The sequence below is a fragment of the Myxococcus sp. CA005 genome, assembly GCF_006518205.1.
Lineage (GTDB): Bacteria > Myxococcota > Myxococcia > Myxococcales > Myxococcaceae > Myxococcus > Myxococcus xanthus.
The window spans coordinates 1-55,153 of the sequence record NZ_SRLV01000006.1 but is presented as its reverse complement, the minus strand read 5'-3'; the positions used below and the strand labels follow the sequence as shown (position 1 = coordinate 55,153).

The window sequence follows — 55,153 nt, the reverse complement described above, 5'->3', positions numbered from 1 at the left end:
ATGAACTGGCTCGGCTGTCGGAGAACACGGAGCAGGACGCCGCCAGCGCCCGTCGCGAGCTGCTGGTGGGAACGGTGCGCGCGCTCGGCACGCCTGCGTTCCTGGAGGCGCTCGGCGCCGCGCTGATGTCCAAGATGTCCACGCCTGGACTGTCCGCCGAGGACCGGCGGGCCATCGGCGTGGGCACACTGCTGGCCTCCGCGTCCAAGCGGATGGGCAAGGCCCGGCCGGAGGACATCCCCGTCCTGGACGTCGTCTTCGACGTGCAGTTCCGCGAGTGGAGCGCCAGGCACAAGGAGCTGTCCCAGAAGTACGAGGCGCTGGTGAAGGGGCTCGAGGAGGAGTCCCTCTCCGACGAGGCGAAGGCCGCGCTCCAACAGGCTCGTGGCGGCGACGTGGGCGCGCTGCTCAAGTACGTGCAAGAGGACCCGGAGCTGGCCGAGCGCATCGCTCGCGAGGCCAAGGAGCGCGCCGCCCGCGTGGAGGCGTGGCTACGGGCCTCGACGACGCCGGCCGTCTTCTCGCCCGAAGAGGAGCTGTGGCTCACGTGCGCGCTCTGGGACCCGATGCAGGCGCTGAAGGCCTTGCCCACGGGCACGGAGCCCTCGGTGCGCCGGGACGCGGTGACGGCGCTGATGCGGGCGGTGAAGGGCGCGCTCGACGAGGACTTCCTCGTGGGGCTGCTCGACCGGCTGCGGGAGAAGGCGAAGGATGCGGCCGCGGATGACGCCACCCACACGGCGTACATGGACGCCGCCATCGCCTTCGAGGCGGAGCCCGCGCGGATGACGCTCGCCGCGCTGCTCACGGCACGGAAGGAAGCAGAGGGGCGCTCGCCCGAGGAGATGGTGGCGCTGGCCGACCTCAAGGCGCTCACCGCGTGGACGCCGGAGGCCTTCGAGCCCTACCGCGAGCTGCTGCTGAGCATGGGCCTGCCTGCCGCCGCCGCGCGCATCGAGCGCTGCCAGTCATGGCTCAAGGAGCATCCGGTGACGCTGCGCACCGAGCAGGCCTGAGCCGGGACTGCGTCAGGACGCCTCGGGCCGACGACGGCGCGGGGCGTCCACGGGGCGCACGTTGTTCAGGTCGAGCATGTTGTATGCGCCCCAGCGCATGGCCGCCGCACGGGTGGGCGACGACGAAGGGCGGCCAATGCCTCGGTAGTCGAAGGTCAAGGTCTCGAAGCCGCGCCGGGCCGGTCGCGCCCGGGACGAGGAGGCATCCACGAGGGGCGCTGTGGCGGCAAAGCGGCTCGCGCCGAGCGAGAATCCGTCGGACGCGCGGAGCGAGGTGGGCTCCCCGTGATGGGGCTCTGGATGCGCTGGCATGCCCCGGCCTCCTGAGCCTGTCATCGGCCGCGGAAGGTCGCGGGCCGGCGTTCGAAGTGGGCGGAGAGCGCCTCCTGCACATCCTCGGTCGTCGCGAGCTGCTGGATGGCCGGCAGGAGCTTCGCCGCCGCGGCGCGCTCCCCTTCGAGGACGGCCGTCCGCGCACTCTCGATGGTCGCCTTGATGGCGAGGGGCGGCTTCGACGCGATGCGGGCCGCGAGGCCCATCGCCGTCTCCATCAGGGCCTCGCGCGAGACGACACGCTGCACGAGCCCCAACCGATGCGCCTCACGCACGTCGAGCGCATCACCCGTCAGCAGGTACTGCATCGCGTTGCCCCAACCCATGGTCCGCACCCAGCGGGCCGTGCCCCCGCCGAAGGGGAAGATGCCGCGGTCGATTTCAATCTGCTCGAAGGTGGCGTCCTCGGAAGCCACCGTGATGTCGGCAGCGAGCATCAGTTCGATACCGAGCGTGAGGCACTTGCCATGCACCGCGATGATGAGCGGCTTCGTCCTCGCGGGGCCATGCGTGGCCCACGGGTCGATGCCCGCCGCGCTGAACAGCGTCTGGGCGTCACCCAGCCTGGGAAACACATCCATGAGGTCCAGCCCCGCCGTGAACACGGTGCCGTGAGCGAAGAGCACGCACACGCGAATGTTCTCGTCGGCCTCGGCCCGCCCCAGCGCACCCGAGAGTTGCTCGATGAGCGCGATGTTCATCGCGTTCCGCTTCTCAGGGCGGTTCAGTCCAATCTTCCGCACGAACCCTTCGGTCTCTTCCGTGATGAAGTTGCTCATGAGTCCCTCGTTGGGTGGTGAAGTCACTTCGTCTGTTCGAGCCAATCCGCCGCCTCCACCCAGACGACCTCGGGCATGCTGGAGCGGAACCAGCCGAAGTGGCCGATGCGCTTCATGCCGAGCTCTGCGGGCGTGCGGTGCAGGTGCTCGCGTGTCGCGTTCGGGTAGTAGTCCAGCAACGCACGCGCGGCGGCCTCCGGCGCGATGGCGTCGTCGGAGAAGCTGTAGAGCCGTATTCGTGCCCGGACGCGGTCGTTGTACGGCCTCAACGGCGCGCCGTTGTCATCGGAGACGTAGTGTCGGTTGCGGCACCAGCGCGCCCACTGCTTCGCGATGCCTCCTGGCAGGTCTTCCGAGCCCACGGCGCGGCCCGGGAAGTAGCCCAGCAGCGCGACGGAGGCGGGCAGCGCGACGTACCAGATGGCGGCCAAAGCCAGCCCCTGGCGGAGTGGCCAGTGCCGCCACCAGCCGTGCTGTGAGCCAATCAGCAGCACGGACTGGATGCGCGAGGCGTTCTCCGCCAGCCCCAGCATCTGACCGCCCGCCGAGTGGCCCACGACGGCCAGCCGGTGCGAGGGGAACCGAGCCGTCACCCAGTCCAGCACAGCGGGCGTGTCCAGCTCGCCCCAGTCCTGGAAGCGGGCCTGGTTGCGCAGGGACGCGTCGACGACCGAGTCCCCCATGGTCCGGTAGTCATACGTGACGACCGTGAAGCCCCGGCCCGCGAGGAACCGGGCGAACGCGTCGTAGTACCTGCGCGGCACGGCCGTCGCGGGATTGATCTGGACGACCACGCCATTGTCCTGGAGCCCCTGGTACACCGTCGCGGCCAGTGGGAGCCCATCCCGGGCGGGAATCCGGACGACCTCCGGTGAGGCCGTCGCGACGGGAGCGGGCAAAGCGTCATCCTGCATCATGGCACCTTCCTGGAGGGGGCTGTCTCTGGACGCAGGCATCGCCAGGCGGCATCTGCGAGGACCTTCTCGATGCCGGCCTTGAGCTCCACTTGGCCGTTGGCCCAGGCGCGCAGCAATTCCTGGGCGGGGCCAAGCATCAGCGGCATGTAGACGGCCGGAGGCAGTGGCAGCAGCTCGCCCGCCTGGGCATGGGCCTTCATCCGGCTGAAGCCTTCCCGGATGAAGTCGCCCGTCGCGGATTGGATTTCCTGTTCGGCCGCGGCCACGGCTTCCTCACGGCGCATGCGCAGGAGATAGCGGGCGGCCTCCGGGTGCTCCCGGGACCAGGCGATGTGGTGGGTGACGATGGTGCGCACGAAGGCTTCCGCGTCGTGCTTCCGCTCCAGCCGACCCCGCAACGACTCCTGATGGAGGCGCAGGCAGTCGATGTAGAGCGCCACCGCGATGCCTTCCTTCGCCCCGAAGTGGTGGTAGACGCTGCCCACGCTGGCGCCGCTGACCTTGCGGATGTCCTCGATGGTCGTCGCCGCCCAGCCCAGCCGGGAGAAGCAATCCAGCGCGGCATCCAGGATGGCACGACGGCTCTGCTCGCCGGTCGCGCTGCGACGTTTACGCTCCATGACTAGAATCTGATTCTAGAGCCAGATTCTAGTCAAGCGGCCGGCCGGGCCGGCCGATGTTGTCTGGAGGTCAGAACGCTGGCACTGGCATTCCTGTGTTTACAGGGTCGCGGCGCGGACGAGCCGCAGGACGACCGTGAAGTGGAGCCCCGCACCGACCAGCGTCAGGGCGTGGAACAACTCGTGGTAGCCGAAGACGCCGGGCCGGAGGTTCGGCCGCTTCAGGGCATAGGCGAGGGCGCCCGCCGTGTAGGCGACGCCCCCCGCGAGGATGAGCGCCAGGTTGCTGCCCGTGAGGGCTTGCCGTGCTTCATCGAAGTACGGCACCAGCGTCCAGCCGACCGCGACGGCCAACGCCGCCGTCACCACCTTGGGCGCCTGTATCCAGAACAGCGACTGAAGGACTCCAGCGAGCGCGCCTGCCCAGATGAGGAGCAGCAGGCGGTTGCCCGCGGCCCCGGAGATGCCCAGCAGCGCGACGGGCGTATAGGTGCCCGCGATGAGGATGAAGATGGAGGCGTGGTCCATGCGCCGCATCCACGTCCTGCCTCGCGTGGACCAGTTCACCCGGTGGTAGGTCGCGCTGACCGAGAACAACACCACCAGGCTGACGGCGAACACGGCGGCGGCCGTCGCGGCCCGGTCGGTCGGGGCCATCAAGACGAGGACCAGGCCCGCTCCCAGCGCACCCGTGGCGGCGAACTGATGCAGGACCCCCCGCAGTTTCGGCTTCTCCGCGGCCTGGGCGCTCAGGACCGGCCCCGCGATTCGAGGACGGCGAGGACGTTGAGCTCGGCTGTGTCGGACAAGACGGCTCGGCGAGAGACGGGATACATGAGGGGCTCCAACTCCACCGGAGAGTTACCAGTTGGTAGGTTCCGGTTGGGTAAGTTACTGTTGAGTAGGTTAGAGGTCAACGTGGCGACGAAGAAGCGACTGTCGGGTGCCGACCGCCGGGTCCAGTTGATGGCGGTGGGGCGAGGCGTGTTCGCCTCGAAGGGTTACGAGGCGACCTCCATCGAGGAGGTGGCCCATCAGGCGGGCGTGTCGAAGCCCATCGTCTACGAACACTTCGGCGCGAAAGAGGGGCTCTACGCGGCCATCGTGGACCGGGAGATGGATGACCTGGTGACGCGCGTGTCGGAGAGCATCGCCTCGGGCACGCCCCGCGAACGGTTCGAGCGGGCGGTGCTGGCCTTCATGACGTACGCCAAGGAGGAGCCCGCGGGCTTCGCGGTGATGACGCGCGATTCACCGCTGGCGGCTGGACGGCGAGGCCTGACGCGCGTCATCGACGACCTCGCGCTGCGGGTCTCGGACATCTTCAAGAGCGAGTTCGAGCACGCTGGCTACAACCCCAAGGTCGCGCCCATCTATGCGAACGCGTTGGTGGGCATGGTGACGCAGGTGGGGCAGTGGTGGGCGGAGGATGGGCGCTCCTTCTCGATTGACCACGTCGCGCGCCACGTCGCGGCGCTCGGGTGGATGGGATTGAGGCACCTGCCGAAGGAACCGGCTGCTTCGAATGGGCGGCGTGGCGCGAAGCGACGCGGCGGTTGAGTCCCGCGGCGCGCCTTCGCGGCCCGGTTCGAGCATAGGAAACTGGTGGAGCGCCCCGACTTGCCGGAACGCCCGCGCCCGTCTCAATGACAGCTGGCTCCACCGGCGTTCACGCTCACCGCGCGGTAGACGAGCACCGCCGCCGCCACCAGCGGCACCGCCCGTTGGAGCAGCAGGGACATCCACTTCGGGCGGTGCTTCCACAGCGCCGCCTGAAGCTGTGCCCCCAGCAGGGCGGGTAGGCCGCCAAGCGCGAACGCGGCGAGCACCAGCGCTCCGCCTCCGAACGAACCGCTCGCCAGCGCCACCGCGAAGACGCCATAGAGGAGGCCACAGGGCAGCAGCGGTGTGACCGCACCCATTGCGCTCGCACGGCCCGTCCACGAAAACTTTGCGCCCCAGCGCGTGACATGTCTCGCGAGGTTCGCCATGCCCGGCAGCGGGCGCAGGCGCTTGCCCAGCTCCAGTGCGGACGCGACCAGCGCCACCGCCATCAGCCAGGGAAGGTAGGGGCGGGTGGAGACCGCCAGCGCCTGGGTGACGCCTCCACCCAGCATTCCCAGGGCGCCGCCCACGAGGGCATAGGCGCCCAGGCGCGCTCCCTGGTAGGCGACGACGGCCCGGCGGCGCTCGGGGCCTGGAACGCCGGGTAGGCCCGCGCAGGCCAGCGGTCCGCACATGAGGAGGCAATGCACGCTCCCCGTGAGCCCCACCACGAAGGCGCCCAGTGCGCCGGCGATGACGGTGGGTTCGGAGGTGTGCAGCAGCGAGGCGAGTGCGGCCGGTTCAGGCGACATGAACGCGGTGCATCGCAACAGGCATGCCGTTCGCAAGGTGACATCGTGAATGCCTGCCTCCACGACATCGGAGCCTGCTCCGACCGCCTGTCTCCACTGCGGCAGCCCCGTTCCTTCGGGGGGCGCGGCGCGCGACTTCTGCTGTGTGGGGTGCGAGGCCGTGCACGGCCTGCTCGTGGAGCAGGGGCTCACGCGCTACTACCAGCTCGCGCAAGGAAAGACGGCGCCCGCGCCTGAGCCGCGCAAGGAACGCGCGTTCGCGTGGCTGGAGCCGCTCATGAGTCGCGCGGAGTCGACTCCAGGCCCCTTGTGCGCGCTCGAACTGGACGTGCAGGGCATCCACTGCGCCGCATGCGTGTGGCTGATGAACGAGCTGTTCCGCCGGCAGCCGGGCGGGGCGGGTCTGACGGTGGACCCGGCCCTAGGCAAGGTGCGGATGCTGTGGCGGCGCGGCGCCTTCGACGTGGCGGAGTTCCTTCGCGGCGTGGAGGGCTTTGGCTACCTCTTCGGACCCAGCCGCAAGCGCCCGGAGCGCACGAGCCTGGACCTGCCCATCCGCCTGGGCATCTGCGCCGCGCTGTCGATGAACGTGATGCTGTTCTCGGTGAGCTTCTACGTGGGGCTCACGCCGGAGGATGGCGATGTCTTCCGTCTCTTCACACGGCTGAGTCTGTGGCTGTCGTCCGCGGTCGTGGTGGTGGGCGGCTGGCCCTTCTTCCGCTCCGCGCTTCAGGGCTTGCGGCGCGGCGTGCTGCACCTGGACCTGCCCATTGCCCTGGGCATCCTGCTGGTGTTCGGCATGTCGCTGGCGCAGGCGCGCGGAGGGCGCGGCGACCTGGCGTACTTCGACACGCTCAACACCTTCGTCACGCTGATGCTGGTGGGACGGTGGCTCCAGCAGCGTGTGTTGGAGCGCAACCGGCGCTTCCTGCTGGATGACGACGGGGCGGAAGGGCTCTTCGTCCGCAGGGAAGAGGGCGCGCGGCTCGCCACCGTGCGCGCCGCCGAGGTGGCCGACGGCGACGTGCTGGTGATTGCGCCGGGGGACCTGGTGCCGGTGGACGCGGTGCTGCTCGATTCGGGGGCCCGCGTGTCCACGGATTGGATTACGGGCGAGCCCGGCGAGCGCGCGGTGGGGCAGGGGGGGGCGTTGCCCGCGGGCGCGTTCAACGCCGGGCGCGAGGCCGTGCGCATCCAGGCGAAGCAGGCGTTCACCGACTCTCCGCTGGTGGCGTTGCTCCGCCGGGCGCCCACGGCCGCAGGGGGGCCCGCGCTGCACACCCGCTTCTGGGACCGCGTGTCGCGCCGCTGGGTCGTCACGGTGCTCTTCGTCTCCGCGTTGGGGCTCGCGCTGTGGTGGCCCGCCGGGCCGGACAAGGCGCTGGAGGTGGCGGTGGCGCTGCTGGTGGTGACGTGCCCGTGCGCCATTGGCATCGCCACGCCGCTGGCCTACGAGTTGGTCCAGGCGCGCCTGCGCCGCGGCGGCTTCTTCATCCGGAGCACGGACCTGCTGGACCGGCTGCCGCGCGTGCGAAAGGTGCTCTTCGACAAGACGGGGACGCTGACGCTGGGGCGGCTGGAGTTGGTGGACCGCGCCGCCGTGGCGGGGTTGACGGCCGCGTCGCGCGACATCGCCTTCGACCTGGTGTCGCGCAGCAACCACCCCGCCAGTCGCTGCCTCGCGGCCGCGCTGGCTCGGGAAGGCGCGCGCTTCAACTCGGAGGCGCGTGTGTCGGAGCTCGCGGGCCAGGGGCTCGAGCTGAATCGAGAAGGCGTGCGCTGGCGGCTGGGCCGCGCGGACTGGGCCACCGAGGCGGTGGACACAGGGCATCCGGAGCGCGAGCCCACGGATGGCGCGTCGTGTGCGGGGGGCAGCCCCGCGAGCCGCCACTCCAGGCCGAGTGGGCGTGTGGAGGTCCTCCTCTCCGGTTCGGGCCTCGCCGCGGGCCCGGTGCTGACCCGTGACGGCGTGCCAGTGGCCTTCTTCCAGCTCCGGGAGTCGGTACGTCCCGACGCGCGCCGTGAGGTCCAGGCGCTCCAGGGAGAGGGCCGCGAGGTGTGGCTCATCTCCGGGGACAGCCACGGCCGCGTGAGTGACATGGCCGCCGCGCTGGGCATCCCCACCCAGCACACCCTGAGCGGCCAGCGTCCCGAGGACAAGGCGGAGGCTGTCGCGAAGCTGGACGCGGCGGACACGCTGTACCTGGGTGACGGCGTCAACGACAGCCTCGCCTTCGAGCGAGCCCTCTGCGCGGGTACGCCCGCCATCGACCGGCCGGTGATGCCCGGCAAGAGCGACTTCTTCCTCCTGGGCGAAGGCCTGGGTGCCATCCGCGAGGCACTGCGGTTGTCGGCCCGGTTGCGCCAGGTGGTGCGCCGGCTGCTGCTCTTGGCGGTGAGCTACAACGTGGTGGCCGTCGCCGTGTGCCTCGCGGGTTGGATGACGCCCCTGCGCGCCGCCGTGGCCATGCCCGCCACCAGTCTGGCCACCGTGCTCTTCACGGTGTGGTGGCTGTCCGCCTCACGTGAGCGCGCCGCCGCCTCGCCCACGCCGCCGCTGCGGGAGGTGCCGGCATGAACGTCCTCGTCCTCCAGGTCTTTGTGAGCCTGATGCTCGTCGCCAGTTCGGTGCTGTTGTTCGTCTACAGCGTGCGCCACCGCGACCACGAGCACGCCGACCGGCTCTCGCTCTTCCCGCTCGAAGACGACAGCGCCGCTCCGGCGCCGCGCGCTCCCGAGCCTCCGCCCTCCGCTTCCCAGGAGTGAAGCCGTGCATCAGCAACGAATCATCTATGACGACACCACGGTCCGGCGCTTCATCATCGCGTCGGTGCTGTTCGGCATCGTGGGAATGGCGGTAGGGGCGCTGGCCGCCAGTCAGCTCGCCTGGTGGCAGGCGAACCTGGGCATCCCCTACACGACCTACTCCCGCCTGCGCCCGCTGCACACGAACGCGGTCATCTTCGCCTTCGTGGGCAACATGATGTTCGCGGGCATCTACTACTCCACGCAGCGTCTGTTGAAGACGCGCATGGCGTCGGACCTGCTCTCGAAAATCCACTTCTGGGGCTGGCAGCTCATCATCGTCGCGGCAGCGATTTCGCTGCCCCTGGGCTTCACCACCTCCAAGGAGTACGCGGAGCTGGAGTGGCCCATCGACGTGGCCATCGCCGTCATCTGGGTCGTCTTCGCCATCAACTTCTTCTGGACGCTGGCGAAGCGCCACGAGAAGAACCTCTACGTCGCCATCTGGTTCTACATCGCGACCATCGTCACGGTGGCGGTGCTGCACATCGTCAACAGCCTGGCGCTGCCGCTGTCGGGGATGAAGAGCTACTCCGTCTTCGCGGGCGTCCAGGACGCGCTGGTGCAGTGGTGGTACGGCCACAACGCCGTCGCCTTCTTCCTCACCACGCCCATCCTGGGCATCATGTATTACTTCCTGCCCAAGGCGGCGGAGCGGCCGGTGTACTCGTACCGGCTGTCCATCATCCACTTCTGGGCCCTGGTCTTCATCTACATCTGGGCCGGTCCGCACCACCTGCTCTACACGGCGCTGCCGGACTGGGCGCAGTCGCTGGGCATGATTTTCAGCGTCATGCTGTGGGCTCCGTCGTGGGGCGGCATGCTCAACGGCCTGCTCACGCTGAAGGGCGCCTGGTACAAGCTGCGCGAGGACCCCGTCCTCAAGTTCCTCATCGCGGGCGTCACCTTCTACGGCATGGCCACCTTCGAAGGGCCGCTGCTGTCCATCAAGTCGGTGAGCGCGCTGGCCCACTACACGGACTGGATTGTTGGCCACGTCCACAGCGGCGCGCTGGGCTGGAACGGCTTCATGGCGGCCGGCATGTTCTACTGGCTGGTGCCCAGGCTGTACGGCACGAAGCTGCACTCGCCCAAGGCGGCGGACGCGCACTTCTGGCTCGGGACGGTGGGCATCCTCCTCTACATGGTGTCGATGTGGATCAGCGGCGTCACGCAGGGCCTCATGTGGCAAGCGGCGAACCCTGACGGCACGCTGCTCTACCCGAACTTCGTGGAGACGCTGCTGGCCATCCGGCCCATGTACATCGTCCGCTTCGTCGGCGGGTCCATGTACCTGGTGGGCTTCATCATGATGGCGTGGAACTTGTGGAAGACGGCCCGCGCCGGCAAGGCCGTGGACGGGGAGACCACCGTCGTCGTGGAGCCGCCCACGCCCGTCGCCGAGCCCGTCCCCGCCAAGGCCCCGACGCCCGGCTGGGTGCAGGTCGTCACGGGCCGGCCGTTGGTGTTCGCCATCGCCATCCTCACCGTGACGATGTTCCTCGGCTGGGCGAAGCCGGTCCGCGCGGTGGTGCTGATGGGCGCCATCATCGCGCTGGGCGAGTTCGCCTGGATTGTCACCCGCAGGGACCGTGAAGCAGGCCGTCCGTCGTGGTTCGGTCTCATCGAGGGCAAGCCGCTGGCCTTCACCGTGCTCACGCTCATCGCCATCCTGATTGGCGGTGTGGCGGAGCTGCTGCCCACCATCATGCTCAAGCAGGCGGTGCCAGCGCACGGCCAGGCGCAGGAGCCGTACTCGCCGCTGGAGCTCCAGGGACGCGACCTCTACGTCCGCGAGGGTTGCTACACCTGCCACTCGCAGATGATTCGCCCCTTCGTGGCGGAGACGCAGCGCTACGGCGACGTGTCCCGCGCGGAGGAGTTCATCTACGACTACCCCTTCCAGTGGGGCAGCAAGCGCACGGGCCCGGACCTGCACCGGCTGGGCGGCAAATACCCGAACCTCTGGCACTACACGCACATGATGGACCCTCGGGCGACGAGCCCCGGCTCCAACATGCCGCCGTACCCGTGGCTGGCCGAGCAGCGCATCGTCGTGAAGGACGCGCCGAAGAAGCTCGCGCTGATGCAGCGGCTGGGTGTGCCGTACAGCAATGCGGACGTGGACAGCGCCGAGGCGCGACAGAAGACCCAGGCGGAGGGCATCACCGCGGACCTGGCGGCGCAGGGTGTCCAGGTGGCGTGGGATTCGGAGATGGTGGCCATCATCTCCTACCTCCAGCGCCTGGGCCGTGGACCGCAGGACCTGCCCGCGCCGCCGGAGAAGGCGCCCGCGCCGCCGGACCGTCTGCCTGCCGCCACCATCGCCAGTGAGGAGGGCCGCTGATGTACAAGCAATTCTATCAAGGGATGTCGCTCACCGAGCTGCCCCTCTTCGCCTTGGTCCTGTTCATCGCGGTGTTTCTCGGCGTCGTCGCCTGGGTGTTCGTGGCGCGGCGCAGCGGGGACTTCGACGCGCTCGCGCGGATGCCGCTGAGCGAGCAGGGGGAGGGCCGCCATGAGCAGTGACAAGCCGCTGGTGCACTCCGTCTATGACGGCATCGAGGAGCACGACAACCACCTGCCCAACTGGTGGCTGTTCATCCTCTGGACGTCCATCATCTTCAGCGCGGGGTACTGGTTCTGGTACCACATCGCCGAGGTGGGGCCCGGACAGCTCGGTGAGTACGCCGCAGAGTCCGCGGAGGTGGCGAAGCGCGCGTCTGGAAACGCGCCGGCGTCTGACGGCATGCTGCTCGCGCTGGCCAAGGACCCGGCCTCCCTGGAGAGCGGCAAGCAGGTGTTCCAGGCGAACTGTGCGGCCTGTCACGGCGTGCAGGGGCAGGGCTCCATCGGCCCCAACCTGACGGACGCGTATTGGATGCACGGTGGCGGGCCCATGGCCATCCACAAGGTCGTGGCGGACGGCGTGGTGGCCAAGGGCATGCCCGCGTGGGAGCGCACCCTGGGCGCCGAGCGCGTCAAGGCCGTCACCGCCTATCTGCTCACACTCAAGGGCACCAACGCGCCCGGCGGCAAGGAGCCGCAGGGCGAGCCCGAGCAGCCGTAGCTCACGGAGAGGATGCAGTCATGTCTGCGGCACCGCAGCGGGATGGCCCGCGCATCGACCAGCTCACGTCCATCCACGCGGATGGTTCGCGGCTGGCGCTCCACCCGGCGGACGTGCACGGCCGGTTCATCACTCGGCGGCGGGTGGGCTTCGCGGTCCTCATCGCCATCTACCTGGCCCTGCCACTGGTGGAGGTGGGGGGCCACCCGGCGGTGCACCTGGACGTGGCGGCGCGCCGCTTCTACCTCTTCGGCGGCACGTACAACGCGCAGGACTTCTGGCGCGTCCTGTTCCTGTTGACGTCGGTGGGCTTCGGCCTGCTGTTCTTCACCGCGTGGCTGGGACGCGTGTGGTGCGGCTGGGCGTGTCCCCAGACGGTGTTCCTGGAGGCGCTCTATCGTCCCATCGAGCGGTTCTTCGATGGGCCCCGGGAGCGGCGGCTGAAGGCCGCGAAGGAGCCGTGGACGCCCGTGCGCGTAGCGCGGGCGGTGCTCAAACATGGCGCGTACGCCGCGGTGTCGCTGCTCATCTCCCACGCGGCGTTGAGCCTCTTCGTCTCGGCGGGAGGGCTCATCGCGATGGTGGCCGATGGCCCGGTGGCGTCGCCGGTGGCCTTCACGTGGGCCATGGCCGTAACGGGCGCGCTGTACTTCAACTTCGCGTGGTTCCGTGAGCAGCTCTGCGTGGTGGTGTGCCCGTATGGCCGCCTCCAGTCGGCGATGCAGGACCGGGACTCGCTCATCGTCGGCTATGACACGCGGCGCGGAGAACCCCGGGGCCGTCTCATCAAGGCCGCTCCGGGTGTCCCGGCCCCACCTCCGCGCGGCGACTGCGTGGACTGCTTCAAGTGCGTGGCCGTGTGCCCCACGGGCATCGACATCCGCAATGGCTTGCAGATGGACTGCCTCGCGTGCGCGCAGTGCGTGGATGCGTGCGACGGCGTCATGGACAAGCTGGGCCGGCCGCGTGGGCTCATCCGCTATGACTCACTCAACGGATTGGATGGGCAGCCACGGCGGGTGCTCCGGCCCCGCTTGTTCATCTACGGCGCGTTGATGCTGGTGGCGGTGGTGGGCTTCACGCTGAGCCTGGTGCGGCGCGTGCCCTTCGAGGCGAACCTGCTGCGCTTCCAGGGCATGCCCTACGTCGTCGAGCAGGGCACGGTGCGCAACCAGTTCGAGTTGCACCTGGTGAACAAGAACCCCTCCGAGACGGTGCTCACCATCCGCGTGGACAGTCCCGTGCCCGCGAAGGTGGTGGTGCCACAGGCGCAGGTGACACTCGCCTCGCTGGAGAGCTTCCGGGTGCCGCTGTTCATCACCGTGGACCAAAGCGGAACGGAGCTGCCATTCCACTTCACCGTCGAGGTGGCCGACGCGGCCTCCGGTGAAGTGAAGCGCATGGAGGCCCGCTTCCTGGGACCTGTTTATAGCCTCCAACCTGAGGCGCAGTTGCCGTGATTGGATAGACCTGAACCTCATAGGGAATGAGCGTTGGACTTCCCATTCCGGAAAGGCTGGGGCAAGCCAGTTCGGGGCTTCGATGAGGATGGATTGAGGTATCAGCAGATTACCGGCTTACCGGGTATTGGGGAAACCAAGGACAGTATGAGCGTCACCTGCTTCCGTGGCTCTCCCGCACTTCGTGCGGACTGTAGGCTCAAACAGCGAGCAGCACGCGACGACGCAGCAGGTCGAAGTTGGCGCGGCCATACAACTGGCGCTTGTACCGCACCGGGTTGTTGAGACACCAGGTTGGTCGTAATCAGGCCGCTTGCTTCAGCCTCAGCTCCCGCTGGGCCTGACTCGGCGAAAGGAAGTCGTGGCGCTCAAGTAGCGAGTGCTCGTTATACCGGTGGGCCCATTCCAGCAGGTCCAGCCGGAGTTCCTCCATGGTGGCGAAGGTGCGCACCCAGAGCAGTTGCTCCTTGGGGGGCGGATGAAACGCTCGGCGCAGCCGTTGCCCTCGGGACTGCGAATGAAGGACGGACTGGAGTTGGCGCCCAGGAAGCGCAACTCGTTCTGAAAGACGTCAGAGGTGTACTGGCTGCCGTTGTCGTGGCGAATAGCTAGCCCCGAAGCCACGCCCTGGCCGTACGCACCGAAGCGCGCCTTGATGCCCCGCCGAATGGGCTCGAGAGCCTCGAAGCGGCTTCCCACTTTGGCGGCGTGGATGCCTACGCACTCGGCAGTGCCATCGTCGACGGCGATGAAGACGGTGGCCTGCCCTTCCAACGTCGTCACCGTGCAGGTGGCGTCGGTGCCCCACATGACATCGGGCCTGTCGGTGGTAAGCGAGCCGTCGTGGTTGCGCGCCCCCCGCACCCGCGAGCTTTGTCCAGGCACGCTTCGAAGGGCTTACATGTCCTCGCTCGTCTTGCTCTCTGTGAAACGTACCTCGAGCGAACGAGTTCACAGAGTTGCCGAGTCAATGTAACGACACGCGACGCGTCCTTGTCCCGCTGGATGCGCGCCAACGTCGCGGCCTCCGCGGAGTTCAACCCGGAGGGCACGGCCAGGGGTTTGAGTAGCCTGGCTTTAGCCTCTGCTCCCACTGTGACTGCAACGGCGCACTGCTCGGTGGTCGGCCTCCGTGTCCGCCGAGCCCGAGCAGCCAGAAGGCGCGACGGCCGCTCAGCGAACGTACGGCGAGAGCATTCCGTGTTTCGGCTGCAAAAGCGGCGCACGCGAAGTTCGAATTGCACGACGCGCTCTACGGCGGGCAGGTCCGCTGGGCGCCGGACGTAGCTGCCATGCACTGCGGTACTGGCGTCTGGCAGGAGGGACATCGTGCTCCCGTACCCTCCATGCCTACACCAAGGCCGACACCCGCTGAGCTACCGTGGGGCACCCGGTCCACTCGACATCCAAGAAGTGGGTACAGCGTTTCCATTCCCAGGGTGGATTCGCCCAGGTGGCGGCTTGCCGCGTTTGACTACTCCCTCGAGGGACACCACACGAAGTGCGGAAGAGCCGCCGAAGCGGGTGATTCTCACTGACGTAACTCCAGGGGGTGGGAAGTCCCTCGCTCATCCCCAATGAAGATCAGCCCCAGTGTTCACATCAACTGCGCCTTGCGTTAGGGGCCACCACAAGATCTATCTCTGCAATGGCTCGTGACACGTCGCTCGTCGGAACGCAACCGCCCTTATCTTCTTTCCGTCAAGGGGGACATGGCTCCCTATTTTACTGCGTTCAGTTGCTCTCCGCTCCCAAGTTCAGAAAGAATCCAGTCTATCCCGCCAATGCCATTGAGTATTTCAGTGATGTCCCGGAGTAGTAAATAGAGGAGCTTGCCTAGATGCTAACGAAGGTGATTGTCGAGAATTTTCGCGGGTTTCATTCATTTACAGCAAACTTCCAAGAAACCAATGTGCTGGTTGGTCCAAACAATGCTGGAAAAACAACGCTCATGTCAGCCATTCGCTTTGCGTGCGCGGCATATTCCTGGGTTCTGCAGGAAGGCCGCGTTCGTGAGTTTAGGGAATTTCAATCTCAATGCAAAGATGATTATATACGCATCGACCCACTGGTTTTCTTGGGGCTCAAGACTCTTCTTTGGATTTCTGTGGAGGAGCTAAGTGAGCTCTATTTTGATCCAGACGACTCATTTAGAATTGAGCTGCATTTCTCTGAGGAGAGCCTGATTGGGCATTTCATTCTCAATGTAGATGACTCGGGGAATGTTGACGTCAAAGTCTGTAGTCCAAAGGTTTTAGCCGAGGTTCAGGGACTCGAATATGGTACGCACAAACGTGCGCGTCGCATTCTAGAGTTGCTCCGGGAGAATGAGCCCGTTGCCGTATTCATACCTATCTTTCCAGGTGCGGGCCCCAATGAAGAGTATCGAAGCACTCATGCAGTTGAGCGAATGATGATGCGAGGGCAGCAGAGTCAGATAATCCGAAACTTGGTTGTTCGTCTCGACAGAGCGGGCCTCGCGCGCTTGAATCGACTCCTTAGGGAATCCGTAGGAGCAACGATTAGTTCATTCACTTCGAAATCGGATTTCGATCGGGTCGAAAACCTGAAGGTGTATTTTCGAGATCAGGAAGGGGAGCTTGAGCTCGCTTCAGCAGGAGCGGGTTTCAGTAGTCTGATTGCAATATTTTCTGCCCTCTGGCGATACCGAAAATCAATCGTCGAGCGGCGTCCAGTCTTCTTGCTCCTCGATGAGCCAGAAGCACATCTTCATCCGCGCCTTCAGGGGGTTGTTGCCATGTACTTGGCTGAGCTTTCCCGCGAACTGGGGGCGCAACTCTTTATTGCGACCCATTCAGTCGAGGCAATAAATCGGCTCGCACGCCGATCCGATACGTCGCTTCTAGTTGTGGATAAGAAAGCGACATCTGCAAATATTCTTGCTTCTGAAGGTGTGCTTCTTGACGAACTGGGGCGTTGGTGTGATCTTAGTCTGTTTTCAAGTATTCAGTTTCTGCGCTCGAGAAAAATATTGTTTTACGAAGGTCCAAGCGACGCAGAACTCCTTAGGCAGTGTGCAGAAGTCTATTTTCGGGGACAGCCTAAGTTGCTGGCTCGATTTGGAGCCTGGACGTTTGTTCCACTTGGTGGTGCGGGGAACTCTGCCGCAACGAGTGTGCTTATGCAGGCACTTCGCCCCTTGCTTTCGGTAGAGGGCCGCTCGGGTAATCCAGTGCACATTGTTCGTGTGTTGGATCGAGACTATAGCCGTTCTCCTGCGTTGGGTCCCTTTAGGGAGGAGTCTGGCTTTAGATTGCTTGATGTAGTTTGGTCGCGACATAGTATCGAATCTTTATTTCTCGACGCTTCGTGTCTGCTTGGCTGGATTTCGCCAGTGATTTTCGGACACCGAAAGGGCGAACAGTGGGTCTCTAGTCGGGAATTGACTGACATCGTTGTCGCTTCGCTCGGTTGTGCCGATCGGGATGAGCAACTTTTGATGGAGGCTACTGGGCAGTTGATGATAGCCTTGGCTCGAACGAAGAGGGATGACAGTACGCTAGTGAATGCTCTCGAACAGGCAAAGAGCGAGGTTGGTGCTCGTCCCGATGTTTGGCAAAGAGGTCGGAGTCGCGCAAAGGTTGTTCTAAGCGAAATTCGGAGTCGCCTTCCGTTGATGCTGCAAAATTGTATCCGTCGAGATGTGGTTCAGATGGTGGCTCATGGGTGGGGAGACGTTGCGCAGAGTGATGTAGAGCGGTTGGTTCCTTTGGAGATACGGAAGTTGCTTGATTATTTGACTACGTGTGACGATTGCTAAAGACACCCAAAGAAGACCAGGGGTGAACTAACACTGCTCGGTCAGATAAATCAGGCGTGGCGGCCCCGTGTTGATGGGACATGACGCCCGCGCAACTCCACAAGCTCGACCGAGAACTCTCCGGGTACCTGGACACGATGGCAGTAGGAACTAGGCGCACCGAACGACGGCGCGCCCTGGGCGGCTACGTCACGGGCCTCCTCCTGGACGGAGAGAGCAAGATCATCGAGCCCATGGCGGAACGACTGACCCATGCACCAGACCAGACGGAAGCTCTGCTCCTGCGATTGCAGCAGTATGTTTCCGGCGCGGCCTGGGATGATGCCGAGGTGCACTGCCACCTCACTCAGAAGTTGGAGCGAGAGCTGCCGGGCCTGGAAGCCCTCCTCATCGGCGACACGGGATTCCCGAAGAAAGGCATGCATTCCGTGCGGAGCGCACGCCAGTACTCGGGGACCTTGGGCCGCACGGACAATTGCCAAGTAGCAGTGAGTCTACACGTGACGGGTGAGAAGGGCAGCGGCTGCATTGGAATGCGCTTGTACCTCCCCAGGAATGGATGGCGGACAGGCGCTGCGTGCGTGCAGCGGGCGTCCCACGGGAGGTTTGCTTCGAGCGAAAATGGGAGGAAGCACTCAAGGTTTTCAATGAGACCTTCGGCTGGGGCGTGAAAGAAGAGCTGGTCCTGTCCGACTCGGGCTACGGCAGTTGCCGAGATTTTCGTGAGGCGCTTCGAGCCAGGGGATTGCGCTTCCTGGTGGGCGTGCAAGGCAATGCCAACGTATGGCCCACTGGTGCCAAGCCACAGCTGCCGTACCAGATGAGGCGTCCTCGCACACGCTACGTCGATGAGTTAGGCCGCTGTTCAGCACCGTGGACCGAAGCAGAACGGAGCTTCCGTTCCACTTCACCGTCGAGATAGCGGACTCGGCCTCCGGTGTCGTGAAGCGCATGGAGGCTCGCTTCCTGGGGCCTGCTGCCACGGGAGGGTAGGGCAAGGTTCCCCCGGTCAGGGGCGCCACGGCGCAGGGGTTGCGCCGTGGGGGGAGGGGGCCGCAAGACCTGCACGACTTGCGCCACATCCCCGTCGTGGATGCTCCTGGCACGAGGCTTGGAATGGTGAATCGGTGAGATGGAGCCCCCCCGCCAGGAAGTCCCCACGCCACCCGAAGCCCTGCTGAGCCGGTACGACGTCTCCGGCCCTCGCTACACCAGCTACCCCACGGCGCCCGAGTGGCGGAAGGACTTCGGTCCGGAGCATCTGGTGGAGCGGCTCGAGCATGCAGGCTCCCGGGAGCACGCCGAGCCGCTGTCGCTCTACGTGCACTTGCCCTTCTGCCGCAGTCTCTGCTGGTACTGCGGCTGCAACGTCGTCATCAGCCGGGACCGGGCCGCGGCGGACCAGTACATCGACCATCTGGAGATGGAGCTGGACCTGGTGGTGCAGCGGCTCGGCTGCCGGCGCTCCTTGTCCCAGATTCACTGGGGTGGGGGGACGCCCACCTTCCTGGATGAGCGGCAGCTGGAACGGCTGTGGACGGCGCTCACCCGTCGCTTCCGCATCGCGTCGGACGCGGAGGTGGCCATCGAAATCCACCCGGCCGTGACGACGCCCGGCCAGCTCACGCTGCTTCGGAGCCTGGGCTTCAACCGCGTGTCCATGGGCCTGCAGGACTTCGACGCGCGCGTGCAGGAGGTCACCAACCGCATCCAGTCCCCGGAGGAGACGCGGGCGCTGCTGGAGCACGCGCGGCTGCTGGGCTTCAAGGGCGTGAACTTCGACCTCATCTACGGTCTGCCACACCAGGACGCCGAGGGGTGGGCCCGCACGCTGGACACGGTGTTGTCGATGCGGCCGGACCGGCTGGCCGTCTACTCCTTCGCGTTCATGCCCGAAGTGCTGAAGCACCAACGGCGCATGCCCGCGGAGGCCATTCCCAGCGGGCGCGCCAAGCTGGAGTTGTTCCGCTCCGCCTACGCGGCCTTTGTGTCCGCGGGCTACCGGCCCATCGGCATGGACCACTTCGCGGTGCCCGAGGACGAACTGGCGCGCGCGCAGGCCGAGCGCCGGCTGGGCCGCAACTTCCAGGGCTACACCGTCAAGGCCGCGTCGGACGTGGTGGCCATTGGCAGCACCGGCATCAGCGACGTGGACGGCGCGTATGCGCAGAACGTCCGCGCGCTGCCACGCTACTACGAGCGCGTCTCCCAGGGCTGTCTGGCCACGGAGCGGGGCTTGTCACTGACGGCGGACGACCAGCGCCGCCGCGCGGTCATCACCCGGCTCATGTGCAACTTCTGGGTGGACCTGGGGGCGGACGGCGCCGACTACTTCGCGCCGGAGTTGGAGCGGCTGCGCGCGTTCGAGGCCGACGGCCTGGTGATGCGCACCGGCTCGCAGTTGGAGCTGACGCCCATGGGGCGGCTCTTCGTCCGCAACGTGGCCATGGTGTTCGACGCGTATCTCGCGGGGACGGAGCGCCCCCGCTTTTCCCGCACGGTGTGAAGGGGTCGGTCATGGATGCATTGGACGTGTTGAACCAGGAGCACCGCCACATCCAGCGCGTGCTGGTGGTCCTGGATCGGGCGGTGGCGAAGGGCCGCGATGGGGAGTTCGTCTCGGCCTCGCTCTTCCTGCGCGCCGCGAACTTCTTCCTCACCTTCGTGGACGGCAGCCACCACGCGAAGGAGATGGTGCTCTTCCAGACGATGGTGGCGCACCGGCTGCCGCTGGCGCCCGGGCTGCTGGCCCAGGTGTCCGGCGAGCACGGCACCGGCAGCGAGCACGCGGTGGCCATGCTCTGCGCGGCGGAGGCGATGCTGCGTGGCGGGGAGACGGACCCCGCGCGCATGCTCGACGCGGCGGATGACTGGTTGCGCCTGTACCGGGGGCACACCGCGGTGGAGGAGGCGCAGGTGTTCCCCATGGCGCGGCGGCTGCTGCCCGCGGGAATCCTGGACCGGATGCGGACGCGCTTCGCCCGAATCGAGGCGTCGCATGGCTCGCTGGCGGATGCCGCGGATGCCATGGAGCGCGCCTTCACGCCCCCCCCGGCGGGACGTCTCTTCCCGCGCGGACCGGTGTGCTCGTTCTAGAATGCGACGGGCGCCGCGGAAGCACTTCCCGCGACGCCCGGAGTCCTGCTGTCTGCCTGTCAGCCCGCGCGGGTCAGCGCTGCGAGAGAATGTCGTCCAGCCGCTTCTTGTCGCTGGAGAAGGAGAAGTGGCTGTAGAGCGTGTGGCTGTTCTGCGGGTCAAGGATGTACGGCTTCAGCTCGCGCACCACGGCCAGCTTGTCCTGGGTGAACTGGAAGTTGCCCAGGAGCTGGCCCACCTGGGAGACCAGGAAGTAGTGGTGCTGGGCCGCCGAGACGAGCACGCGCATCTTGTCCTCGGCGAAGGTCTGCAGGGAGATGGAAGAGTGGATGCGGCGCAGCTCGCTGTCCGAGATGGGCCGCACCACCGGCTGCGGGGGCGGCATCGGCGCCGGAGGCGGGAGGACGGTGGCCAGCAGCGGCGCCCTGTTCACCAGGTCCTGCACGGAGTTCAGCGTCTCCTTGGCGTTGCGGAACTTGTTGCGCTCCTGCCGGTTCATCCGCTGCTCGGCTTCCTTCAGCAGCTTCTCCAGCCGGTCCAGGCGCTCGTTCAACTCCCGCCGGTCCACCACCACCTGGCTGCCGGAGTGCTGCGGCGGGTAGTTGGGCTGGTGCGGATGGTGCGGCTGCGGCATCTGCTGCCCCGGCGGCGGGCTGGGCGGACGGCGCATCTCCGCCTGGGCGTGGGCATCCAGGGAGGGAAGGGCGAAGAGGAGAGCGAGGGAGGTGATCAGGGCCTTCATGGGGAGCGTCCTTTCATGTGCTCGAAGCATCTGACGCGCCGGGGCCGGTTCCATTCAACCGGACGCGGTAGGGCGTACAGCCTGCCTCCGGACCACGGAAGTTCCCCCTGGAGCGGCCTGAGCCGTCCTCGCGCCGCCGTGCGTATCCCATGACTCCAGGGGGATGGGTAGCCCCCTGTGCCTTCACCTGAGTCAGGGGGACGCGGTGCGCTTGGACAGCACCTCTCCGTCCGGCGACATCTCGTAGATGAGCGGCACCCCGGTGGCCAGCTCCAGCCCCACCACCTGCTCCCCCGTGAGGTTGTCCAGCTTCATCACCAGGGAACGGTTGGAGTTGCCGTGGGCCACCACCAGCACGTTCTTCCCCAGGCGCAGGTCTCCGGCGATGGCGCGCTCATAGAACGGCAACACGCGCTCCGCTGTCATCTCCAGGGACTCGCCGTTGGGGGGCGGCACGTCGAAGGAGCGGCGCCACTCCTTGATTTGCGCGGCCCCCCAACGCTTCGCGGCGTCCGCCTTGTTGAGCCCCTGCAGGTCGCCGTAGTTGCGCTCGTTGAGGGCGGCGTCCCGGATGGTGGGGACCTGCTGTCCCAACGCGTCCAAGAGGATGGACAGCGTCTCCTGCGCCCGGATGAGCGCTGACGTATAGGCGACGTCGAACGTCATCCCGCTCAGCGCCTCCGCCGCGCGCCGGGCCTCCTGGCGCCCCTGGTCGGTGAGGGGGACGTCGACGAGGCCGGTGAAGCGGTTCTCTTGATTCCACAGCGACTGACCGTGTCGGACCAGGACGAGGGTAGGCATGGCCTTCAGGTAATTCAGAAGCCCTGGGGCGGCCAGGGGTGTACGCGTCCACCCGGGGCCGGGCGTTCCAGGCTCCACAGTCTCGCGCTTCGTTCAGGCTGCTTTCTCACGCGGTGCCCCTGGTGGAGCCGGGGCCCACCGCACTAGAGGGAATGGAGGAGGAGACACCATGGCTCGCAAGGTCGCCGCATCCGCTGATTCCGCGCTGAGCATCACCCTGGCCCGCGCCCGTGCGCACTGGCTGCGGACGCAGGGGCTCGCGGAGCCGCTGAAGGGGAGCCTGGAAGAGGTGGTCGCCACGACGGGCTGGGTGCGGACGCTGGGTGGCGTGGACGTGTACCTGGCGGTGCGGGCCCGAGTGCCGGGGCTGCGGCGGGCGGACCTGGACGCGGCGGCGGAGGCGTCCCAGCTCCAGGTGATTCCCGCGGTGCGTGGCTGCATCTACCTGGTGCCTCGCGCCCACGTGCCCCTGGTGATGCGCGTTGCCGAGGAGGCGTACCGCAAGCGGGCCGACCGCGAGCACGAGAAGGTGGGCCTGGGCGCGAAGGAACTGGCGGACGTGGCCGAGGCCGCGCTGGTGGCGCTGCGCAAGGGGCCGCTGTCCACGGACGCGCTGCGCAAGGCGATGCCCGCGGGCGTGGTGCGCAGCCTGGGCGAGGTGGGCAAGAAGGTGGGCCTGTCCTCGACGCTGCCGCCCGCGCTGCGCCACCTGGAGTTCGAGGGCAAGGTGGAACGCCGCACCGAGGGCGGGCGGCTGGATACGGAGCGCTACCTGTGGCGGCTGACGGCTCGCAACCCCTTCACCGGGGCCAAGGTGCCCGCCGCGGCGGAGGAGCGCAACGCGCGGCTGGCGGCCCTCTTCTTCCGGCAGTTCGGTCCGGCGACGGTGGAGGACTTCGCGGCGTGGTCGGCCTTCTCACAGCGGGACGCGAAGGCGGCCGTGGCGCGGGCGGGGCTGGTGCCGGTGGCCGTGGAAGGGTACTCGGAGGCGGCCTATGTGCCCGAGGACGTCCTGGCTGATTTGCGAGAGAAGGTCCCTGCGGCCACGTCCGTGTCCCTGCTGCCCGCGCATGACCTGTATGTCTCGTCGCATGGCGGGCCCGCCTGGGTGACGGACCCCAAGCACCATGGCATCGAGGTTCCGACGTGGGGCTCCGCCAAGGGCGGCACCCTGGGCGAGGCCGCCCACATCTTCGTCCGCCCCGTGCTGGATGCGGAGCGGCTGGTGGGGCTGTGGGAGTTCGACCCGAAGGCGGACGACGTGGTGTTCCACACCTTCGAGCCGCTGGCGCCCAAGCGGCGCAAGGCCGTGCAGGCCCTGGCCGAGGACACGGCCACGTTCCTTCGAGAGGACTTCAGCCTCGCGCGCAGCTTCAGCCTGGACAACGAGGACTCCGTGCAGAAGCGCGCGGACTTCGTGAAGTCGCTGGGGGAGTAGGCCGGAGCCTCAGCCCTGGAGCATCCGCGTGAAGCGGCGCTGCATCTCCTCGGGGGACACGTTCTCGATGCGGGCGTTGAGGGCCCAGCGATGGCCGAACGGATCTCTCAGGTGCGCCGAGCGTTCGCCGTAGAACTCGTCCTGGATGGGGCGCTCCAGGGTGGCGCCCGCGTCGATGGCACGCTGGGCGGCGGCGTCCACGTCATCCACCCGGAGGTTCAGCGAGCACGTCGTGCCCCCGCGGCTCTGGGGGCTCAGGATGTCGTACTCCGGGTATTCGTCCGCGAGCATCAGCGTCACACCGCCCAGGTCCATCTCCGCGTGGCCCACGCGCCCGCTCGGCTCGGTGAGCCGGTACTTCTCCCGGGCGCCGAAGGCGCGTGTGTAGAAGTCGAGCGCGGCGGGCGCGTCCTTCGTCACCAGGGCCAGGGAGAGGCGGGGGCCCTCGGGGAGCGTCGCGGCGGAGGAGGACGGGTTCTTGTTGTTCATGGAGCACCTTCCTGGGTGGGGGTGGATGCCAGGAGGATGCCTCCGGCGCGCTCGGGAGGATTGGACGAATTTTACTTGGGCTCCGTTTTCACCAGCCGGGTCAGCTCCCGGTCCAGGGCGCCTGCGAACTGCTGCCGGTCCTGAGCCGAGTATCCGTCCGGGCCTCCGGTCGTCACGCCGCTCTCCCGAAGCTCCTGCATGAAGTTCCGGACGGAGAGCCGCTCGGCGACGTTCTCCTCGGTGAAGACCTCTCCGCGCGGGTCCAGCACCACGACGCCCTTGGGCACCAGCAGCGCGGCGAGCGGAATGTCCTGGGTGACGGCCAGGTCTCCCGGCTGTGCCTGCTGGGCGATGTGCCGGTCGGCGACGTCGAGGCCCGCGCCCACCTGCACGCTGGAGACATAGGCCAACCGGGGCAGGGAGAGCGCGTGGTTGGCCACGAAGACAGTGTGGACCTTCACGCGCTGGCCAGCACGCAGGATGATGTCCCGGACGGGGCCCGGGCAGGCATCGGCATCGACCCAGATTTTCATACGGGGACGACTATCTCAGGATCCGCGCGCGGACTCATCCACGGCGCGCCGAGCGGCCGTGTCTTTTGGCCCAAGGCTCAGCGCGGACTCCATGCGGGCGCGGTGGTTGCGCCCGGTGCGCACGGCCGTTCCGTCGGTGCCCAGGACCAGCAGGTACTCTCCCTGTGACAGTGTCTCCAACTCGCGCACGTGGTCCAGACTGCGACGCGAGCGCCTGGAACCGGGCTTCGGCGAGCTGGGTCTGGACTGGAAGGGGCGCGACCTCGGTGGGCCTTCCGGGTTCCTGCTCGTGCATTGCGTGAAAGGCTGTCGGGCGACAGGGATGCCTTGCACAGCGGTGGGGACGAACGGCCCGTGGGCGGAGACAAACCGTGAGAGGCAATCCCTTGTGGTCGTCATGGCGCAATGCATCATCCAGGATGGAAGACGTCGGCTGGGGAGGTGTGGAAGGACTGGCGGTCGCATCTATGATGACGCCCATGCCTCTATTTTCAATGCGTGTCGTCATTCCAATCATTGCCATCGCCCTGCTCACCTCGGCTTGCGGTACCGAAGCCACCGGGGAATGCCAAGGCACCCTCCTGGGCACCCGTGTGAAATGGCCCATTGATGGTGAAATGTCCCGGTGGATCCGCAATGGCTCCGGCGGGAATGGGCAGCACGGCACCTGGATTGACCTGAGCTACGACCCCAAGGGCACTGCGGGTATGACGAGGTTCGGCGTGGACATCCGGCTCGTGAATGGGGCCGTCGTCAGCGGCGGGCCGGTGACGGTGGCGTTGGCCAACGAGGACGGGCAGCGGCTGGTGCCGGCTGCCGACTCGCTGGTGGTGGACTGGCTCGCCAGCGTGGCGACACGCTCGACGACGGGCTTTCCCGACACGACGGGCATGCCGGTGGCGGGCTCGGTGACCCTGGACGCGGTGAATGATGACTTGGCCGCGGGCCGCTTCGTCTATCGCTACAGGGATGGCAGTGAGCTGACCTGCACCTTCAACGTGCCGTCGCCGGAGCGGGCCGCTGGCTTTTTGGACGGGGACTACGACGACGATGATGATGACGATTGAACCCGACTCATGCACTGCACTCGCTCACTCGTGGCGAGTGTCATAGAACGAGCGCATGACCAAGAACACGGGTGGCTGCTTTTGCGGAGCGGTGCGGTATGAGGTGAGCGCGCCGCTGACGGCGGTGACGTACTGCCATTGTTCGAAGTGCCGCAAATGGCATGGGCACGTCGGGGCCTACGCGGCTGTGGACCGGGATGGCTTCCGGCTCACGGCGGAGCACGGCCTCAAATGGCACACCGTTTCGCCCACGGTGCGGCGCGGCTTCTGCGTCGAGTGCGGTTCCAGTGTGCTGTTCGATGAAGCGCCTTCCGCGAAGATGTCGATTTGCGCCGGGACGTTGGAGTCGCCCACCGGCATCCGCGAGAAGGCGCACATCTACCTGGGCAGCAAGGGGGACTACTACGACATCACTCCGGGCCTCGTGGAGTACGACACCTTCCCTGGGAAGTGAGCACCTGCTTGCTCACGCCCCGGCGCTGTGAGGCTCAGGGGGCTCCGGCCGCCGCGTCGATGGCGTCCAGGGCCTCCACCCGCAAGCGCTCCTCCGGGGTGAAGGAGTCGAACAGCAGCCGCTGCACGGCGGCCTGACGCGCGGCGGGGTTCGGCTCGGACTGGCCCAGCGCCTCCCGGCGGGAACGGAACTCCGCCAGCCGCCGCTTCCACTCGGCCTCCTCGCGGTCCATGGCCTCCAGCCGCTCAGTGGCCTCCGCGCCCACGGTGGCCAGCCGGTGCTGGCGCAGGTCCTCGGCCGACGCACCGGATTCCACCAGCTCGCGCTCCACCGCCTGCTGCCGCAGGGGGCGCAGCGCCTCGTCGCGGCTGGCGCGGTATTCCGCGGGGAGTTGTTCATCCAGCGCGGCGATGCGGCGCTCGCGCGCCTCGGGAGACAGCGTGGTGTCCTGCTGGAGCTTCATCCGCTCCACTGACACCGCGTCCACCCGTTCCTCGTCACCAAAGAGTCCCTCCGCCCAGGGGCCCAGGTGCTCGCGGCGCAGCTCGCGCAGGGACTGGAGCCGCGCGCCCACGTCCAGCTCCGCGCCCCGTTGGTTCGCCGCGAAGGTGCGCGCCGCGTCGCGATACGCCAGGTAGTCATCCAGCACGCGCACGGCTTCCTCCATCGCCGCGGCTGGCAGATTCTTGGCCCGCAGCGAGGCGAGGATGCGCTCGCGGATGACGGGCAGCCCTTCCTCGCCCATCGCGGAAAGGTAGTAGTCGAACAGGCGCCGCAGGTCCGCCGACACCACCAGGTGACCCGATGCATCCACCTGCGCCAAGCCATCCTCCTCCGTGTCCTGGAGCGAGCCCGGCATGGGGGGCAGGGTGGGCGCGGCGGACGTTGTGTCAGTGGGCGACGCGGTGGGCACGGCACGTTGCGGCGCCGGTGTACCCACGCGCGGCGCGGAGGGCATCGGCGGTGACACAGCGGCGACAGCGGGCCCGGGCGGCGTGGGCGTCGCCCGGGCCTTCCACCATGAGAACACGCCCGCACCCAGCAGGGCGCACAGCGCGGCTACGGGAATGACGGCGCGGTTCTTCATGGCGGTCCTTCGCGCGCGGCCGTCTAGAGGCCGAGCCCCTTCAGGCGGTTGGCATGGTTGCGGAACACCGTCTTCGGGTTGGTGAAGAAGGCGGTGAGGCCCAGCACCTGGTTCACCTCGTCCAGGTGGTTCATGTCGTAGTTGTCACGCAACACCGTGCCGAAGTGCGAGCTGCACTTGCCGACCAGGCCGTCGTTCGCCTCGCTGTAGAAGAACGAGCTCAGCTTCATCGGGTAGTCGGACACGTCGAGCATGTTGGTGAAGGGGTCCGTGCCGGACCAGGAGTAGTAGCGCTGGCCCTGCGTGCCCGTCGCGGCGCCCTGGCCACAACTGCTGGAGGGGATGCCCGCCGGGTACTTCTGGTTGAACGCCGCCGTGCCAGACTTGCTGAGCGCCGCCAGCGCGCCAATGGCGTCCTGCGGGTTCGTCTTCCCCGACAGCAGCCCCAGGACGGTGCCCAGGTTGTTGGCGAAGTAGGCCAGCACGCTCTCCGTGAAGGAGCCGCCCCGGAGGTTGGCGCGCAGGTAGTCCGCCAGGTCCGCGCCCTTGTGCGGAGAGCCCACCGTCGTCACGGACGCCACCAGGTCCGGGCGCACCGCCGCCACATAGCGCACGTCCAGGCCGCCGTGGCTGTGGCCAATGAGGTTCACCTTGCCCTTGCCCGAGCGCGCGACGATGTCCTTCACCTGCGCCAGCAGCGCCTCGCCACGCTGCTCCGTGGTGTTGAACTGCGGAACGCTCGTCACGTACACCGTCGCCCCGCCCGAGCGCAGGTCGGAGCCGATGCCGTAGAAGTAGTCGTAGACGCCAAACAGCGAGTCGAAGCCCGCCATGCCGTGCGCCAGCACGATGGGATAGCGGGTCTGCGTTTGGGTATTCGCGAGCGCGGGTTGCGACCACAAGCCAAGTGCCGCGACAGCCAGAACCAGTGTCCGGACAGCGTTTCGCATGAGGAGGGGCTCCTGTTCGGGGGACGGGTCCACTGCGGATTGACCCGCGAGTCAACGCGTAGGCCAATCACAGACCAGAATCAAGGCGCCTCCCGCATTATCAGTAAACCGGGCGAGGTCAGTTGTCGCATCCCCTTGCTGTGTTGCGTCAAGGATTCACAGTGCAGTGCGTTGAGCGGAGCCGGGGCTGCGCGAGCGCATCACGGCGGCGGCGCGGACCGCGCGCAAGAAGACGACCTGGCGCTGACGTTCAAAGGGCTCTTACGCCCCGGGCTGCGTGGGGGGACTGCTCGCGGGCGAGAGGAAGCCCGCTTCGTAGTCCGCGAGCAGCTCCGGGAAGACAATGCACTTCTGCGTTTCGGGATACACGCCGGTGGAGTAACGGATGGCGGCATAGCCGAAGATTTCCGTGAACAGCGCCAGCTTCGCCTCTGCGGGGGCCCGGCGGACGTGGTCATGGAAGGCGAGCACTTCTCCCTCCAGCGAGAAGGGCCGCGCGTACATGGCATGGGGAATCACGTCATGGACGATGCGGAAGACGCAGTTCTCCTCCGGCGTCCACAAGGGATGCTCGCAGTGCTCGGTGTTGATTTCGAGCTGTCCCCGCTCCAGGTCCGCGGCGATGTCCTCCGGGCCTGAGTAGACGGTGCGCGTCGAATAGCGGATGGACAGGCAGGGCCGGACGGCTTCGTAGACGTCGAAGGCGTGGGCCAGCAGGGCTCGCCAGGAGCCGCTGCATCCCTCATCAAGGTGCCGGGCGTCGGCCGCATAGGCATCCGTCACCCGGGTGGCGAACGCCAGCAGGGCGGCGGGTTGGAATGCGCGTGGCGCTGGGTCCGCATAGGCGGTGAGCGGAAAGCGTGAGTCAATGCGCTGGCGCAATTCGTTCAGCAACGTCATGGAACGACCCCCCATGATGGCCATTGGAGCGCGCGGCCAACCTCTCCGTCAACAGCGCATCCTTCCCCGAATGGGCTTGTTCGCTGCGCCTCGTCCCTTGTGGAGAAGTGTGTGGGATCGTTAGATCGGCGAGGCTTCCAGGTCCCACTTCCACCTAGGGCGTCTCTCTCATGTCGAGCACTTCCTCCGCCGTCTCCCCGGCCTCCACGCAGTCCGCCCCTGCCGCCAAGGGATGGATGCTCTGGCTGGGACGCATCTTCACCGGGCTCGTCGTCGCCACACTGGCCTTCAGCGCGTCGATGAAGCTGGGTCAGTCACCCGAAGCCATTCAGGGAATCGAGAAGTCTGGCTACCCTGGCTCGGTGTTGCTGGCCATTGGAATCACCGAGCTCATCTGCATGGTGCTCTACGCGGTGCCGCGGACAGCCGTCTTGGGCGCCATCCTCGTTACGGGCTACCTCGGCGGCGCCACCTCGACGCACGTGCGTCTGTCCGAGCCGTTCATCGCCCCCATCCTCGTGGGCGTTTTCGCCTGGGCGGGTCTTTTTCTGCGGGACGCACGTCTCCGGGCCTTGCTGCCCCTGCGCCGCGCGCCCTGAGCACGCGCAACTGCTCCTCTCCTGGAGTCAGGCTTTCGTTGTCTGAGGGCGGGCGCTCGTTCTCCGGGCGCCCACGAAGTCCAGCACCGCGTTCAGTTTCGCCGCGTCCGGCGAGGGAAAGACAATCGCGTGTGGCGGACTCACCCCGGCATCGGGCGCCGAACCTATGCCTCCGTCGGGAGGAGGCGGGAAAGCAGCTCGAGCCCTGGGGCTTGCAGGGGGATGCGCCCACGGAGCGCGGAGAAGAAGGACCAGCCATGGTTCGCCAGCAGCACCACGCCCGCGTCCGCTCCGGCGGCGAAGCCCATGAAGCTGGTGTAGCCCCGGATGACGGAGGAGCGCCACACCACTGGCTGACCGCGCACCTGCGTCACGCTCCACCCGAGCCCCATCTTCCCGGGGTTCGCCTCCGCGCGCGGCACATGGGTCAGTTGCAGGGCACGCACGATGCCCGCGTCGCCCCGTCCGAGGTTCGCATCGAGGAAGCGGAGCAGGTCGGGAGCGGTGGAGTAGGCGGCGCCAGCTCCCGGCAGGGCGGGGAACGTCCATTGGGGGATGGGTTTGCCTCGCGCCGTGTGGCCGGGCGTCAGGCGCGGCTCCTGTTCCTCGGACACGCGCAGCGTGGTGTCGGCCATGCCCAGGGGCTTGAAGAGCAGGTCCCTCAACGCGTGTCCGTAGTTGAGCCCCGCGCGCCGGGAGAGGGCGTGGCCCAGCACGCCCATGCCCAGGATGGAGGGCGCATAGCGGCGCGGCGGCGGCCATTCCGGCTGATAGGTCTGGAGGAATTCTCCGAAGTGTCTCGCGTCGTAATGGCCGAAAGGGTCCTCCATCGTCTGGGTGTCCTGCTCCAGGTTGGGAGGCAGGTGGGGCATTCCCGAGGTGTGTGTCGCCAGTTGCTCCAGGGTGATGCGGCCCGCCGTGGCATCCGCGAGCAGCGACCGGGGAATCACCTCGGACAGGGGCATGTCGAGCCGTGCCTTGCCCTGGTCCACGAGCAACGCGAGGAGGGCCCCCGTGAAGACCGGGGTCAGCTCGCCCAGCGCGAAGAGGGCGCTTTCAGCGGGCGGCGCGCCTTTGCTCCGCAGCGCTTCGACGTGATGCACGCCTCCCTGGGTGATGCCGGCGCAGAGGGACGCCGTGCGATATCCGCGCACGTAGGCGCGGGTGGCATCCTGGAGCAATTCACCGGGGGGCGGCTTCGGCACGGAACGCATGGCGGGCCTTCTACACCATGTGTCCGGAGCGGCCAGGGAGGGCCGGCGTCGGGGCGTCCGCGCCTTGCTGTCACACGCCTGCACGGGAATTGACGGAATGTCATTTGTCCGCCGTGCCGGAGCCGACCAAGTGCGCGGAATCTTGGGAATGAGGCGTTGGAACGGCATGTGTAATGACCTCCTGGCAACAGGAGGTCCACGCCATGCCCGTTTGCCGTCCGCCCGTTTCCCCTGGGTTTTCCGCCACGCGTCACTTCGTCGAGCGCAGCTCGCTTCGGCAGCTTCGTGACGATGTGCTCGACTTCATCCTGGAGTTTGGCATCCGGACCCGGGCGGCGGGCATGACGCACGTCACGGTGCTGGAGCGGGAGCTGCCTTGGGCCTGGCGGAGCCTGGATGTGGCGCGGCAGGCGCGTGGGTGGATTGTCCTTCTCAATGACGAGGAGCGCCTCATCACCTGCTACCGGCGCGGCGATGCGAACCGCTTCATCCGCCGCAAGCCCAAGCACCGCATGTCCGGTGTCCAGCTCCAGGGCCTCTGAGCGGGAGGCGCTCACGCCGCACGCAGCAGCAGGAACATCAGCATCGCCAGCAGCGCTGCGATGCCCACGGCCAAAGGGCCCAGCGGCGCACGCTGGGTCAGCAGTCGCCGCGCGGAGATGGCGCTGTCGGGGCGGTCCTGGATGGCTTCCGAGAGCAGGCTTTTCAGCAACCGGCGCAGGTGCCGGGGCACGCCCTGGGGGAGTGGCTGCGTCTCCGGCATGCCTCCCGTGAGCGCCTCGTGCAGGACGCGCCCCAGCGCATGCAGGTCCGACTGCGGGACGGCGCGGCCCCATTGTCGTTGCTCGGGGGCCTGGTAGCCATGGGCACCGGGAGGCACGAGCGACAGGCCGAAGTTCGTCAGCATCGCGCCGTCCTTCGCGAGCAGGATGTTCTGGGGCCGCACGTCCCCGTGGACAAGCCCTGTGTCGTGCGCGGCGCCGAGCGCATCGAGCAGCCGCAGCGCCAGTTGCTCCACCTCTTGGAAGGGCAGTGCGTTCGCCCGGTCCAGTCTCGCCTCCAGGGCGGGCGCAATCACGGGCTCCAGGGCGTACCAGCAGTGGCCGCGCTCCTCGCCCACCGCGAGGACGCGGACAATACCTGGGTGGCGGAGGCTTCGCAGTGTCTCCGCTTCCCGGTGGAAGCGTGCTCGCGCCTCCGCATCCGCTGTCACCGAGGAAGACATCACCTTCACCACGCATGGACCCACATGGCCTTCCGCTGCGTACAGTGAGCCCGTGGCGTCGGTGCCCAGGCGGGAGTTCAGCTGGAAGCCCGCCAGGGATTCACCCGTGAGGTCCGGCTCCGGCGGTGTGCTTCGCGCCTGCGCGCCGGGCGTGAGGTCCGCACCGCAGGCGGCGCAGGTGCGTCGCGGACCTGCCTCGGCACCAGGGTGGGGCGTATGACATGTGGGGCAGGTCGGATTCACGGGGCCGGGCCGGGTCGATTCTTCGCCATCTTCCGGGCCGTCCTCGTCGTCCGCAAGCCATGCTCCCGTGTGGCGTGGCGGGGACGGCGCCCAAGGCCGTTGACTCGCCCCCCGCGTTGAGGGACGGGAAGCGCATGGCACAGCAGAAGGTCCAGGTTCCTCGTGAGGCCGCCGGTGAGCGGCTCGACCGCTTCCTGTCGAAGCAGGTCCCAGGCATCAACCTGGAGCGGGCCCGTGCCCTGATTGATTCGGGAGCGGTTCGCATCCGGGGCAAGAGGTGCCAGCCCACGCGGAAGCTGTGGGGCGGCGAGGAGATTGAGCTCGAAAGGCCCGAGCCTCGCGCTGCGTCGGTGGCCGCTTCTGAAGGGCCGGTGCTGCCTGTGCTTCATGACGATTCGGCCCTGGTCATCGTGAACAAGCCTCCGGGCATCGTGGTGGAGCCGGAAGGGCGCGCGGCCTCCGTGGTGGGGTTGCTCGCCGCGCAGCGGCCGCCCTTCGATGTGGAGGGCCTGGCCCAGCCAGGGGTGGTGCACCGCCTGGACCGGGAGACGAGTGGCTGCCTGGCCTTCGCACGCACGGATACGGCCGCCGCCGCGCTTCTGCGCTCCTTCCAGGAGAAGCGTGTGGACAAGCGCTACTGGACGCTGGTGTTGGGACAGCCGCCCGCCCAGGGCCGTTTGGAGGGGCCCTATGCTCGAGACCCGGCGGACCCTCGGCGCTTCACCACCCGCGTGCCCTCCGCGCGTCGCGCGGCGCTCTCCTTCGAGGTTCGCGAGCGCTTCGCGGATGCCGCGTTGCTGGAGGTCGACCTGGACACGGGCCGCACGCACCAGGTTCGCGTGCAGCTCTCCGAGGCGGGGTTCCCCGTGCTGGCGGATTCACTCTACGGTCCGCCGGAGGCACGCGCGCATGCCGCGGCGCGGGCGTTGGGCCGGCAGGCGCTGCATGCCTTCACCTTGGAGCTTCCGAGCCCTGCTACGGGGCAGCCCGTCCGCGTCGAGGCGCCATTGCCCGAGGACTTCCAGCGCGCGCTCACGGTGCTGCGTGGTGGGTGAGCGCGGTCGTCCTTGGAAGCGCACCTGGAGCAACAGGTTGCCGCCCGCGATGTCCGGCGAATCCCAGACGTGTTGGTCATGTCACGCCACGCGCCCCGGACGCTACTTCTTGGGGCGCTTGAGGAGCGCCGCGCACGGGTCCTCCATGGGCATCGCCGGCGTGAACCAGACGTAGTCGAAGGGAAGGGATTGCGTGCCGAAAGAGGCCGCGTAGTCCGCAGGCGCGCGCAGCGCCGGGGCGACTTCCAGCAGCCCCACGGAGCGCACGTCCTTGCCGGGCACACGCGCCGCGAGCTGCGCGGGAACGCCCCGGTCCGTCCGTGCATGGCCGTTGCCGGTGATGAGCACGCCACCCTGGCCGGTGTCCGCGTTCGACAGCCGGTCCGCCAGGTGCGCGTCCCGTGCACGCTGGGCCTGCACCATGGGGCCGAGCATCTCCTTGGGTAGATGACCGCAGTGCACCTCGTCCTGCTCCAGGCGCATCGCCTGCTCCACCGGCTCAGGCAGCGGCGTGTCCAAGGACAGTCGCTGGCGCAGCTCGGGAGCAAGGGCCTCCGGACCTCGCATCACCAGGTCGCGCACCTGCGAGCGCGGCAGGTTGGCGGCGACGATGGGAAGCCCCGCCTCGAGCCCGGCCGCGAACACTGGCCGATACAGGGCCCAGTCTGGCCAGCCACTGCCCGCCCAGTTGACCGCGAGCGCGAGCGCCTCCGCGTCCCGCGGGGCCTGGGCCAGTGACGCGTCCACCGCCGCCTGTTGCCCCACGTCGAGCATCTCGAAGGCGAGCGCGGGCTTCCGGCCTCCCTCGGTCAGGGCCTGGACGAGCCACGCCTGGAGCTGGTGGTGGTCGGGCTGGTCATGCCGCTCTCCCAGCACCACGAAGCGGGCCTGGGCGAGCGAGCGGCGCATGGTGTCCGCGTCCACGAAGCGGGCCGCCTTCACGTCCCAGATGCGGCCCGTGAGCGGATGCTCTCGGTGCAGAGGAGAGGACCACTCGTTGGGAAGCGGCGCCTGGACGCCAGGCTGCTCCACGGCGGAATCAGGACGCGTGGTGCTGGCGCGCGAGCAGGCGGTGGCGACCAGCAGGACGGAGGCGATGAGGAGCGTGCGCATCACGCGCGCCATTCATCCACAAGGCAGGCCTCGTGGACCACTCCCGGGTTGGTGAGGTGGTGGGCCGGTGACAACCGCAGGAGCGAGGGACGTCCCGGGAGGGACCCGATGGGATGGATAGGGCGCCGTGACGGATGCGTTTCCCTCCCCACCGGGCGGATTGTTGCGTCACCTCGCGCGCCTGACGTTGCCGCCTGTCGAACCAGAGGGGAGCAACGTATGCGTCAGGGGAAGTGGAAGCCCGTGCGGATGGCGCGGTGGGGTGGCGTGTTGCTGGGAGTGCTGTTGGGCGCCTGCGGTGTGCCCTTGGACGACGCGCCCGAAGGCGTGCCGGAGGAGGTCTGGCAGGCGTTGGACGGCCGCGCCGGCCTGTCCGAGATGGGAGGGAGCATCGGGAAGCGTCCGCCCACGGGACGTCCGGGAGAAGGCGTGGCCTTTGATGGAAAACAGTTCCTGGTCGTCTGGCAGGACGAACGCGAGGGGGGCGTCTTCGGCGCGCGGGTGACACCCAAGGGGAAGGTGCTGGACCCGGGGGGCTTTCCCATCAACGCGGGCAGCGGGTTTGATGGCGGGCAGCCTCGAGTGGCCTGGGACGGAAAGTTCTTCCTGGTCACCTGGGTCAGCGCTTCCGGTCTGGTTGCCGCCCATGTGGAGCGCGACGGGGATGTGCGCCGCCGGTTCGTCGTCTTCGGCTCCGATGAGGTGGGAGGGCCTCCAGGCATCGCCTGCGCACACAAGCTGTGTCTGCTCGCCTTCCCCTTCATCGGCGATGTGGAGAGCATCATCAACGCCATCCGTGTGACGTCTGACGGAGACGTGTCCGAGCGCACGCAGCTCTCCGTCTCCGCCTCCAACATGGCCATCAAGCCGGCCGTGGCCTTTGATGGAAAACAGTTCCTGGTCGTCTGGAGCGACCAGCGCGGTGGAGTCCTCACGCCGGACATCTTCGGGAACCGGGTGACGAAAGACGGCATCCGGCTGGATGGGGCTGGCGGTGTCCCGCTCGTCGTCCGTGAGGGTGCTCAAACCGTCCCCGACGTGACGTGGACGGGCAACCACTTCTTCGTCGTGTGGCAGGACGACAAGAACGACACCGCTGATATCTACGGCGCCCGTTTCCGAAAGAACCTCGCGTTGGACGGGCCCGCGGCCTTCGGAATCGCCACGGGCGCGGACGAGCAGACGGCGCCTCGGGTGGCGCCCAGTGGCAACAAGTCGCTCGTCGTCTGGGATGCCACCCGGCAGGGTATCCACCGCGTGCGCGGTGTCCGGGTGGGGGACAACGGAAGCATCCTGGGCTCGAAGTCGGGCTTCACCATCTCCACGGGGGACTTCCAGCAGGAGATCGCGCCCGCCGTGGCGGCCGGAGACCACAAGTTCCTCGTCACCTACGCGGGCACGACGACAGGCACGGATGAATTCGGCCCGCACGAAATCCTGGCGACCCGTGTGACGCACGATGATGTGGTGAAGGACAGGCCGGCGCTGCGCCTCACGCGCCCGTGGGGCCACAAGCCTCCGGTCGCCGCCGCGCGGGGCACCGATGGCTATCTGGCGGTCTGGAGTGAGAATCTCTCCGGCACGCCGGGCATGCTGGCCGCTCGGGTGAGCTTGGATGGACAGTTGCTCGATGTGCCCGTCGTGTTGCCCGCCGGGGCGACGTCACGCGCGCCCGTGGTGGTGTGGGACGGGACGGCCTGGTTCGTGGCGTGGGAAGAGGGCGCCGCTGACGCCACGGGATTCCAGGGGGCGCGCGTGAGTGGAGCGGGCCCGGCGCTGGAGGTGAGCCGCCTGTCCCGTTCCGCGCTGCTTCCTCTGGAGATGCTGGCGCCGTCCGCCGAGCGCTGACGGCGCGTCTCCCAGCCAGGCGGGCACTCCGCCTGGCCCGGGACGGTCCTGCTACTTCGAGTCCACCACGACGACCATCCACCGGTCCGTGGCGTGGTCGATGCGGATGTTGGCGGCGCCGGCCTCCTGGAACTGCTGGATGATGCCCTCCAGGAAGGTGAGGTGCTCCTTGGGCGCGTCCACGAAGATGTTCTTCGGGCCGTTGCCCTTCGCCTTGGCCTTCTTGGCGGGGGCGCCGGCCGCGCCGTTGATGGCCTCGGGGGCCGCGGCGGCCTTCAGGCGGGAGGCGGCGTCGTCCACCGTCGCCTCGGTCTCCTCGGGCTCGGGCTCGGGCTCGGGCTCGGGCTCCACTTCCGGGGCGGGGGCGGGCGCGGCGGCTGCGGCCGACGCGGCTTCGTCCTCGGCCTGCTCGCGGAGCTGGTTGAACGTCTTCATGTTGATGGTGCCGCCAAACTTATCCTTGAAGGACTCCAGCGCCTCCTTGCTGCTGATGTCCGGCTGCTGGCGGAAGAGCTCGAGCAGAAACGCGTGGCGCTCCTGGGTCTGCTCCTGGGTCGTCCTGGCCATCGTCTTCGTGCTCCTGGGTGTGTCGCGATGTCGCGAAAGGCGGCGCACCCTATCCGGAGCCGTGTAGCACCGCAAAGGGGGGCTTGGGCCTCCCCTTCGCGGGCATGACGCGCGTGCCGAGTCACACGCGCTGGACGTGTGGTCTCAGTGCCGGGGCGGCGGGGGCGCGCTGTGGTCGCAGTGCAGCAACGACGGCGGGTCGAAGCAGGTGAAGCGCTGGTTGTCGAGCCGGCACACGCCGTCCGGCGTGTTGGCGCACTGCACCTCGGTGCGCGTGGCCTTGCAGTCATAGCCGCAGGCCATGTCCTCGGAGGCGTTGAGGCAGCGGGGCGCGGGCGTCTCCGCGCCGTACTGGTGGATGACGGCGTCCGGCGGGTCCCAACAGGTCAGCTTGTTGAAGTTCGTGGAGCAGACGCCGTAGGGCGTCCGGTTGCAGGCCACCTCGCCGTTGAACTGACGGCAGTTGTAGCCGCAGGCCACCTGGCCCCGGCTCTCCTTGCACTCTGGCTTCGCGCTCGTGGTGGGCGGGTGCTGGATGGCGACCAGGGGCGGGTCCCAACAGTGCACGCCTCCCACCAGGACCTCACAGATGCCGTAGGGCGTCCGGGCACAGGCTGTTTGTGTTCCGGTCGTCTTGCACTGGTAGCCGCACACCGAGCGTCCCTGGGAGAACACACACTGCGGAGGCGGGGGGCGGACCACGGGCTGTTCCGAGGTCGTCACGGGAGCCGTGGCGAGCCACAACGCGGAAAGGAGGCTGAGCATGGTGGGAGGCCCGACGAAAATCGCGGCGGTTTATTCAAACCGCGCGTTCGGGCCCCCATGTCCCAGGGGGCTCAGCGGGCGCGAGGCCCACCGGGACGGCGCGCCCGGGGACGTGCGGTTCCATGCGGTCCGAGCCGGGGCGCGGCCTCGTGACGCGGCGCGGAAGCACCAGCGCCGGTGTCGCGCTCGGTACGCTGCCGGCGCGCGGCCTCCCCGGGGGACTCCGGCGGGACGAGCGCGTGGGGCCCGCGACCGATGAGGTCCTCGCGGCCGGCCAGCTTCAGCGCCTCGCGCGCCAGTGGCCACTGCTCCGGGTTCCAGTAGAGCAGCAGCGCCTTCTGGAGCCGCTTCTCGCGCAGGCCCTGGGCCGTGTAGACGGGCTCCATCTTCAGCGGGTCCAGGCCCGTGAAGTACATGGCGGTGGCCATGGCCATGGGGGTGGGGATGAAGTCCTGCACCTGCCGGGGCCGCTTGCCGTTCTGCTTCAGCCACAGCGCCAGCTCCACCATGTCCTCCAGCGTGGAGCCCGGGTGGCCGCTGATGAAGTAGGGGATGTCGTACTGCTCCTTGCCGGCCTCTTCGCTGGCGCACGCGAACATCTGCTGGAAGCGCTCGAAGCTCTCGATGCCGGGCTTCTTCATCTTCTCCAGCACGCGCGGGGAGACGTGCTCCGGCGCCACGGACAACTGCCCACCCACGTGGTGCGCGGCCAGCTCCTTCACGTACTCCGGCGAGCGCTCCGCCAGGTCGTACCGCACGCCGCTGGCGATGAAGACGTGCTTGACGCCGTCCTCCTTGCGCACGTCCTGCATGAGGCTGATGAGGGGGCCGTGGTCCGTCTGGAGGTTCTCACACACGCCCGGGTGGACGCAGGACAGCTTGCGGCACCGCTTCTCGATGTCCTCGCTCTTGCACTTGAGCTTGTACATGTTGGCGGTGGGGCCACCCAGGTCGGTGATGGTGCCCCGGAAGTCGCCCATGCGGCGCAGGGCGCGGACCTCGCGCAGCACGCTCTCCGCGGAGCGGCTCTGGATGACGCGGCCCTCGTGCTCGGTGATGGAGCAGAAGGTGCAGCCGCCGAAGCACCCGCGCATGAGGACGATGGAGTGCTTCACCGTCTCGTAGGCGGGGATGCGCTCCCGGTACATCGGGTGCGGCACGCGGTTGAAGGGCAGGTCATAAAGCTCGTCCATGGCCACGGACTTGCCTTCGGCGCCCGCGGTGCCCACGCCGTCCTCCAGCGGGAGCGCGGGCGAGTTCATGTAGATGGCGCGGTTGCCGTGGCGCTGCGCCAGCGGACGCGCGTTGCCCGGGTTGGTCTCCATCTGGAAGTCGCGGCTCATCACCGCGAAGGCGTGCTTGTCCTCGATGACCTGCTCGTAGGACGGCAGCACCACCGTCTTGCGGTCCGCGGCGCGTCTGGCCGGGTCCGCCTCCAGGGCGCGCATCTCCTCGTCGTTGATGGTGTACGCGGTGCCGCGCACGTCGCGGATGTCCTGGATGCGCTCACCCTGGCGCATGCGGTCCGCCACTTCCATGATGGGGCGCTCGCCCATGCCGAAGACGAGCAGGTCCGCCTTGGCGTCGAAGAGGATGGAGCGGCGCACCTTCTCGCTCCAGTAGTCGAAGTGGGCGATGCGGCGGAGGCTGGCCTCGATGCCACCCAGGATGATGGGGACGTCGGGGTAGGCCTCACGGCAGCGCTGCGCGTAGACGATGGTGGCCCGGTCCGGCCGGCAGTTCGTCTGCCCGCCGGGGCTGTACTGGTCTTCCGAGCGGTTCTTCTTCTGGGCCGTCAGCCGGTTGAGCATCGAGTCCAGGTTGCCCGCGGCCACGCCGAAGAACAGGCGCGGCGGCCCCAGCGCCTTGAAGGGCTCGGCCGAGTGCCAGTCCGGCTGGGGGAGGAGGCCCACCTTGAAGCCGCGCCCCTCCAGGAAGCGCGCGATGAGCACCGGCCCGAAGGCCGGGTGGTCCACGTACGCGTCCCCCGTCACGATGATGATGTCGCACTGCTCCCAGCCGCGCGCCTGCATGTCGGCGCGGGTGGTGGGCAGGAAGGGATGGGCGTAGCGCGTCGAATGGGCCATGTCGGTGAGGGGCAGGGGGCTTCCACCCAGAACATCGGGAGGACGTGGAAGCAAGCCCGGCTGGAGAGGGTGTACACCGGGGCGGCCTGCCTTCCTACCCACCGCGCATGCACCCTGGGTGTGGCGCATTGACGGCGATCCAAGCCTCCCCTACCTTGGCCGGCCTCTTACATGTGGCGACCTGTTCGGGTGGGCAGGTCATGAAGTGTAGGTTTTGCGAGTGTTCGCCATGGCAGCCGCAGCGTCTTCTCCAGCCCTGCCGGATGTAACGGCCCCGCGTGGCACCGGTGGCCCAGGGCCGGTGCGCGGCGGGGTGTGGAGGCCGCGCGTCCGATGATGCGGGGGCCGGAGGCGGGACGTGCGGGCGAGGCGGCGGAGCCCGGAGACGGGGGCTCGCAGGCGCCTGCGTCCACGCGTGAGCTGCATGTCGAATACGACGATGCGCCGCCGCCCGAAGCCGCTCCGCCCCAGCGGGTGGGGGCAGTGCCGCGCTGGCGCAACACGTTCCAGGCACCCGAGCCTCCACGTGAGGAGGACGTGGCGCTGCGGCGCACCGAGAACGCGGTGCGTGTGGAGCCGCCCCACGCCCCCGAGCCCACCGACGCGAAGGCGGACGTGGCCCGGGCGCCGAATCCGTTGCTGCTCGTCTCGCGGATGGCGCGAGGACGGGAAGGCGGAGAGGACGTTCCGTCGCGCGATGTCTCCGCGCCAGAGGACGTCAGCCCCGCGGAGCGCGAGGCGATGCGCGCCGCGGTGGCCACCGGGAAGCGCCGTGAGCTCTGGGCTCCGCCCGCGTATCTGCCCGAGGACCTGCGGGAGGCGCTCCTGTCCGAGCGCAGCCAGTACCGCGCGCAGTTGCTACAGGACGTGCGCGAGGTCAGCCTCCAGGGGCCAGGGGTGCTGTCGCTCATCCCGCGTCCGGCGGCGGACCCGGACTGGTCGGGAGGTTCGGTGCTCGGCTTCCTGGGGGAGGAGTGCGTCTTCGGCGGAGACGTCGTCCACCTGGACTTCGAATCGGGGCGTGTGTTCGCCGCGCCCAGCCACGGGGATGACGTGGACCGCCGCGCGCTGTCCGCGGACCGCTGGTGCTACCGGCCCTATGACTTCGCCGAGGCCCTGTGCGCGGCGGCCTCTGCTTACGAAGAGCGGCAGGATGCCCTCTCCGAGTCCCTGCGCCGCGCCTGTGGGGAGGCGCCTGCCGTCACGCTGACACCTCAGGATGAGGCCCTGATTCCGGCCGATAGGCTGTGGCGCCAGCCCTGGGGCTGCATCTGGGGACCTCCCGGTACGGGCAAGACGACGGCCGTGGCGGACCTCATCGCGCGGGCGCTGCGAGCCTTCCCGGGGGAGCGCATCCTCGCGGTGGCGCCCACCAACCGCGCCGCGGACGAACTGGTCCTCCGCGTCAGCGCGCTGCTGGAGCGCGAGCCCATTCCGCTGCGGCCCCTGGCGCGCAGCATCTTCCGTGGCGGCACCGGCGCGAGCGAGGCGTTGGTGAAGCTGCCCACCGTCATGCTGGAGGACACCAAGGGCGGCAAGCTGCGCGCCAGCATCGAGGAGCGGGAGCGGGAGCTCATCCTCCAGCGGGTGCGAGGCGGCCCCGCCCATGAGCTGGCCAAGCTCCAGGCGGAGCTGCGCGGATTGCGCGGCAAGGTGAAGGACCCCACGCTCAAGGAAGTGGAGAAGGGGGACTGCCCGCTGGTGGTGGTCACCGTGCACCGCGCGTTGCGGCTGGTGTCGGAGCTGGAGGGAAAGCGGCACTTCGCGCGGCTGGTGGTGGACGAGGCCGGCATGGTGACCCGCGCGGCCACCGCGTTGATGGGGCCGCTGGCGGAGCGGGTGACGCTGGCCGGTGACCCGAAGCAGATTGGCCCGGTGAGCCGCGCCGCGGAGGGCGCGGGCAAGGGCACGCAGAAGTGGCTTCGCGGCAGCGGGCTGTCGCACCTGGAAGACGCGGTGAAGGACGCGGCGCGCGCGGATGTGTTGTTGCTGCGCACCCAGCACCGCATGCACCCGGACATCGCGAAGGTGGTGAGCCACTTCTGCTACGGCGGCGCGCTGGAGGACGGCGACGTCGTCAAGCAGCGCGCGGAGCGGCCCGCTCCGGTGGCCGCGTTCCCTTCGGTGCGCGCGGGCTGGGTGGTGCTGGACGGCCTCACGCGAGATTCAAAGCGCCTCACGCACGGCCGCGGGGAGACGGGCTCCGGCTACCAGCGCGAGCTGTCCGCCAACCTCGCCGTGTCCCTGGCGCGCGAGGCGGTGCGCTCTGGCCTCAGCGTCTTGTGTGTCACGCCCTACCGCGCGCAGGCCGCGCTGCTTCGCCGGCTGGGCAATGCCGCGGGCCTGCGCGGGGACGTCTTCAGCGCGTCCACCATCCATCGCCAGCAGGGCACCCAGTACGACGTGGTGCTGGTGGACACCGTCGCTGGAGGCAGGCCCTTTCCGCCTCACACGCTGGTGCCCATGCTCAACGTGGCCGCCAGCCGCGCGAAGGACTACCTGCTGGTGCTGGCCTCCCGCGACGAGGCGCGCGCCGCCACCATTCCCCAGCGCTTCTTGTCGCTGCTGCCGCGCCTTCGCGTGCACCCCGGTGAGCCGTTGCGCCTGGAGCCATTGCCCATGCCGCAGCGCGCGCCGCCGCCGCCACCCCCGCCGGTGCCGGTGGACCTGGGCGCGGAAATCTCGGGCGCGCGGCCCGGCAAGCCCCTCTTCACACACGAGCAGGTGTCCCTCTTCGAGCGCCGCTTCGACGACGGGCACCACCTGGTGCGCGGCGTGGCGGGCAGCGGCAAGACGTACGTGTTGGCGCACTGGGTGGCGCGCTACCTGCTGGAGCACTCCGAGGCGCAGGTGCTGGTGTCCTTCTTCAACCGGGCGCTGGCCCCGCTGGTGGACAAGTTGTTGGTGGAGGCGTTGGCCCAGCGCGCGGGCCGCCTGCGAGTGCGTGAGCTGCGCGCACGGGTGACGGTGCGGCACGTGGGGGCGCTGCGCCGCCATGCCCCCGAATCGTTCGACGGCGTCTTCGTGGACGAGGCCCAGGACATGGACGCCAAGGCGCTGGCCATGCTCCATGCGCTGGTGCGTCCGGACACGTTGCCGGACGGACGAGAGGTGCGCTGCTTCCAGCTCTTCATGGACGACTCGCAGAACGTCTACGGCCAGGTGCCCATCGACGCGCTCAAGGAGCAGCTGCCCGAGGGGCTGTCGTTCCGCGGCCGCACCCGCGTCCTCAAGGAGACGTTCCGCGCCACCCGGGACATCCTCGACGTCGCCTTCAACGTGGTGCTGGACCCGATGCGCCAGCACGCCGCGGCCGAGCCCGGCATGCGCGAATACATGAAGGTGGGCGAGCTGGCGCGCGAGGGGCTCGTCTGGCTTCCGGAGGAGACGCTGGAGGGCCTCTTCCGCGTGCAGTCCACCGAGCGCGGCGGCGTGCTGCCCCAGGTGCGCGGCTTCGCATCCAGCGCCAGTGAGGCGCGGCAGGTGGCTCGCGAGGTGGCCCGCCTCATCCGCGAGGAGGGCGTCCACCCCAGTGACATCCTCGTGGTGGCCCCCGTCATGCCCTCCCAGTACACGGAGGCGCTCCAGCGCGCGGGCGTGCCCGCGGAGGCCTACGGAGGCAAGGGTGGGCGCAACGTGACGGACTTCCGCGTCAGCGGCGTGGACCACGTGCGCGCCACCACGGTGTTCTCCTGCAAGGGGCACGAATGCCCCATCGTCTTCTTCGCGGGCCTGGATGCGCTGGACACCGCGGAGCAGTGGATGGCCGGTGCCCGCGAGCGCTCGACCCGGGAGAACGAGCGCATCCGCCGCGCCATGTTCTATGTGGGCGCGACGCGCGCGATGAAGCGGCAGTACCTCACCGGTGTGAAGGGCGCGCGCTTCCTCCGCGTGGCCGCCACCTACGTGGAGACGCTGAGCGGGCTCGTGCCGGCGGCTCCATCCCCCGAGGGAGCCTCGGGGGCGGACGCGCGGTAGGCCCACGCGGGCCGTTACTTCGCCGGGCGCTTGAGCGCGGGCACATGCACCTGGACACCAGTGCGGCGCGCCGTCTGCAGGACGTTCACGGCCAGTTGCTTCACGTAGCGCTCCGTGATGGCGATGCGCTGCTTCTCATCCTTGATGGGGTTCGGGTCCCCGGACGTCTCATGCTTGGGGTCGATGGCCAGGTCCACGCAGCCATCCGGCAACGTCAGGGTGTCACGGCAATTGACGGACATGGCGACGGTGACGCGGCTGGTGGGCGCGAGGGCGGCCTGCGCGGCCTCGCCCGTGGACTCGGTGTCGAGCGACTGGGGGTCCGCGACCGCGTATGCACGCTTGCCATCCCGTCGCTCCACCACGGTGCCCGTGCGCGGGTCCACCACGTAGGTGGAACGCCGTTGGGGACTGTGGGCGTCTTGCAGGGTGATGAGGACATAGGTGCCCGGGGGAATGTCCTCCGAGGGGGGCCAGTCCGGCGTGTTGCCCAAGTGCCGGCAGGCCGAGGCCAGGAACAGACACGCGAGGGGGAGGAGGTACTTCTTCATGGGGATGAACTCACTCGATGGAAGGGGAGGGGATTACTCGAAGAGGAGTACCTGCTGGACCCAGGCGCTGGCGTTGCGTCGCAACCATGCCTGACGTTCGTCACGCAGGGCCACGGCCGCGGGGACGCCATCGCGAATCCGGGCGAGGACGGGCTCGAAGAAGGCGTGCGCTTCGTCGTCGGGAATCTCCTGCGTGGCGGCGAGGACGGCCCGCGCTCCGGATTCGATGAAGGCCAGCGGCAGTCCGAAGTTCTCATGCAGGTACGCGCTGGTATGGCCCGCGTAGCAGGCCGCGAGCAGCACCACCGGCCGGCCTCGCAGCCGCTGTCCCTTCAGGTCGCCCGTGGTGAGCGCGAAGCGGCCACCCGTGGCCTCCGGTGAAAGCACGAGGACGGAGGCATCCGCCACGGACGGGTCGATGATGCCGTGCGCGTGGACCTGCACCTCGGTGGCATCCCGCATGGCGGCGAGGACGCGCGGCGGCGTGGCCTCGGCGCCGCGGAGCAGGGTGAGTCCTTCGCCCGCGTCGCTGGCCGGGTTCCACGCGCGCAGCGTGGGCAGGTGCAGCGACGCGGGCGCCAGCACGTCTGTCACGATGAGCCGCTGGGCCTTCGCTTGGGACGGCGGCGTATCGGGCAGGCCGCCCACCCGGTAGGACCAGGCGATGTCGGACGGCAGCAGCCCCGCGCGCCCCTGCACTGGCGGCCGCGCGAGGATGTCCACGCTGGGGCAGGCGCGAAGGGCCTTCATCACCGCGCCGGGCACCAGGCCTTCGACGCCCTCCAACGGCGCCGTCCTTCCCGTGTCGTGGTGGCCCAGGAGGCGTCCCTCCGCGTCCCGGGCCACGACGAAGGTCCGCTCGTCGTCCACCGTGACGCCCAGCACGCAGCGCTCCGGCGCGGGCATGGCGTGCTCCTCGGCGAAGAGGGCCAGCCCCTGCGCCAGCTCGCCCGTTCGGCCCGCGTCGAGGATGAGTGACGTGTAGCTGTAGACGCGGGCCTTGCGCGCGCTCACGTTCGCCGCTGGCAACCTGGAGGCGTCGGCCAGCGCCTGCCGCAACAGCGCCTGCCCCTTGTGCGCGTCCTGCTCCAGGTAGAAGCGGCCCTCGATGTGGCGCAGCAGCGCGAGGTCCCCCGCGTCCTGCGCGCCCGAATCGCGCAGCGCCCCCAGGCCCTGCTCCAGCAACCGCGCGTCCTCCGGCTTGCGGAAGGGCGTGCGGGCCAGGTCGGCCAGCAGGGCCAGCCGCGCCATGGAGGGCTTCTGACTGCACTGGATGGCCCGGTCGAGCAGCTCCCGGGCGCCCGCGACATCCAGCGCGCGGTGGTGCGCGAGCGCCAGGCTGGTGAGCGCCACCTCGGAGTCCGCGCAGCCCTCGGGCGTCTGGAGCAGCAGCTCCTCCACATAGGCCCGGGCCAGCACCAGGTCTCCCTGCGTCCGGGCCACCTGTCCCAGGTCCTGGAGCAGGTTCCGCTGAGAACCCCACTCCCGGCTGTCGCGCGCGGCGCGCAGTGCGCCCACGAAGCGGGCGCGTGCATCGACGGGGCGATGCAGCCGCGCCATCACCAGTCCCAGCTCCCGCTGCATCAACATGCACCGGTACAGTTGCTTCCCGGAGGCCGTGCACGTCTTCACCGCGGCCTGGAGCCGCTCCCGCGCGCGCTGCGGGGCATCCGCCAGTGCGTCCGCCCGGGCCTGCCGCTCCTCGGCCAGCAGCGCGAACCACGGGTCCTTCGTCTCCAACGCGAGCGCCCGGTACTCGTCTGGGAACTGGCGCGGGTCCGCATAGGCGAGCGCGCCCAGCAGCAGGTCCTCCTGCCGGGCCTCGCGCAGCCGCGACAGGAAGGACTCCAGCGCGGGGCCCTTCAGCTCGCCCCGGGTGAGGCGCGCGTACTCACTGGCCAGGGGCACGCGCGCGGAGAAATCCCGCCGCGCGGTGCGGCGCAGGGCATCTTCCAGGTGCGTGCCGTCCTCCTTGCGGTCCAGCACCACCGCCAGGGGATGCAGGGACTCCACGCGCTCGGGCGAGGCCGCCGCACGCAGGGCGTTGTAGAGGCACACGCGCGCCATGCCCGGCAGGGCCTCCGCCTGCGCGGTGGAGAGCGGCGCCCCCCCGTCCACCATGCGTTGGCAGTCCTGACGCATGCCCTTCCAGTCCTGCCGCTCCTGCTCCGCCGCGTTTCGCAGCGCCTGGGCGCGCTGGGCGGCTTCGTCGCTCCAACCGCGCTCTCCGAGCCGCGCCACCTGTTCGAAGGACTCCGCGGCGCGCAGTGACAGGCCGAGCCGCTGGAGCGCCAGCGCCTGGTTCCAGAGCGCCTGGGCATGGCGAGGCTTCCGCTTCAGCGCGCGCTCCAGCAGGACGAGCGCCTTCTCCGGTTCATCCTGTTGGAGCGCCAGGGCCGCGCGGTCCGTGTCCAGGTCGGCGGAGGCGGGCAGCTTGTCGAGGAACGCGGAGGCCTGGGCCATGTCACCGCGCAGCAGGAAGGCCGAGGCGATGCCCCGGTGGTCCGCCGCTTCCTCCAGCCGGGCCAGCTCGCGCAGCGCCAGTGCCTGGGGCCGGGCGCCCGCGCCGCTGCGCATCACCTGGTAGGGCCGGTGTCCGTCCGCGCCGGGATGGGTGAGGCGGACTTCCAGGGGCCGGGTGGCCGCTTCCGCCAGCCAGAGCTCGGGGGCGGAGTCGGTGGGCTGCGTCCGGGGGACCAGCACGAGCGCGGCCAGGCCCGCGGCGAGCGCGAGCGGCACCACCATGAGCCAGGACTTGTTCCGCCAGGGCGAAGTCGCGCCGAGGCGCTCCGTCCCCGGGCTGTTCAGCGCGTCGTCCGCGAGCAGCTCCAGGGCGACCAGCTCCTTCATCCGCGACTCGCACGCCGCGCAGCGGGCCAGGTGGTGGCGGAAGTTCTCCGCGTCCGCGGGGAGCATCTCCCCGTCGACGAAACGTTCCAGGTTGTCGCAGACGCTGCTCATGATTCAGCCATGCCTTCGTGCGAGGCGTCCTTGCCGCCCAGCAGCTCGCGCAGCGCCTGCCGCGCTTCCGTGAGCCACCGGCCCACCGTCCCTTCCGTCGAGCGGAGTTGCTGGGCAATGGCCCGATACCGCAACCCCGCGACGTGCAGCCGGTAGGCGTCCCGCAGGTGCGGCGGGCGCAACTGGTCGATGGCCCGCTGGAACTCGTCGCGAGACACGCGCTCCCACCGCTCCTGGGGCGCCGCTTCGCCTTCGGCGTCCAGGTCCTGCACCAGGCGCAGCATGGGCGCACCCATGACCTCGGTGCGCCGCCGCCGGCAGTGGTCCAGGAAGCGGTTGCTCATCGTGGTGCTCAACCAGACGCTCACCGCCCCCGCGTTCTCCGCCATCAGCTTGTCGAAGTGGCGGTAGGCGCGCTCCAGCGTCTCCTGCACCAGGTCCTCCGGGTCGATGGCTCCACCCGAGCACAATCGCCGGGCGATTCGAACCAACGCCGGACGCCGTGCTCGCGCGAACGCGTCGAATTGACGGCGGTACCCATCGCCCGGCGCGGCGGGGCTCTCAGTTGTCCTGCTCTCGTGTCGTTCCACCGGTGGGCTGCTCCCTGCGCACGGTGAGAACGGGCCGGGGAAATTCCCTTCGGTGAAATCGGACGGCGCAGTGCGTTATCGGCCGAGGGTGTGCCTGGGTGTGGGGTGGAGTGTGTTTCCGTCAGGCGTCGCTCGCGCCAGGGCGGAGGGCGTTGACGGTTTCCAGGGTGGGCATCGGCACCTCCAGCCGGAGCCGCTGGGGGCCACCGACGTCCGCCATGAAGGACAGGCGCCCGCCGTAGCGCTCGAGCAATCCGCCCACCACCTTGAGGCGGTCGTCGGCCAGCAGGCCCGCGAAGCGCTCGATGAGCGCAACGGCCTGGTCCGCCGGGAAGGACGGGTCAGCCACCTGGACCTTGAGCACCATGGACGCGGCCGACATGCCCACCTCCGCGTTCACGCCGTCCGGCGCTTGCCGGAAGGGGGCGTAGAGGCACGCCATCGTCTCGCGGTGCCGCAGCAGGCCCTTGAGGTACGTCACCAGCTCCGCGTCGTCCCAGGGCTTGCTGATGAACCGGCAGATTTCGCCCTCGTTCACGGATGCCACCACGGACTTGAAGTCCGCATAGCCGGAAATGATGAGGCGCAGGGCCAGCGGATGGCTGCGTTTGAGGCGCTGGAGCAGCTCGCTGCCCGTCATTCCTGGCATCCGGAAATCCGTCAGGACGATGTCCGGGCTGAACCCTTCCAGCCGCTCCAGCGCCTCGTTGCCATTGAAGGCAATCTGGACCTCGAATCCCTCTCGCTTCAACAGACGCTGCAGCGCGCGTGCGATGGGCTGCTCATCGTCGACCACCAGAACCTTGAACGCATCCATGACAACGTCGCTCCTCGGGCGCGCACTCTAGACCGGGCACCTACGGAAAATCCCAGAGTCTGGAAAATGAATGCCGGGTCATGCTCGCACCTGCGACAGGGTGGGTGGGATTGCTTCATCCCATTGCGCCCGGGGTTCATTTCAACGTCAGCAATGCACCCACGGCCATGAGCGTCACGCCCACACCCATCCGCCAGGTGAGGGGTTCGTGGAGGATGAGGAACGCCAGCAGGAGGGTGAGCGGCAGGCTGAGCTTGTCCAGGGGCGCCACGCGGGAGGCGGGCCCGAGCTGGAGCGCGCGGAAGTAGGCCAGCCACGAAAGGCCCGTCGCCACGCCGGAGAGCACCAGGAAGAGGAGCGTCTTGCGGCTGATGGCAGGCAGGGCGTGATGCTCCCCGCGCGCCAGGGAGATGCTCCAGGCGAACACCAGAATCACGACAGTGCGGATGGCGGTGGCGAGCGTGGAAGGAATGCCTTCCACGCCCATCTTCGCCAGCACCGCCGTCAGCGCCGCGAAGCCCGCGGAGAGCAGTGCATAGACCCACCACGGCATCGAAATCTCCAGGTCCTGGAGCCGGCGGAATGCCGCTCAGGGTCACCGGCCTACCAGTGTGGGGCGGCGCTGTCAGGAGCGACTGGCGGTGGGGCGGCTCCTGGCATATGGCGGGGGCCTCACACGCGCCAGAAGGAGCCCGTCACTGTCCCAGGCAATCAGGCCTTCATTCCTCCTGCCCTGCGTGCTGGTGCTGCTGGCGCTGCTGAGCTCGTGTGGCGCGGAACAGGACTCGGGACTGGCGCGGGTGCGCCGCACGGGGGAGCTGCGTTGGGGCGCGGATGCCCAGGGTGGAGAGCCCTACGCCATGGAGGACCCGGACGCACCCGGGGGCATGCGAGGCTTCGAGGTGGAACTGGCGGAGGCCCTGGCGCGTGAGCTGGGGGTTCGGGCCCGGTTCGTCCAGAACGACTGGTCCAGCCTGGTCCCCTCGTTGGAGCGCGGCTCGTTCGACGTGGCGCTCAACGGCCTCGAAGTCACGCCGTCGCGCTCCGGGCGCATCCTCTTCACGCGGCCCTACTACGTCTTCCACCTGCGCTTGCTGGCGCGGCGGGACGATGCGGCCATCACCGGGCTGGATGCGCTGAAGGGCCAGCGGGTGGGGACGCTGGCCAATTCCCTGGCGTGGGACCTGCTCCAGCGCAGCGGCGTGGAGGCGGTTCCTTACGAAGGCGTGGAGGAGCCCTACATCGACCTGGAGCAGGGGCGGGTGCGCGCCGTGTTGATGGACGACATCATCGCGCAACGCTACGGGCAGCCACGTCCAGGGCTCCGGGTGGTGGGCGACGTGGGGGAAGGCTACTACGCCATCGCCGTGCGGCCCGGTGAGGAGGACCTGCGGGAGGCGCTGGACACGGCGCTGGGGAACATCGCTCGCTCGGGCGAGCTGCGCGCCATCTTCCAGCGCTGGGGCATCGACAACGCCGAGCAGCAGCGCATGGTCGACTGGACGGACGCGCAGTCCCGCGAGGTGCTGGCGCCCACGCAGACGGCGCGCATGGGCTGGGGACAGCTGGTGCTGTTCCTCCAGGCCGCGGGCGTGACGCTGCTGGTGTCCGTGGGCGCCATGGTGCTGGCCATCCCCCTGGGCGTGGGGCTGGCGCTGACGCGGCTGTACGGGCCTGGCTGGGCGGCCCGGCTGTCCACCGCCTACGTGGAGTTGTTTCGCGGCACGCCGGTGCTGCTTCAGCTCTACGTCCTCTACTACGGGCTGGCCGGAGTGCTCCGGTTGGACCCCATCAGCGCGGCCATCCTCGGGCTGGGCCTGAACTACGCGGCCTACGAGTCGGAGGTCTACAGGGCGGGCGTGCTGGCCGTTCCGCGAGGGCAGTTGGAGGCGGCGATGGCACTGGGCATGCCCCTGCGGCTGGCGCTGCGGCGGGTCATCCTCCCCCAGGCCTTCCGCGTGGCGCTGCCGGGGGTGGCGAACGACTTCATCGCGCTGCTCAAGGACAGCTCCTTGGTATCCGTCATCTCCGTGGTGGAGCTCACGAAGCGGATGACGATTACCGCGGTGGATGTTCGAAGCTGGCTGATACCTGGCGCGTTGTGCGCATTGATGTACCTGGCAATGAGCTATCCCTTGTCCCGGCTGGCGAGGCACCTGGAAGCGAGGCTGGAGCGCGGATGATTGAGGTCGAGAAGCTGAGCAAGCGCTACGAGGGGCGGCCGGTGCTGGAGGGCATCAACGCCGTCTTCTCCCCAGGCGAGGTGACGGCGTTGGTGGGCCCCTCCGGTGGAGGGAAGAGCACGCTGCTGCGGTGCCTCAACGGGCTGGAGTCCTTCGACGGGGGCTTGGTGCGCGTAGGGCCGGACACGCTGGCCCCGGGCGATGTCCGCGCGCAGGGCGAGAAGGTGCGCCGCATCCGCCGCCGCGTCGGCTTCGTCTTCCAGCAGTGGCACCTGTTCGCGCATCGCACGGCGTTGGGCAATGTGACGGAGGCCCCCATGCACGTGAAGGGCGTGGGCCGGCAAGAGGCCAACGAGCGGGGCCGGGCGTTGTTGGCGAAGGTCGGTCTGTCCCACCGCGAGGACGCGTACCCCTCCGAACTCTCCGGCGGCGAGCAGCAGCGGGTGGCCATTGCCCGGGCCCTGGCCATGGAGCCGGAGGTGCTGCTGATGGACGAGCCCACCAGCGCGTTGGACCCGGAGCGGGTGGGGGCGCTGATTGACCTGCTGGAGCAACTGCTCGCGGACGGCCTCACCCTGGTGGCGGTGACCCACGAGATGCGCTTCGCGTACGAGCTGGCCTCGCGCGTGTTGGTGCTGCACGGCGGGCACATCATCGAAGAGGGGCCGCCCGCCCGGGTGCTCGCCAATCCACACCATGAGCGCACGCGTGCCTTCCTGGGCCTGGGCCGCGTCCCCGCGCTGCGCACCCTGGGGGCCTGAGCGCATCACTGGCATCGCGGCCGGCCCGCCGGGCATGCTGGCGGACGGGCCGGCAGAACCGGCGCACCGGCGGTGTTCCTCGCCGCGTCCCGCGAAGGAGAGGCATGCGTCGAGAGGTCCAGTGGATGGAGTGGGGGCAGGGGCGGGGGCCTCGGGTGCTGCTGCTGCCCGGACTGGGCGCGCGTGGCTCCGGCTTCCAGGCGCTGGCCCACCAGTTGTTGCCCTGGGCCCGTCCCATCCTGGTGGAGTACCCCGAAGGTGAGGCGGCCGCGTGCGGCGCGGGCGCCTTGGCGCGGCAGGTGCTGCGGGCCGTGGGCGAGGTGGACGCGGTAGTGGCCAGCTCCTTCGGCGGCATGGTGGCCGCGCACCTGGCGGCGGCTGGCGCGGCGCGAGGCGTGGCCTTCCTGGGCGCCTTTGCCCGCACCGAGCACCTGGGCGTGCGCGGGCTCGCCATTGGCATGATGGGCCCCATCGCCCGGTGGGCCCGGCCGGGCGCGGTGGCGGCGGGGCTCGCGGCCTGGACGCCGGTGTCTTTCTCCCGTGTGCCCGAAGTCGTGCCCACCACGGCGCTGGAGCGCAGCTCCACCTGGCATCGCGCCCTGGCCATCCGGGGCGAGGCGCCCCCGCCGGAGCTGCGCAGGCTGCCCGTGTCCTGCGTCTGTATCCAGGGGACGCGGGACGTGCTGGTGCCGCCGTCCACGGTGGAGCGCCTGGCCGCGTCGCTGCCGCCGGGAACGCCCCGGCACCTGCTGCGGGGCGCGGGGCATGTGCCCTACTTCACGCATCCGGAGGCGTGCGCGGGGCTCCTGCGGCCCTGGTTGGCGGCTCTGGACGCGGCGGCGGCGCCCGAAGTGGAGAGCAGCGCTGCCTGACGCAGTCCGGCAGGGGCGGTGCGGGGTTCCGTCGGGCCGATAAGGGGATGTACGGATGGCGCGGGGATCGCTACCTTTCGGGCGCCAATGCAGAACCGTCTCACGCGATTGCTCGTCACCCTCTTCGTTGTCTCCGCGACGCCCGTGCCTGCCGCTTCCGTGCAGGAGCCGTCGCCCTCCGCCGTGGCGCCCACGGCCGTACCGCCGCCCGCCGCGGCACCGGAGGCCCCCGCTCCGTCGCCCGAAGTGGCGCGCAAGCACAAGGTGCTGCTGCTGGGGGACAGCCTCATCGCCACTGGCTTCGGGGAGTACCTCCAGGCCCAGTTGGACGCGCACCCGCGCATCCAGTCGGCCCGCCGCGCCAAGTCTTCCACGGGCCTGGCCCGTCCGGACTTCTTCGACTGGATGGACGTGGGCCGCGAGGAGGTGGAGCGTCACCAGCCGGACGTCGTCGTCGTCATCCTCGGGGGCAACGACGGGCAGTCGCTCCAGGACACCCAGGGTGGCAAGGCCATCCACTGGGGACATGCGGAGTGGGAGGCCGCCTACCGTCAGCGCATCAATGACTTCCTGGCCGTGCTCTCCTCGCCCGGCCGGAAGATTGTCTGGTTGGAGCTGCCGGCCACGGGGCTCAAGCGCTTCGAGCAGAAGCTGCGCATCATCCGCGCCCTCCAGCGCGAGGTCATCTCCTCCCGGGAGGATGCGGTGCACCTGGACACGCGCCCCTTCTTCACCGACGCGAAGGGGCGAGCGCTGAGTCAGGCCCGGGTGGATGGCTTCCGCAAGCCCATGCGCCTGCGCATGGCGGACGGCGTGCACTTCACCGTCGCGGGCGGCCGTTACTTCGCCAACAAGGTGTACCCCGAGGTGCTGAGCGTGCTGGGCCTGCTCCAGCAGGGCTAGCGGCGCGGCGAAGGCCGCGTCAGCGCGGGCTCAGGGCGGTGACGAGCCGCTCGGCCTGCTCGCGGATGTCGCGGTGGGTGCTCGCCTGGGCGCGCCTGGCGTGCGTGAGCGCCTGGGCCTTGTCGCTGTCCGCCAGGGCCAGCGCCAGGTTGAGGTGGACGCCCGCGTCATCCGGGTGATGCTTCAAGGCCTCGGTGAGGATGGCGCGCGCGGCGGCGGCACCACCGGGACGCGACAGGTGCAGCACCGCCAAATCGTTGGCGGCGCCGGCCTCGGACGGGTCCGTCGCCACGGCGGCCTCGAGCAGTGTCTGGGCCTCCGCGTCGTCACCCAGCTTGCGGCGCACCTTGGCCAGCGCCACGCGCACGGGCGCGGACTCCGGGGCCTTGGCCAGCGCCTCGCGGAGGATGCGGTCCGCGTCCTCGTCCTTGCCGGCCACGAAGGCGGAGATGCCGTGCAGGTAGATGGCGTCCGCGCTGTCGGGGAGCTGGAGGCGCAGCTCGATGGCGGCGCGCATCGCCGCTTCGGGGGCGCCGGCCATCAGGCACAGTGAAGCGAACTCCCGGAAGAGGGCCGTCTCCCGAGGGCTGCGCAGGATCGCCTGCCGAAGCGTGACGATGGCCGCGCCCACGTGCCCTTGCAGCAACTGCACACGCGCGGCGAGCTGGAGCGGCAGGTGCTCCGTCTTGTTGGCCTCCGCGGCCTCTAGATAGCGCCGCAGTGCCCGGTCCAACTGCTTGTCACCCTGGAGGGCCATGCCCAGGTACGTCAGCGTCTGGGCATTGCCGGGCTGCAGCGCCAGCGCGCGCTCCAGCTCCGGGATGGCGGCGGCGTACCGGTCATGCCCCAGCAGGGCGCGGCCATGGTTGATGACCTCGAAGAAGCCCGCCTTGGGCTGCGCGGCGAGCGCGGCCAGCAGGTCCAACTGGCGCGCATCACCCTTCTCCGCGTCCAGCCGGGCCAGGTGGCTCAGCGCCTCCGGGTGGGTGGGATGCAGCGCCACCAGCCGCTGGAGCACCGCGCGGGCCGCCGTTTCGTCGTGCTGGGCCAGCCGCAACCGGGCCAGTCCCAGCAACGCGCTGGCATCCTTCGGGTCCTGTTCGATGGCGCGCTCGAAGTCGCGGGCCGCCTCCTTCAGCAGGCCCTGCTTCATGAGACGCGCGGCGGAGGATGCCAGCTTGGAGACGGCCATGGGCACCGATTCTAGCGGTGGGGGGCGCGAGGTGGGTACCTCTAGAAGACGGCCTCCCAGGCGTTCTTGATGCCGTTGCCCACGTCGCCCGCGAAGTCCGTCACGGCGTCCGCCGCGTTGGTGAAGACCTGGCCCGCCGCGTCGGCCACCGCTCCGCCCGCGTTGATGGCGCCGTCGACCACGTTCTCCAGGATTTCGCCACCGGCGGCGGCGGCCGTCTCACCCACGGCCTTCAGCACGTTGCCGGGATTGACGGAGCCCTCGATTTCCACGCCCAGGCCCAGGCCCGCGGTGGCCTCCACGCCAACGTCGAACTCCAGGTTGCCATTCTCGATGCCGATGTTGGCGTGCGCGTCGCCGCTGACACCCGCGCTGGCGCTGGCGGTGATGCTGCCGGACGCGAGCGTGTCGTCCTCGTGCTTCAGCTCGATGGAGCCCGTGAGGCTCGCCTGCGCACCCGCGAAGCCGGAGGCCGAGGCGTTGATGGACACGTTGCCGTCGGTGCCCACGTGCAGGTCCAGTTCGATGCTGCCCTCGGCGCCAATCTTGCCCAGCGCCTCCAGGTCCAGCTCGACGGAGTACTCCTCGCCGGCAATCTCGAACTCGACCGTCTTGGAGGCCCCGGCGCCCGCCTCGATGAGGTTGGCCTCGATGTCGATGTCGACGCTCACGTCGATGCCGGACAGGCCGATGTCCGCGTCCACCTGCGCATCCGCGGAGAACGTCGGACCCTGGACGTGGGCGCGCGTGTCGATGCCACCGGGACCGGTGCCGCTCACATCGGCGCGGGCACCACCGGCCGTGAAGCTGGACTGGCCGCTCAGCGCGCTGTGCCGCGGCTGCTCCACCGAACCGGACGCGGAAGCCCGGGTGTCAACGCGCGGGCCGTTACGTCCGCCCTGGGCAGGGGGCCGGGTGTCGCGAGCCGGCGGCG

51 protein-coding genes and 1 pseudogene (1 of these 52 cut by a window edge) are annotated in these 55,153 nt (G+C 68.9%); 24 read left to right on the top strand and 28 right to left on the bottom strand.

Features of this window, described 5'->3' with window-relative positions; genetic code table 11:
• Positions 1-1,016: the 3' portion of a YecA family protein gene (locus FMQ63_RS04105; RefSeq protein ID WP_225909460.1), read on the top strand. The gene continues 280 nt to the left of window position 1, outside the view; 1,016 of the gene's 1,296 nt are visible here — the last part of the coding sequence; its start codon lies off the left edge, out of view; it ends in the stop codon at positions 1,014-1,016.
• Positions 1,017-1,028: 12 nt separating this feature from the next.
• Here FMQ63_RS04105 and FMQ63_RS04100 read toward each other — a convergent pair whose 3' ends face one another.
• The 5 genes from FMQ63_RS04100 to FMQ63_RS04080 all read right to left on the bottom strand — a co-directional run bounded on the left by FMQ63_RS04100 (position 1,029) and on the right by FMQ63_RS04080 (position 4,349).
• Positions 1,029-1,328: a hypothetical protein gene (locus FMQ63_RS04100; protein ID WP_020478930.1), complete on the bottom strand. Its 300-nt coding sequence runs from the start codon at positions 1,326-1,328 to the stop codon at positions 1,029-1,031.
• Between the two features lie 20 nt (positions 1,329-1,348).
• Positions 1,349-2,128: a crotonase/enoyl-CoA hydratase family protein gene (locus FMQ63_RS04095; protein WP_011555503.1), complete on the bottom strand. Its 780-nt coding sequence runs from the start codon at positions 2,126-2,128 to the stop codon at positions 1,349-1,351.
• A 23-nt stretch (positions 2,129-2,151) separates the two neighbouring features.
• On the bottom strand, positions 2,152-3,045 hold the full coding sequence (locus tag FMQ63_RS04090; protein WP_225909459.1) for an alpha/beta fold hydrolase: 894 nt from the start codon (positions 3,043-3,045) through the stop codon (positions 2,152-2,154).
• Entirely contained in the window at positions 3,042-3,665 is a 624-nt protein-coding gene (locus FMQ63_RS04085) for a TetR/AcrR family transcriptional regulator (protein ID WP_011555501.1), read from the bottom strand. The genes FMQ63_RS04090 and FMQ63_RS04085 overlap by 4 nt, the downstream gene beginning before the upstream one ends.
• Before the next feature lie 99 nt (positions 3,666-3,764).
• Positions 3,765-4,349, bottom strand: coding sequence for a hemolysin III family protein (locus FMQ63_RS04080; protein ID WP_231405841.1), 585 nt, complete (start codon positions 4,347-4,349; stop codon positions 3,765-3,767).
• 234 nt (positions 4,350-4,583) lie between these two features.
• Between FMQ63_RS04080 and FMQ63_RS04075 the strand changes: the two genes are divergently transcribed.
• Positions 4,584-5,225, top strand: a complete 642-nt coding sequence (locus FMQ63_RS04075) for a TetR/AcrR family transcriptional regulator (RefSeq protein WP_225909458.1) — start codon at positions 4,584-4,586, stop codon at positions 5,223-5,225.
• 83 nt (positions 5,226-5,308) lie between these two features.
• Here the strand turns inward: FMQ63_RS04075 and FMQ63_RS04070 are convergent, their stop codons facing one another.
• Positions 5,309-6,022 carry a sulfite exporter TauE/SafE family protein gene (locus tag FMQ63_RS04070; protein WP_011555498.1) on the bottom strand — a complete coding sequence of 238 codons (714 nt, stop codon included), beginning with the start codon at positions 6,020-6,022 and terminating at the stop codon, positions 5,309-5,311.
• A gap of 49 nt (positions 6,023-6,071) precedes the next feature.
• Between FMQ63_RS04070 and FMQ63_RS04065 the strand changes: the two genes are divergently transcribed.
• The 6 genes from FMQ63_RS04065 to ccoG are packed head-to-tail and all read left to right on the top strand — an operon-like array spanning position 6,072 to position 13,357.
• Entirely contained in the window at positions 6,072-8,600 is a 2,529-nt protein-coding gene (locus FMQ63_RS04065; protein WP_011555497.1) for a heavy metal translocating P-type ATPase, read from the top strand.
• On the top strand, positions 8,597-8,788 hold the full coding sequence (locus FMQ63_RS04060; protein WP_011555496.1) for a hypothetical protein: 192 nt from the start codon (positions 8,597-8,599) through the stop codon (positions 8,786-8,788). Before FMQ63_RS04065 ends, FMQ63_RS04060 begins: the two co-directional genes overlap by 4 nt.
• A 4-nt stretch (positions 8,789-8,792) precedes the next feature.
• Positions 8,793-11,174, top strand: coding sequence for a cytochrome-c oxidase, cbb3-type subunit I (gene ccoN, locus FMQ63_RS04055; RefSeq protein ID WP_011555495.1), 2,382 nt, complete (start codon positions 8,793-8,795; stop codon positions 11,172-11,174).
• Positions 11,174-11,356 (top strand): cbb3-type cytochrome c oxidase subunit 3, encoded by a 183-nt coding sequence (locus FMQ63_RS04050; protein WP_011555494.1) that lies wholly within the window; start codon positions 11,174-11,176, stop codon positions 11,354-11,356. Before ccoN ends, FMQ63_RS04050 begins: the two co-directional genes overlap by 1 nt.
• Complete coding sequence (locus FMQ63_RS04045; protein WP_020478927.1) at positions 11,346-11,897, top strand: c-type cytochrome; 552 nt, start codon at positions 11,346-11,348, stop codon at positions 11,895-11,897. The genes FMQ63_RS04050 and FMQ63_RS04045 overlap by 11 nt, the downstream gene beginning before the upstream one ends.
• Positions 11,898-11,917: 20 nt before the next feature.
• On the top strand, positions 11,918-13,357 hold the full coding sequence (gene ccoG / locus FMQ63_RS04040) for a cytochrome c oxidase accessory protein CcoG (protein WP_011555492.1): 1,440 nt from the start codon (positions 11,918-11,920) through the stop codon (positions 13,355-13,357).
• 304 nt (positions 13,358-13,661) lie between these two features.
• Here the strand turns inward: ccoG and FMQ63_RS37275 are convergent, their stop codons facing one another.
• On the bottom strand, positions 13,662-13,808 hold the full coding sequence (locus FMQ63_RS37275; protein ID WP_020477860.1) for a hypothetical protein: 147 nt from the start codon (positions 13,806-13,808) through the stop codon (positions 13,662-13,664).
• Positions 13,809-15,197: 1,389 nt separating this feature from the next.
• On the opposite strand from FMQ63_RS37275, the gene FMQ63_RS04030 reads away from it, so the two are divergent.
• From FMQ63_RS04030 to FMQ63_RS04010, 4 genes and pseudogenes are all read left to right on the top strand, one after another.
• Positions 15,198-17,138, top strand: a complete 1,941-nt coding sequence (locus FMQ63_RS04030) for an ATP-dependent endonuclease (protein ID WP_011555491.1) — start codon at positions 15,198-15,200, stop codon at positions 17,136-17,138.
• An 80-nt stretch (positions 17,139-17,218) separates the two neighbouring features.
• Positions 17,219-18,060 (top strand): annotated as a pseudogene (locus tag FMQ63_RS38635) (IS701 family transposase).
• Between the two features lie 210 nt (positions 18,061-18,270).
• Positions 18,271-19,644 carry an oxygen-independent coproporphyrinogen III oxidase gene (gene hemN / locus FMQ63_RS04015; RefSeq protein WP_011555490.1) on the top strand — a complete coding sequence of 458 codons (1,374 nt, stop codon included), beginning with the start codon at positions 18,271-18,273 and terminating at the stop codon, positions 19,642-19,644.
• Positions 19,645-19,655: 11 nt separating this feature from the next.
• On the top strand, positions 19,656-20,234 hold the full coding sequence (locus FMQ63_RS04010) for a hemerythrin domain-containing protein (RefSeq protein ID WP_043611538.1): 579 nt from the start codon (positions 19,656-19,658) through the stop codon (positions 20,232-20,234).
• Between the two features lie 73 nt (positions 20,235-20,307).
• Here FMQ63_RS04010 and FMQ63_RS04005 read toward each other — a convergent pair whose 3' ends face one another.
• Both FMQ63_RS04005 and FMQ63_RS04000 read right to left on the bottom strand, forming a co-directional pair.
• A complete protein-coding gene (locus FMQ63_RS04005; protein WP_225909457.1) occupies positions 20,308-20,976 on the bottom strand; it encodes a DUF4476 domain-containing protein in 669 nt (222 codons plus the stop codon).
• 192 nt (positions 20,977-21,168) lie between these two features.
• A complete protein-coding gene (locus tag FMQ63_RS04000) occupies positions 21,169-21,777 on the bottom strand; it encodes a 2,3-diphosphoglycerate-dependent phosphoglycerate mutase (protein ID WP_011555487.1) in 609 nt (202 codons plus the stop codon).
• 169 nt (positions 21,778-21,946) lie between these two features.
• Here FMQ63_RS04000 and FMQ63_RS03995 point away from each other — a divergent pair, with 169 nt between their 5' ends.
• Positions 21,947-23,215, top strand: coding sequence for a crosslink repair DNA glycosylase YcaQ family protein (locus FMQ63_RS03995; RefSeq protein WP_011555486.1), 1,269 nt, complete (start codon positions 21,947-21,949; stop codon positions 23,213-23,215).
• Between the two features lie 9 nt (positions 23,216-23,224).
• Here the strand turns inward: FMQ63_RS03995 and FMQ63_RS03990 are convergent, their stop codons facing one another.
• From FMQ63_RS03990 to FMQ63_RS37270, 3 genes are all read right to left on the bottom strand, one after another.
• Entirely contained in the window at positions 23,225-23,704 is a 480-nt protein-coding gene (locus tag FMQ63_RS03990; protein WP_011555485.1) for a VOC family protein, read from the bottom strand.
• Positions 23,705-23,775: 71 nt separating this feature from the next.
• Positions 23,776-24,237 carry a YaiI/YqxD family protein gene (locus FMQ63_RS03985; protein ID WP_011555484.1) on the bottom strand — a complete coding sequence of 154 codons (462 nt, stop codon included), beginning with the start codon at positions 24,235-24,237 and terminating at the stop codon, positions 23,776-23,778.
• A gap of 15 nt (positions 24,238-24,252) precedes the next feature.
• A complete protein-coding gene (locus FMQ63_RS37270) occupies positions 24,253-24,426 on the bottom strand; it encodes a hypothetical protein (RefSeq protein ID WP_020477858.1) in 174 nt (57 codons plus the stop codon).
• A 428-nt stretch (positions 24,427-24,854) separates the two neighbouring features.
• Between FMQ63_RS37270 and FMQ63_RS03980 the strand changes: the two genes are divergently transcribed.
• Entirely contained in the window at positions 24,855-25,304 is a 450-nt protein-coding gene (locus FMQ63_RS03980) for a hypothetical protein (protein ID WP_225909456.1), read from the top strand.
• Between the two features lie 55 nt (positions 25,305-25,359).
• Positions 25,360-25,758 (top strand): GFA family protein, encoded by a 399-nt coding sequence (locus FMQ63_RS03975; RefSeq protein ID WP_011555482.1) that lies wholly within the window; start codon positions 25,360-25,362, stop codon positions 25,756-25,758.
• 34 nt (positions 25,759-25,792) lie between these two features.
• On the opposite strand, the gene FMQ63_RS03970 is transcribed toward FMQ63_RS03975, so the two are convergent.
• From FMQ63_RS03970 to FMQ63_RS03960, 3 genes are all read right to left on the bottom strand, one after another.
• Positions 25,793-26,845 carry a lipase secretion chaperone gene (locus tag FMQ63_RS03970; RefSeq protein ID WP_011555481.1) on the bottom strand — a complete coding sequence of 351 codons (1,053 nt, stop codon included), beginning with the start codon at positions 26,843-26,845 and terminating at the stop codon, positions 25,793-25,795.
• Positions 26,846-26,868: 23 nt separating this feature from the next.
• Positions 26,869-27,795 (bottom strand): triacylglycerol lipase, encoded by a 927-nt coding sequence (locus tag FMQ63_RS03965; protein WP_026113764.1) that lies wholly within the window; start codon positions 27,793-27,795, stop codon positions 26,869-26,871.
• A 261-nt stretch (positions 27,796-28,056) separates the two neighbouring features.
• A complete protein-coding gene (locus tag FMQ63_RS03960) occupies positions 28,057-28,710 on the bottom strand; it encodes a hypothetical protein (RefSeq protein WP_228556359.1) in 654 nt (217 codons plus the stop codon).
• 221 nt (positions 28,711-28,931) lie between these two features.
• On the opposite strand from FMQ63_RS03960, the gene FMQ63_RS03955 reads away from it, so the two are divergent.
• Complete coding sequence (locus tag FMQ63_RS03955; protein WP_011555478.1) at positions 28,932-29,294, top strand: DoxX family protein; 363 nt, start codon at positions 28,932-28,934, stop codon at positions 29,292-29,294.
• A gap of 164 nt (positions 29,295-29,458) precedes the next feature.
• Here FMQ63_RS03955 and FMQ63_RS03950 read toward each other — a convergent pair whose 3' ends face one another.
• Positions 29,459-30,508 (bottom strand): serine hydrolase, encoded by a 1,050-nt coding sequence (locus FMQ63_RS03950; RefSeq protein WP_225909454.1) that lies wholly within the window; start codon positions 30,506-30,508, stop codon positions 29,459-29,461.
• Between the two features lie 173 nt (positions 30,509-30,681).
• Here FMQ63_RS03950 and FMQ63_RS03945 point away from each other — a divergent pair, with 173 nt between their 5' ends.
• Complete coding sequence (locus FMQ63_RS03945) at positions 30,682-31,050, top strand: hypothetical protein (protein ID WP_011555476.1); 369 nt, start codon at positions 30,682-30,684, stop codon at positions 31,048-31,050.
• 11 nt (positions 31,051-31,061) lie between these two features.
• Here the strand turns inward: FMQ63_RS03945 and FMQ63_RS03940 are convergent, their stop codons facing one another.
• Complete coding sequence (locus tag FMQ63_RS03940) at positions 31,062-31,814, bottom strand: serine/threonine-protein kinase (protein ID WP_331274238.1); 753 nt, start codon at positions 31,812-31,814, stop codon at positions 31,062-31,064.
• A gap of 296 nt (positions 31,815-32,110) precedes the next feature.
• Between FMQ63_RS03940 and FMQ63_RS03935 the strand changes: the two genes are divergently transcribed.
• Positions 32,111-33,031, top strand: coding sequence for an RluA family pseudouridine synthase (locus FMQ63_RS03935; RefSeq protein WP_011555474.1), 921 nt, complete (start codon positions 32,111-32,113; stop codon positions 33,029-33,031).
• Positions 33,032-33,133: 102 nt separating this feature from the next.
• Here the strand turns inward: FMQ63_RS03935 and FMQ63_RS03930 are convergent, their stop codons facing one another.
• A complete protein-coding gene (locus tag FMQ63_RS03930; protein ID WP_020477855.1) occupies positions 33,134-34,144 on the bottom strand; it encodes a ChaN family lipoprotein in 1,011 nt (336 codons plus the stop codon).
• A 219-nt stretch (positions 34,145-34,363) separates the two neighbouring features.
• Here FMQ63_RS03930 and FMQ63_RS03925 point away from each other — a divergent pair, with 219 nt between their 5' ends.
• Positions 34,364-35,992 carry a hypothetical protein gene (locus FMQ63_RS03925; RefSeq protein WP_225909453.1) on the top strand — a complete coding sequence of 543 codons (1,629 nt, stop codon included), beginning with the start codon at positions 34,364-34,366 and terminating at the stop codon, positions 35,990-35,992.
• 51 nt (positions 35,993-36,043) lie between these two features.
• On the opposite strand, the gene FMQ63_RS03920 is transcribed toward FMQ63_RS03925, so the two are convergent.
• From FMQ63_RS03920 to FMQ63_RS03910, 3 genes are all read right to left on the bottom strand, one after another.
• Positions 36,044-36,559: a hypothetical protein gene (locus FMQ63_RS03920; RefSeq protein WP_026113763.1), complete on the bottom strand. Its 516-nt coding sequence runs from the start codon at positions 36,557-36,559 to the stop codon at positions 36,044-36,046.
• Positions 36,560-36,703: 144 nt separating this feature from the next.
• Positions 36,704-37,324, bottom strand: a complete 621-nt coding sequence (locus FMQ63_RS03915; protein WP_011555469.1) for a hypothetical protein — start codon at positions 37,322-37,324, stop codon at positions 36,704-36,706.
• 71 nt (positions 37,325-37,395) lie between these two features.
• Positions 37,396-39,411: a YgiQ family radical SAM protein gene (locus tag FMQ63_RS03910; protein ID WP_011555468.1), complete on the bottom strand. Its 2,016-nt coding sequence runs from the start codon at positions 39,409-39,411 to the stop codon at positions 37,396-37,398.
• 333 nt (positions 39,412-39,744) lie between these two features.
• On the opposite strand from FMQ63_RS03910, the gene FMQ63_RS03905 reads away from it, so the two are divergent.
• A complete protein-coding gene (locus FMQ63_RS03905) occupies positions 39,745-43,389 on the top strand; it encodes an AAA family ATPase (RefSeq protein WP_011555467.1) in 3,645 nt (1,214 codons plus the stop codon).
• 14 nt (positions 43,390-43,403) lie between these two features.
• Here the strand turns inward: FMQ63_RS03905 and FMQ63_RS03900 are convergent, their stop codons facing one another.
• From FMQ63_RS03900 to FMQ63_RS03880, 5 genes are all read right to left on the bottom strand, one after another.
• Positions 43,404-43,940 (bottom strand): hypothetical protein, encoded by a 537-nt coding sequence (locus FMQ63_RS03900; protein ID WP_011555466.1) that lies wholly within the window; start codon positions 43,938-43,940, stop codon positions 43,404-43,406.
• 33 nt (positions 43,941-43,973) lie between these two features.
• Positions 43,974-46,901 carry a CHAT domain-containing protein gene (locus FMQ63_RS03895; RefSeq protein WP_011555465.1) on the bottom strand — a complete coding sequence of 976 codons (2,928 nt, stop codon included), beginning with the start codon at positions 46,899-46,901 and terminating at the stop codon, positions 43,974-43,976.
• Entirely contained in the window at positions 46,898-47,491 is a 594-nt protein-coding gene (locus FMQ63_RS03890) for an RNA polymerase sigma factor (RefSeq protein ID WP_011555464.1), read from the bottom strand. Before FMQ63_RS03890 ends, FMQ63_RS03895 begins: the two co-directional genes overlap by 4 nt.
• Positions 47,492-47,612: 121 nt before the next feature.
• A complete protein-coding gene (locus FMQ63_RS03885; protein ID WP_011555463.1) occupies positions 47,613-48,308 on the bottom strand; it encodes a response regulator in 696 nt (231 codons plus the stop codon).
• Positions 48,309-48,444: 136 nt separating this feature from the next.
• The gene (locus FMQ63_RS03880) at positions 48,445-48,861 is read right to left on the bottom strand and encodes an EamA family transporter (RefSeq protein WP_011555462.1); all 417 of its coding nucleotides are present in this window, start codon (positions 48,859-48,861) and stop codon (positions 48,445-48,447) included.
• Between the two features lie 184 nt (positions 48,862-49,045).
• Here FMQ63_RS03880 and FMQ63_RS03875 point away from each other — a divergent pair, with 184 nt between their 5' ends.
• The 4 genes from FMQ63_RS03875 (at position 49,046) to FMQ63_RS03860 (ending at position 53,027) form a co-directional block, all read left to right on the top strand.
• Positions 49,046-50,491 (top strand): ABC transporter substrate-binding protein/permease, encoded by a 1,446-nt coding sequence (locus tag FMQ63_RS03875; protein WP_011555461.1) that lies wholly within the window; start codon positions 49,046-49,048, stop codon positions 50,489-50,491.
• Positions 50,488-51,252, top strand: coding sequence for an amino acid ABC transporter ATP-binding protein (locus FMQ63_RS03870; RefSeq protein WP_011555460.1), 765 nt, complete (start codon positions 50,488-50,490; stop codon positions 51,250-51,252). The genes FMQ63_RS03875 and FMQ63_RS03870 overlap by 4 nt, the downstream gene beginning before the upstream one ends.
• Before the next feature lie 104 nt (positions 51,253-51,356).
• On the top strand, positions 51,357-52,124 hold the full coding sequence (locus FMQ63_RS03865) for an alpha/beta fold hydrolase (protein ID WP_011555459.1): 768 nt from the start codon (positions 51,357-51,359) through the stop codon (positions 52,122-52,124).
• Between the two features lie 18 nt (positions 52,125-52,142).
• Entirely contained in the window at positions 52,143-53,027 is an 885-nt protein-coding gene (locus tag FMQ63_RS03860) for an SGNH family hydrolase (RefSeq protein ID WP_011555458.1), read from the top strand.
• A 19-nt stretch (positions 53,028-53,046) separates the two neighbouring features.
• Here FMQ63_RS03860 and FMQ63_RS03855 read toward each other — a convergent pair whose 3' ends face one another.
• Both FMQ63_RS03855 and FMQ63_RS03850 read right to left on the bottom strand, forming a co-directional pair.
• Entirely contained in the window at positions 53,047-54,219 is a 1,173-nt protein-coding gene (locus FMQ63_RS03855) for a tetratricopeptide repeat protein (RefSeq protein ID WP_011555457.1), read from the bottom strand.
• Positions 54,220-54,260: 41 nt separating this feature from the next.
• Positions 54,261-55,153 (bottom strand): Circumsporozoite protein (locus tag FMQ63_RS03850; RefSeq protein WP_141276553.1); only part of this gene is annotated, 893 nt, incomplete at its 5' end.

Excerpts from the sequence above, each read along its gene's own strand:
- FMQ63_RS04100 (WP_020478930.1), bottom strand. The coding sequence starts at position 1,328 with ATGCCAGCGCATCCAGAGCCCCATCACGGGGAGCCCACCTCGCTCCGC.
- FMQ63_RS04095 (WP_011555503.1), bottom strand. The coding sequence starts at position 2,128 with ATGAGCAACTTCATCACGGAAGAGACCGAAGGGTTCGTGCGGAAGATT.
- FMQ63_RS04090 (WP_225909459.1), bottom strand. The coding sequence starts at position 3,045 with ATGATGCAGGATGACGCTTTGCCCGCTCCCGTCGCGACGGCCTCACCG.
- FMQ63_RS04085 (WP_011555501.1), bottom strand. The coding sequence starts at position 3,665 with ATGGAGCGTAAACGTCGCAGCGCGACCGGCGAGCAGAGCCGTCGTGCC.
- FMQ63_RS04070 (WP_011555498.1), bottom strand. The coding sequence starts at position 6,022 with ATGTCGCCTGAACCGGCCGCACTCGCCTCGCTGCTGCACACCTCCGAA.
- FMQ63_RS04065 (WP_011555497.1), top strand. The coding sequence starts at position 6,072 with ATGCCTGCCTCCACGACATCGGAGCCTGCTCCGACCGCCTGTCTCCAC.
- FMQ63_RS04060 (WP_011555496.1), top strand. The coding sequence starts at position 8,597 with ATGAACGTCCTCGTCCTCCAGGTCTTTGTGAGCCTGATGCTCGTCGCC.
- FMQ63_RS04050 (WP_011555494.1), top strand. The coding sequence starts at position 11,174 with ATGTACAAGCAATTCTATCAAGGGATGTCGCTCACCGAGCTGCCCCTC.
- FMQ63_RS04045 (WP_020478927.1), top strand. The coding sequence starts at position 11,346 with ATGAGCAGTGACAAGCCGCTGGTGCACTCCGTCTATGACGGCATCGAG.
- ccoG (WP_011555492.1), top strand. The coding sequence starts at position 11,918 with ATGTCTGCGGCACCGCAGCGGGATGGCCCGCGCATCGACCAGCTCACG.
- FMQ63_RS04030 (WP_011555491.1), top strand. The coding sequence starts at position 15,198 with ATGCTAACGAAGGTGATTGTCGAGAATTTTCGCGGGTTTCATTCATTT.
- hemN (WP_011555490.1), top strand. The coding sequence starts at position 18,271 with ATGGAGCCCCCCCGCCAGGAAGTCCCCACGCCACCCGAAGCCCTGCTG.
- FMQ63_RS04010 (WP_043611538.1), top strand. The coding sequence starts at position 19,656 with ATGGATGCATTGGACGTGTTGAACCAGGAGCACCGCCACATCCAGCGC.
- FMQ63_RS04005 (WP_225909457.1), bottom strand. The coding sequence starts at position 20,976 with ATGAAGGCCCTGATCACCTCCCTCGCTCTCCTCTTCGCCCTTCCCTCC.
- FMQ63_RS04000 (WP_011555487.1), bottom strand. The coding sequence starts at position 21,777 with ATGCCTACCCTCGTCCTGGTCCGACACGGTCAGTCGCTGTGGAATCAA.
- FMQ63_RS03995 (WP_011555486.1), top strand. The coding sequence starts at position 21,947 with ATGGCTCGCAAGGTCGCCGCATCCGCTGATTCCGCGCTGAGCATCACC.
- FMQ63_RS03990 (WP_011555485.1), bottom strand. The coding sequence starts at position 23,704 with ATGAACAACAAGAACCCGTCCTCCTCCGCCGCGACGCTCCCCGAGGGC.
- FMQ63_RS03985 (WP_011555484.1), bottom strand. The coding sequence starts at position 24,237 with ATGAAAATCTGGGTCGATGCCGATGCCTGCCCGGGCCCCGTCCGGGAC.
- FMQ63_RS03980 (WP_225909456.1), top strand. The coding sequence starts at position 24,855 with ATGTCCCGGTGGATCCGCAATGGCTCCGGCGGGAATGGGCAGCACGGC.
- FMQ63_RS03975 (WP_011555482.1), top strand. The coding sequence starts at position 25,360 with ATGACCAAGAACACGGGTGGCTGCTTTTGCGGAGCGGTGCGGTATGAG.
- FMQ63_RS03970 (WP_011555481.1), bottom strand. The coding sequence starts at position 26,845 with ATGAAGAACCGCGCCGTCATTCCCGTAGCCGCGCTGTGCGCCCTGCTG.
- FMQ63_RS03965 (WP_026113764.1), bottom strand. The coding sequence starts at position 27,795 with ATGCGAAACGCTGTCCGGACACTGGTTCTGGCTGTCGCGGCACTTGGC.
- FMQ63_RS03960 (WP_228556359.1), bottom strand. The coding sequence starts at position 28,710 with ATGGGGGGTCGTTCCATGACGTTGCTGAACGAATTGCGCCAGCGCATT.
- FMQ63_RS03955 (WP_011555478.1), top strand. The coding sequence starts at position 28,932 with ATGCTCTGGCTGGGACGCATCTTCACCGGGCTCGTCGTCGCCACACTG.
- FMQ63_RS03950 (WP_225909454.1), bottom strand. The coding sequence starts at position 30,508 with ATGCGTTCCGTGCCGAAGCCGCCCCCCGGTGAATTGCTCCAGGATGCC.
- FMQ63_RS03945 (WP_011555476.1), top strand. The coding sequence starts at position 30,682 with ATGACCTCCTGGCAACAGGAGGTCCACGCCATGCCCGTTTGCCGTCCG.
- FMQ63_RS03935 (WP_011555474.1), top strand. The coding sequence starts at position 32,111 with ATGGCACAGCAGAAGGTCCAGGTTCCTCGTGAGGCCGCCGGTGAGCGG.
- FMQ63_RS03930 (WP_020477855.1), bottom strand. The coding sequence starts at position 34,144 with ATGCGCACGCTCCTCATCGCCTCCGTCCTGCTGGTCGCCACCGCCTGC.
- FMQ63_RS03925 (WP_225909453.1), top strand. The coding sequence starts at position 34,364 with ATGCGTCAGGGGAAGTGGAAGCCCGTGCGGATGGCGCGGTGGGGTGGC.
- FMQ63_RS03920 (WP_026113763.1), bottom strand. The coding sequence starts at position 36,559 with ATGGCCAGGACGACCCAGGAGCAGACCCAGGAGCGCCACGCGTTTCTG.
- FMQ63_RS03915 (WP_011555469.1), bottom strand. The coding sequence starts at position 37,324 with ATGCTCAGCCTCCTTTCCGCGTTGTGGCTCGCCACGGCTCCCGTGACG.
- FMQ63_RS03910 (WP_011555468.1), bottom strand. The coding sequence starts at position 39,411 with ATGGCCCATTCGACGCGCTACGCCCATCCCTTCCTGCCCACCACCCGC.
- FMQ63_RS03905 (WP_011555467.1), top strand. The coding sequence starts at position 39,745 with ATGATGCGGGGGCCGGAGGCGGGACGTGCGGGCGAGGCGGCGGAGCCC.
- FMQ63_RS03900 (WP_011555466.1), bottom strand. The coding sequence starts at position 43,940 with ATGAAGAAGTACCTCCTCCCCCTCGCGTGTCTGTTCCTGGCCTCGGCC.
- FMQ63_RS03895 (WP_011555465.1), bottom strand. The coding sequence starts at position 46,901 with ATGAGCAGCGTCTGCGACAACCTGGAACGTTTCGTCGACGGGGAGATG.
- FMQ63_RS03885 (WP_011555463.1), bottom strand. The coding sequence starts at position 48,308 with ATGGATGCGTTCAAGGTTCTGGTGGTCGACGATGAGCAGCCCATCGCA.
- FMQ63_RS03880 (WP_011555462.1), bottom strand. The coding sequence starts at position 48,861 with ATGCCGTGGTGGGTCTATGCACTGCTCTCCGCGGGCTTCGCGGCGCTG.
- FMQ63_RS03870 (WP_011555460.1), top strand. The coding sequence starts at position 50,488 with ATGATTGAGGTCGAGAAGCTGAGCAAGCGCTACGAGGGGCGGCCGGTG.
- FMQ63_RS03865 (WP_011555459.1), top strand. The coding sequence starts at position 51,357 with ATGCGTCGAGAGGTCCAGTGGATGGAGTGGGGGCAGGGGCGGGGGCCT.
- FMQ63_RS03855 (WP_011555457.1), bottom strand. The coding sequence starts at position 54,219 with ATGGCCGTCTCCAAGCTGGCATCCTCCGCCGCGCGTCTCATGAAGCAG.